Origin of the sequence: Brevibacillus sp. JB24b (assembly GCF_051713385.1) — a bacterium.
GTDB classification, from domain to species: Bacteria; Bacillota; Bacilli; order Brevibacillales; family Brevibacillaceae; genus Brevibacillus_B; species Brevibacillus_B laterosporus.
Genome location: NZ_JBNVQV010000001.1, coordinates 620,515 through 676,997, shown reverse-complemented (window position 1 = coordinate 676,997; position 56,483 = coordinate 620,515). Strand labels below are relative to the sequence as shown.

Genomic DNA, 56,483 nt, shown 5'->3' with positions numbered 1-56,483 from the left:
ACGTCGTGTAGTTATCATTGCTTTCCGCGTAAATCTGCCCGCCATGCTGAACAATGATTTCTTTTGCAATCGCCAATCCAAGTCCCGCGCCGCCCGTATCGGAAGAACGGGCATCGTCCAGCCTGTAAAACTTTTCAAATATGGCAGCGAGCTTATCTTTTGGAATGCTCCCGGCGTTCTTGAAAGCGATGGACACCACATCCCCGGAGAGGGCCGCCGTAATGTCAATGACGCTGTTGTCCTCGCTGTATGCAGCCGCGTTTTTCAAAATATTGTTAAAGACCCTCGCCAGCTTATCGGGGTCGCCGGATACGGTCAAATCCTCGGAAGCATGGATAACCGCCTGTTTTCCATTCGCAGCAAGCTGGGGATAAAATTCATCGGTCATCTGCACCAGCATATAGTATAGGTCTATGTGCTTTTTCGTGAGCGTAATCGTTTGGAGGTTATACCGCGTAATCTCAAAAAACTCGTCGATTAGCTGTTCGAGGCGATACGCTTTGTCCAACGTGATATGCACATACTTTGCCTTTTGCTCTACCGGCATGTCTGGCGCCTCGTCAAGCAGGCTCAGATAACCGATAACGGATGTAAGGGGCGTTTTAATATCGTGCGCCAAGTACATAACAACGTCATTTTTTCTTTGTTCGGCCAGCTTTGCATCCTGCTCTCGCTTTTCCAGAGTCCGTTTTAAAGTGTTGAGCTTCTGTTCCATGAACTCCATTTCCGCAGAAAGCTCAATTTGTTTATCTTCGTTCTGAATAAGTATATCAATGCCGGTATTTATTTCGTCAAAGTATTTTGCAAATTTTGAAAGCATGACGCGGCATAGAATAAGAATACTAATGGCAATTGCCACATAAATAAAGATTTCTATATTGTTCCGTATGGTATACTGATATATTATCATCGCGTCCTGACGCTCTAAGTGATAACTGTTTTCCAAAAAACGTACGGTCCACTCCCCAAGTGTCCCCTTGATAAATAAACGCAAAAACAACACGGATACAACTGCTGCCATAACAATCACAACGATATACAGGTAGAGTTTTCTTTTTAGTTTGAAATAATCGGTTTTTTTATTCTTATTTTTATTTTTCAATTTTATAGCCAACCCCCCATACCGTTTTTATATACTTCGGATTATCAATGGTGTCGTTCATTTTTTCGCGCAGATGCCGGATATGCACGGTGATGGTGTTGTTGCTCTTGTTGAAATATTCGTCGCCCCATATCTCATGAAATAACTGCTCGGAGCTAACCACATTCCCCTTGTTTTCACAGAGGATGCGCAGGATTGAAAACTCGGTGGGAGTGAGGGATAACGGCTTCTCGTTCAGAAAACACTCATGCGTGTTTATATTAATGACAAGGCCGGAGTGGACGATAACATTTTCGTTCTGCTCCGTTACTCCACTGTATTTTTTGTATCGGCGCAACTGCGCCTTGACCCGCGCAATTAACTCCAGCGGGCGAAAGGGCTTCGTTATATAATCGTCCGCGCCGATTGTTAGCCCTGTAATTTTATCTACCTCCGTATCTTTCGCGGTCAGCATGATAATTGGATAGGTGTGCTTGTCCCTTATTTTTTGGCAGATAGCGAGGCCGCTTGCGCCGGGAAGCATGATGTCCAATATGGCAAGGTCAAGCTCGGTCTTGTCTATACATTCCAACGCTTCTTTGGCGGTATAGTATTTGAAAACCGTATAATTCTCGTTTTTCAAGTATAGCTCAACCAAATCGGCAATTTCATGTTCATCGTCCACAACAAGTATTTTATCGCTCATCGTTATCAACTCTCCTTTATGGATTTACTTTTCTCAATCGGAATCCGTTCAATAATACGATACTATACCAATCAATTTATCATTAACAAATAACCCTCAACGGTTATCTTGTTGTACAGAAGACGATTTCTTTTCTTTAAGAAAAACATCGTATGTTAAAGGGGGTGCCGGTTCCTTCTATAATCTCTTTTACATAATATTCATTGCTTAGCTACAATGAATAAGTTTAAAAATGATAGTGGCAATTCTAACAGAAATAAGATAAACCACCCTGATAATAACCACAAAGAACTTTTAGCATACTTTAAGGGTATCTTCATTTCTCACCTCACGGAATATAACAACCGTTCTCATTACTGTCAACCATTTTATTTATTATCAAGCATATTACACTATTGATATATATTGAAACAATTAACTGAATAATTGTAGAAATGAGATGATACTGTATGAAAATTGCAAGAGGTAGAGAATTGCTTATAGATTTTCTCAGTCTGCTATCAAAAGGCTAAGGCTCAGGAAGAAATTCAGAAACAAAACGGTAAAAAGCTAAATGAGAAGGTTATACACTTTACGAACATCGGACAAGCTTTAATCAAAGCAAAAGAGGAAAAATTAGACGTTTTTAAGGTTTTAGAATCCGTTATTGAATGGAATTCTTTTGTCTCTTCGGTGGAAGAAGCTCAAGCGCTTGCACGTCCTGCCGACTATGATTATTTAGACTTACTGCAAAAACGATTTTATTCACTTAGAAAATATACGCCAACGCTATTAAGGGTATTGGAATTTCATTCTACAAAGGCAAATGAACCACTTTTACAAGCTGTAGAGATTATCCGAGGAATGAACGAATCTGGAAAGCGAAAAGTACCTGACAACTCACCAGTGGACTTTATCTCAAAGCGTTGGAAAAAACACTTATATGAGGATGACGGTACAATCAATCGTCATTATTATGAAATGGCTGTCTTAACAGAACTAAGGGAACATGTTCGGGCTGGTGATGTTTCCATTAATGGGCAATAGACAATATAGAGATTTTTGAGGAATATTTGTTTTCAAAGGGTACATGGAATCAAACGAAGGGAAATACGAGGTTATCAGTTAGTTTATCATTCGAAGATTATATGACAGAGAGAACCAGCAGTCTTAATGAAAGATTAGAGTGGTTATCTGCCAATTCCAACAAGTTAGATGGAGTTTCTCTTGAAAAAGGAAAGCTATCAATTTCACGCTTAGAAAAAGATGTTCCAGAAGAAGCAAAGAAATTTAGTGCAAGCCTTTATCAGATGGTCCCAAGAATAAAATTAACCGATTTACTCATGGATGTTGCTTTTTTAACAGGATTTCATGAGCAATTCACTCATGCTTCCAATAATCGAAAGCCAGATAAAGAAGAAACAATCATTATCATGGCTGCCCTTTTAGGAATGGGAATGAATATTGGATTGAGTAAGATGGCTGAAGCAACACCCGGACTTACATATAAGCAACTAGCCAATGTGTCTCAATGGCGCATGTATGAAGATGCAATGAATAAAGCCCAAGCCGTATTAGTAAATTTTCATCACTACATGCAGATGCAAACCCACATTACGGAACTGGAAAAGGAGCCACCATCTATCGATTTACAAGTGATCAATTCTTTTTTCGGATTGACCCATTTATTAGGATTTAAATTTGCTCCAAGAATAAGAGATTTATCGGACTCAAAATTATTTCTTATTCAAGACAAAACAGCTTAGCTACAGCCTTACGTGAGATGGGTCGAATAGAAAAAAAGATATTTATTCTGAATTACATTTCGGATGAATCTTTAAGAAGGAAAATACAAAAAGGATTGAATAAAGGAGAAGCCATGAATGGACTGGCAAGAGCTATTTTCTTTGGAAAACAAGGAGAGCTTAGGGAACGAACCATACAGCAGCAATTGCAAAGAGCCAGTGCATTAAACATAATTATCAATGCCATCAGTATCTGGAATACCCTACATCTAACAAAAGCATTTGAATATCAAAAACGGACAGGTAGTTTTAATGAAGACTTATTGCATCATATATCACCTTTAGGCTGGGAACATATCAATTTACTAGGAGAATACCATTTTAATTCAGTGAAAGTGGTCTCATTAGATTCTCTAAGACCATTGAAACTTTCTTAGCGTTGTTAAAAATGGGGGAATCGTCTTGGAAATGTGCTTAGCGTTGTAAATCCGCATTTTCCTGACGGTACCCCAAATAGAAAGAATGCAACGGAGCATCCTTACTTTTATCTATTTACGAAGTTTGATTACCGTTTCACGTAATTGTTCTGTATCAATCGGTAATACTTCCACTTCATCTAAATTTTTTACTTTGTTAATTAATTCATTCACAGACTGATCCGGGATGTCACGTCCTCTAATTTGACGTAGAAAATCAAGTTGAGAAAAGGTTCTCCATAATACGAACAAGCGTTGACCAGTAAGCTCCATTTCGTTTCTCTCCCCACAACTAGAATAATTATAATTATACTACATTTATACCCCATTTTTCCTGCTTTAAAAAACTTCAATTTTCTTATAAAAAAAATTTAATTATGTATCTTCGGATCGTTTTACCCCACAAGCTTATAAATTATAGGTAAACAATAGAACTGAATTTTCACTCTCTATGTAAGCTTTCATCCCCGTACGTAGCTCAAATGTCATCCACTGTGGGCGACCAATTTTATTATAACGCACTCCATTAGGATTTGTTAATAGCTCCCAATTATCTTCTACCATACATAATATAAGCATACCAGAATTGATAACTGACTTCATGTTCCATCTACTGGAAGATGTTTGTGCCATTTAATCATTCAGGTAATCTAATCCCTTTATCTTCAGCATTCACATGAAAATAAAATAAACCAAGTTTCTAGCATAGACACCGGTGAATTGTACCCGTTTTCAGCTCTATGCAAGAAACTCGGCTTCTTATCATTTTACATCCCAATATCTATCATGTCTTGCTAACAAATTAACGGCTAAACAAGCCTTTGATTACAAATGCTACATTGGCTGGACGCTCCGCTAAACGACGCATGAAATAACCATACCAATCGTTACCATATGGAACATACACACGCATTTTATAGCCCTCTTTTGCCAAGTCTAGTTGAGATTGGGGACGAATACCATACAGCATTTGGAATTCAAATTGATCCCGAGAAATACCTAGCTCCTTCTCTAACTGCTTCACATATGCAATGATGGAATCATCATGTGTTGCAATCGCTGCATAGTTACCGTTTTGGAGATGTTGCTTAATAATCTTCTTATAATTTTCATCGACATCTGTTTTCGCTGGATAAGCCACCTCTGGTGATTCTTTATAAGCACCTTTTACCAAACGCAGGTTAACTTGTTTATCTTTCACAGCCTCCACATCATTCTCTGATTTATAGAGGTAAGCTTGAATAACCGTACCAACATTATCATAATCTTGTAACAATTCATGAAGAATTTCCAAGGTCACTTGGTTATGAGCATAATCCTCCATATCAATACGAACAAAAATATTCCCACATTGCTTGGCTGTATCTAGAATTCGACGCATGTTGCTTACACATAGGTCACGACTAATATCCAATCCTAACTGTGTCATTTTAAGCGAAAGATTACAATCCACTTTAGACTCATAGATTGCTTCAATCGTTTTCATACAATAATCAGCGGATTCATTGGCCTCTTCTACGCTAAACACAAATTCCCCAAGATGATCTAGCGTGCAGACTAGCCCTTTTTGATTCAGCTCGCGGACACCGCGAATGGCTTCTGCGATAGTTTCTCCCGCCACTACACGCCTAGCTCCAAATCGAAGCCCCCATTTTTTGGCTGCTTTATTTAATCCTTGGTTTTTAGAAAGGAATAAGAAAAAGTTCTTTAAGATTTGTTCCATCATTACATCCCCCTCAAGCTGCTTTACCTGTACATTTACTTTCTGCTTTATATACCAAGCAAGCATCATGCCAACTTATCAAATTCAGGAAAAATCTCATGAAATCGTCAATTTCTACCCTTTCAGGTGTTCCATCGTATGAAAACACATAGTATTTTGACATTTATGTACACTTTTGTTCAAAATCATGTACACTAATGGTTAAGAGTGTCTTTTTTGTGAAGTTAACATTCATAATGTCAAACAGCACAGGTGATCCTATGAAATCCTTCTTCTCTTTGCAAATGAAGGTAACAGCATTCATGTTACCGCTTTCAAACTCTGAGCTTTTTCCAAGCCAAGCGAGATTTACTGGGAATGTAATGCATTCTTACTTGCCTGAATATTGCGCCATTCCTAGTTCACATACGCTATGGCAAGCTTTTCTCTGTGTATCTAGCTTTCTTTCTCAATCAGAAATTTCAGCTTTTCGCACAAAGCTACTCGTGTTGGATTCCCCAGATGGACAGCCTATTGGGTATCTCCCCTTTGAACAATTATTTGAAACCATTGGCACAGTCGCTAACAATCAAGAAGCTCTCCTTCATACTTTATTAGCTACTATGAGTGAGGCGACTACCATTGTAGACTCTTCTAATCAGGTTGTTTATTGGAATCCGGCAGCAGAAAAGCTGTATCAAATAAAAAAAGAAGATGTTGTGGGTACTCCGTTGGATAACCATTTCGCTAGCGAATCCATTCGTTTAAAAATTGCTTTATCAGAGGGGTCAGCCGTTCAAAGGTTATACCATATCCCACGCCCTAATCAACACGTTCTTATTAACTCTGCCCCAATCACTCAATCATCAGAGATTATTGGAGCCATCTCGATTGAGCAGGACATTACCGAATTAGTCAAGCTACATGAGGAATTAACTAATACAACTGAGCATTTACACAATTTGCAACAAGAAATGACTCGCTACCAAGCTTCTACCGATCCATTTTTCCCTATAAAGGGGCATTCGCCTGCTTTACAAACAGCTATGCAAACAGCTCGGAAGGTCGCAGTAACCGATGCTACTGTCCTCATATATGGAGAGAGTGGAGTGGGTAAGGAACTATTTGCTCAGGCTATTCACCAAGTAAGTAAACGCAGTAAAAAATCTTTTGTAGCCATCAACTGTGCAGCCATTCCAGCCGCCCTATTTGAGAGCGAGCTTTTTGGTTATCAAGGGGGGGCTTTTACGGGAGCTGAGCGAAAAGGTAAACCTGGCAAAATCGAGCTGGCTCATGAAGGTACCCTCTTTTTAGACGAAATCGGGGAACTACCACTAGAATTGCAAGCGAAGTTATTGCGCGCCCTACAGGAGCGACAATTCTATCGAGTAGGTGGAACAGAACCGATTTATGTGAATACACGAATCATTGCGGCTACAAATAAAAATCTAGAAAGAATGGTGGCAGAGGGGCGTTTTCGTGAGGATTTATATTATCGATTAAATGTTTTTTCTTTAGAGCTACCATCGTTACGGGAACGTTTAGAGGATATTTTAGAATTAGTCCCCATTTTCTTACATGAATATTCTCTTGCTAACGATCACGCAGTACCTCGCATTATGCCGGATGTAATGCAAGCACTCCTTGATTATCATTGGCCTGGAAACATTCGTCAGCTCCGTAACATCATTGAGCGTTTATCTATTTTACAAGAGAATGGAGTCATTACATGGGAACATCTTCCTGCCGCATTAAAAACCACTCATGAACGTAATTCAGATAATCAAACTCATTCGGGTAGCTTATCATCAACAGAGCTGTCTTCCACCTATATAGTATCTACTGTATCTCCTTCTAATGGTAACCAGACAAGATCCGACACGTATGGCGTACACAACGAATATGTACCAGCTCGGTTCGGAAGAGAAGGTGATAAGGAAAAAACAAAAATATTACAGGCATTAGAACGCACATATGGAAATAAAAAAGCGGCCGCGCAATTATTAGGAATGTCACGCGGCACACTTTATAACAAAATGAAAAGATATGGACTTGTAGAGGAATCAAGTAAACGCTAATATCCCCCTTCCTTTAAGACACATTTATGTCTCGTGCCACATTCTGCTTTCTTTGCGGCCAAAGGTACCGCTGTAGCAGCATAGCACCTATCCCTAAAAGAGCTAGCATGATACCACAGATCTGGAAAGCGAGGCTTGGTCCCACCAAGGTCACCAAGCCTCCTCCTAAGAGCGGGGCAATTACCCAAACCATGCTACTCATAGACTGCACAATCCCCATAACTCTTCCCACTGCCTCTTTTGGTGCTTCATTCATAAACAAATAATTTGATGTTACCGACCAAAGTCCAGTACCAGCTCCTCCAATCAAGCAGGGAAGGATCATGAATACGAAATCTACACCTGCTCCCATACTCCCCAGCCAAATAAAGCACCCGCCTATTAACGTGGCACTTATTCCAATTGCAATCCCATATCCTCTCATTACACTCCGACGTTGAAGAAAACCTATCATCGTAATTGCACCTAAACCAAACAACGCTATGCCCCAGCCCATCCACTCGGGATGCAGAGGAGCTATATCCCTTACTAACACAGACATTTGCGAATCAACAAACTGAATCGTCATGGAAACAAGCAACATAAAGAAAAGACTTACTAGAAGTACTTTGTTTCTTAATACGATGCTCCATCCATCCTTCCAAGCATAAATGAATGGCTGCTTGTTTGAATCCGAACTCTTTTCTACATGGACATCTTGAGAGGTTGCGCCACACGTAATCTCCTTCTCCGTTGGCCTTATCCAACCTAGCAAACAACAAGCAAGCAACAGACAGCTTCCATTTACAACTAAACAAATTTGACTTGAGGTGACCGATAATAAAGAAGCTCCTAAAAGTGGGCCTATAATTTTGGCTAATTGAAAAATGAGTGTATTAAGACTTGTGGCTTGCAATAGCTGATCATCACTAACAATCTGACGAGTCATAGCCTGTTCTGCTGGTAAATTAATTACTTCCAAGGTAGCTCGCATTAGCAAGATGCCATATAGAATCCATACCCCCGAAGCAAACAGTAGACTGAAGGTGAACAGGGCCCTCAATAGATTGCTTGCAAGCATTACCTTTCGTTTATCCCAGCGATCAGCTAATACTCCTGCTACTTGCCCCAATAAAATCCCTGGCAGAGCATAACTAATCGGTAACAAAGCAATTAAAAGCGGAGAAGATTTCCATTCAAATGTCACGATGGCCATAATTGCAATATAGTCAAACCATCCACCAAAGCTGGATATTCCATATGCCGAAAAAAGCTTACGAAAAGTGTGATTCTTCCACACCGACACCGAACCTGATTCTCTCTGAGTAATTTCCAAAAATACCACCCTCCTCTTCCTTTCAACATGTTACCGTTGGTATGTCAGAGGAGTATCAGAAAGAACATTTTTTTTAAGAAAAGTGTTGTTCCAACTGGGCTTCTAGTCGATCGAGATATTTCTCCCAGCCTAATTTATGCTGTAGTTGCTTCCACTGTTGTTCTGCCAATTTACTAATGATCTTTAAGGCTGCTTGTTTATTCCCCAGATATCTCGTGTATTGCAAAGCCATCAAAAGGGTAGGCAAGAATTGAGAACGTTGTAGATCCTCTATCCCTTTTGTCCAATCAAGTACCCCTTCACGTTCATTACCTTTAATAGAGGTAAGCAATCCCTTATGAATTTGCCACAGTCCACTCTCCCGTAATCCTGGGAAGTAAGGTAACAAATCTTCTAGCTCTTTCAAGGATTGTTCTGCACGTCCCCATTCAGATTGGGCTGTATAAAAAATGACCTCTTCCGTCATGAGTAAGAAATGAAGCCACTCATTCCCCTGCTCTCTTGCCATTATCCAGTTACTCTTCAAAATTTGCGCAGCCTGTTCAATTTGGTTCGTTTGCACGTAAAAAGAGATTAGATTTATCGGTAGTTCAGTTTGTCCATATGAAGGAAGACAGCCTGATTGAAGTGCCTGTTCACAGAAATGTAAGGCTTTCGTTGTATTCTTTGAAAAGCCTATATAAAAAAGTAACAAAAAATAGGCGCGGTGCTGAAAAGAATGATCATTTGATTCTAACAATCGCTGTACATCTATTTTAGAGAAATAAGAGAGACACTTGAAATCTTCATCAACAGGCAACCCCCATTTTTGTTGATGACTCAGCATAGTAACTAGCTGTTCTCCTAGACCTAGAAAGTGATACGTATGTAAAAGCTCTCTTGTTTTTTGTTGAAGCAATGTATTTTTAGCAAATGAAGTAATCTCTCCATGCTTATCCTTTACATAGAAACGATAGCCTCTGCCGCGAATCGTTTCTATTTCATATAAGTGAATATACTTCCCTAGCTTTTTTCTCAAGCGATAAATATGATCATCTACTGTTCGGTCTATAGGCGCTTCTTGAGGCCAGACGTGATCTAATAGTTGTTCGCGCGAAAGGCTTTGATTCTGGTTTTGAAATAAAAATTGCAGAAGAGCATATTCTTTTGGTAAAAATGAGATAGAGTCTGACAAGATTTCTACTGTAAAAGCATCATCATGGAACAGCAAGCAATCAACTCCTGAGAGACAGAATGTTTCATTTATTATAATCAATAAGCTGTACTTTGCCGATCCCCTCTTGTCATAAAAGAAAATGTACTAAACCAAACCCTTATTACTAGCCGTTTTGAAAAAAATAACCTTGTTGCAAAGCCAGATAGTGGTACGCCCACTCCATCTAGCATATGACAACAAGGCTATCCATTTACATGTGAATTACATACGAATCCGAGCATTACGTAAAAAGTAAGATCCGATCGCTGCTAAAACCCCTAGAGAGATAAATCCGGCGTAATACGTGAATAAATCCTTCTCAATGACAGTTGAGGAAAAAAGCCCCCCAAGCAAGGCAAAACACAGAATAGCTCCCCCATAAAAAACAGGCTCTATCGCTGGAAACATAATAACCTTGCCATTATTCTCTAATCGATTACGTTGATATAAGAAGATACCGAGTCCTAATGTAACAAGCAAATGAATAAACGGAATTAATAAAGGTGACGATAGCTTTCCAAACAGGTTTACCAATACTACTGGACTTGTCAACAAAATGAGATTTATCGGAAATAGGTCAAAATTCAATTGGATACCAAAGTTCATTTGTAAAAATCCATTAATTAAGAAGGCAATTCCAACAGGAAAGATACTAAAGATTATGGACAGCATGGCTTGAACCATCGTTCCACCCGATAGGGTTCCAATCATCAGTACGAAGCTATAAAATGCGATTAGACCTAATGATGACTGGAGTAATGGATAAAGATGTTCCTTCAAAATGAAAAACTCTCTAAAAGGTGATACCAAAATAACTGTCATATCAATCAAAGTATTCAACATCAAACTAATAACAATCGCTGATGCTCCCAGCATCCATTTGGTCAAATAAATATCTCTGCGTGAAAAAGGCATCGAGAAAGTAAAGTCATTTACTAAACTTCTTCTCTCTGATCCCATCAAGGTCAAAGCAAGTAATAAAAGTAGGGGGAAGCTAGCAAGTAGATAATTTGAATTATTGGAAACGAGATAAAAAAATTCTGCCCCTTCTTTTTTAAATTGAGCTACGTTCATAATGACCTGGTTTTCAGTTAGAAATAAGGTATTCTGCATACGGGTGAAGCCCATACAGAGAAAGGTGATAAATGGTAATAACCATATCATTGATTTACTCTGTTTCCATTCCTTTAGCCATAATGCTTTATGAAACATAATCGTCACCACCTAGCTTGGTAATAAATAAATCTTCTAAATCAACTGGTAATTTTTCTAATAATAACGGTTGCTCTTCTTGTAATCTGGCTAATGCTGATCCTGTTGGGTCCTCCAGTAGTAATGTATGTACACGTCCTACCTGATGGAGAAGATAGACCTGTGGCAAGTCAAGCAGTGTCTGTGGAGCATCTCCTTTAAAAACCACTTGAAACTTTTTAAACCTCTCCTCTGTATCTGATTGTGAGGTCGTTGCCTCAACACTTCCTTTTTTTATCATGATAATCATATCAGATATTCTTTCTAACTCTTCTAGTTGGTGCGAAGAAATGAGAAAGCTTACTTCACGTTCGGCAACTTCTTCAACAATCATGCCTAGTACCTGTTTTTTGACTATCGGATCAATTCCGTTTGTTGGTTCATCTAGTATAATTACGGATACCTTTGAGGAGAACGCTAGGATCAGTGATGCCAGTGCTTTCATTCCTTTAGAGAACTGACGAATTCTTTTGCGTCTCGGAAGCTTAAAACGCTCCATCAACGTTACATAGTGATCATGATCAAAGTTAGGATACATAGCTTTGTACAGCTTGGCGCATTCATCCGGTGTATAAAAATGGAGCGCTTCAGGAGAATCGGGAACAAAAAGCATGTCTCTTTTACATTCTGGATGTTGGTGTATGGAGCGACCATTTAACTCCACACTCCCCCCATCCGTATCCAAAATTCCCATGATTGTACGCAATAATGTTGTTTTACCCGATCCATTACGACCAACAAGACCGACAATTACACCCTTAGGTATTTCAAAGCTAATGTTATGTAATATTTCTTCTTCATCTATTATTTTATTTACATTATATAAACTAAGCATCTGAATCACCTCGTAATTCTAACATGTACTTCTCAACCCATTCTTGTACTTGCTGTGTGCTAATCCCTAGGTAACTTGCTTCAATAACGATTTGTTTTAACGATTCCTGAAATTTATCCAAACGTTCTATTTCCATCCGAGGAACCTGCTGCTTGGCAACGAAAGTTCCTTTTCCACGCAATGTCTCGATTATTCCTTGTCTCTCCAATTCCTGATATGCCTTACTCACTGTATTTGGATTTACGACAATCATGCCAGACAGCTCTCGTACCGATGGCAATTTTTCTCCCTCCTGTAGTATCCCTTTTAGAATCAACTCTTTTATTTGCTGAATGATCTGCTCATAAATGGGCGAAGGACTTCGTTCATTAATCAGGATCATAATAATCAACCACCTCTTACCGTTCGGTGTGTACTATATCATCTAGTACAATTAATACACTACTTCTTTTTTTTATTGGTGTCAATACCTTCCACAAGTATATCGAGAAATTACACTTCCTATTTCTGCATTAAAAAAGCCTTCACCAACCTAATGAGATTGGCAAAGGCTTATGAAGATAGGACGTGTCGAGGAAATACTATTTTTAACGGCACTTCCATATTCAGAAAATGTAAAACAAACCGAAAAAATAAGGTATAATAGGAACACCGTCAACAAAGGAGGTATTCCCTGATGAATCAATATAAATTGGTGACTTTTTGCCTTGCAGTATTAGTTGCCTTCTGCTTGGTAGGAGTAGGTATCTTTATTGGGCTGAAAAGCACACTGGGCATCATTGGCTGCTTAGTATTGGCAACCTGTTTGATGGGGTTTGGATTCTCTTACAAAAAGAAGCATCTTCGTCCATAAATCATGTTTCTTTCCGGCGAATAAATAGGCTGTTAACGTAAAATAAAAAAGAAGTGAAACTACTTGCCTTTTTTAATAAACGCTTGGAAATCGTATAAATTTGCGGCTGTTCCCGATTTACTTTCTGATCGGCCAAATAAAAAGCAAGTAGCCCGTCAACGATCATGCGATGAAACGCAGGATGAGGCAATTGATCAATGCTTCGTTTGGCACGTTCAATAAAGTATTGCAGCCGCTCATACGCTTCTTCGTCAGATTGATAATAGCTGACAAAGTTCAAATCTCCACCTTCCCGATCCTCTTCCAAATCGATCAGATAATCTAGCAAAATATGTACTCCACCTATCCAAGGAAAATAGGCATGATGTAATGCTTCGATTTCCTTCTGATCAACCACAGGCTCTGTTGCCAAACAAAACAACGCAAAAATACCAACTGTTGAACCAGTCGCTGCAGCAAACTCTTGCCATTCTATCTCAGGATAGCTTTCCTTATGCTGGTCCCACCATGTTAATAAAGCTTCTTCCCGCTTCTCTTGGGCGATATGTTTATATACTTGCAAATCGCTATAGAGCGTAGATAAATTCAGAATATGTTGCTGAACATCTTTATAAGAAGGTAGCTTTTGAATCATCTCTTGACATCGCAAAACCAATCCAGTCAAAAAGCCCCCGTCGTCCTTTTCCTCACGAAACTCATAGTAGTCTCTTAGCGGTGCATCAGGAGTTAGTGCATCCTGCATGGAATAATGCAGCTGGCGAAAGTCAATTGGATCAAGTGATGTACTGCGATCACACAAATTATCTAGATAATCACTGATTGTCTGATAAGCTACGATTAGCTTGACCAGCGTTTCTTTATAAGAAATAACTTGAGAAGCATAAACAGAGCCACCCTGACAATGAAATTTCTTGGAATCCATGCTGGCTATGGCTTGTTTTCGAAGTTCCCTATTTGGGATTTCTTTCGCTCGTTCGTACCAATAAGCGAACTCTTGCTCAAGCAAGGGCAAAATGTAGCGATAGACGCGAAAAAGTAATTGCCAAGGCTTATGAATCGGTTTCGCTTGCAAGCTAAAGTTCCTCCTTTGGTTTTTTGCTATAAAACATCTTAACATATCTCAGGAGGAAAAATCTGCTTTATCCCCGTGTGTAACCAAATTGATATATCTATAGAACGAGGCTTCTGGAAATATGACAGATTCCAAACTTAGGCTCCTTTGCTTTCTACTATTCTTATTTACTTACATATAGATGAAATTGTCTTCTTCATATACTTGTGCATAGCCTCAACCAGTGGATACTTCCCATTATGGATACACCAATCAAAAATAATTCCTCTAGAGAGCATAATTAAATATTCAAGTATTTCGCCCTCTTTGAAATCAGTCGTTAATTCCTGTCTAGCTTGCCCCCGATTAATAATTTCCTGAAGTTTTGTCCATGTAGAGGAATTTTTTAAAGTAAACAGTCGATTATTTCCATGATAAAGCTGCTTATTAATGTGCAACCCCAATTCAGACGTATGCTTTGCCAATTGAACAAAAAAATGTAAGAGCTGATCTTTTGTTGGCTCTTGCTTTTCGTCAGCTTGTATATCAAGAGCAAAGCGTTTATCTATTTCCTGAAATAAACAAAGATAAATTTCTTCCTTGGAACTAAAGTAGTAATAAAATGTTCCCACTGATACATTTGCTTTCTTACTAATTTCCTCGATAGAGATGCTTTCAAAATTTTTTTCTTTTATCAAATCCAGAGCTACATGATAAATAGTGCGCTTTGTTTCTATTGCTTTTTCTTGTCGCTTGGTTAATTTTCTTTCCTGCATAGTATTTATTCTCCTAGTAACATGTACGTATTGGAAGACAGCAAAAACCACATTTTGCGAAAGCATTTGCCACTCCCTAGAAAATATTGTATCAATTTTTCCAATATACAGCATACAATCTTCGGAAGTAAAAAATTTACATTTTATCTTCCATCATTTATACTTGTTTTATAAACTGAATTACATTCAGTGAATGATATTCAGTTTAATTATTTTCGACATTTTTAAAGGAGGAAATAGTATCATGAATGACTTTAAACAATCTTTTATTATGATTCCTAGCAATTATTTTAGAGATGAAGAAGTTCAACTAGATCCTTATCATCCTTTTCAGTGGTACGAAAAAATGAGGCACCAAACTCCCGTTTATTATAATGAAAGGGCAGACATGTGGAACGTTTTTTTATATCAAGATGTCAAGCGTGTAATGGAAGATAAAAATTATTTTTCTAGTGTATTGCCTCCAAAAAGAGCATCTCCATTTAATCGAAGTGTGATTGGCATGGATCAGCCTATGCACACAGATATTCGTTCCATTGTTATGCATTCTTTTACTCCAAAAATGATGAAATCCTGGGCCCCACGTATTGAAGAAATCACGAAGGAGCTTCTGGAAAACGTACAAGATAAACAAGAATTTGATCTAGTACAGGATTTCTCATACCCGCTACCTGTCATTGTAATTGCAGAGATGTTGGGGGTTCCTTCGTCAGAGATGCCGAAATTTAAAGAATGGTCAGATATCGTTGTTAGTTCTCCAGACACCGATGATCCAGATCATCTGGCACAATTCCTATCGGTTCGTACACAGGCCGACGAGGAGTTAACCAGCTTTTTTACAGAGATTGTTGATCAAAAACGAAGAAACCCTCATCAAGAAAATAATATTATATCTATTCTTATTCAGGCTGAAAGCGAAGACAGTAAAATTTCCATTGATGAACTTGTGGCTTTTTGTAAATTATTATTAGTGGCAGGAAATGAGACGACAACAAACTTTATTTCTAATGCGATGTATAGTCTATTGGAACATCCCGAAGCTTATAGACAAGTCCAACAAGATTTGTCCCTTGTTCCCCAAGCTTTGGAAGAAACATTACGCTATCGTTCTCCAGCGCAGCGAGTCGTTCGTAGAGTAAAAGAGGATGTAGAAATCGGTACTAATCTACTAAAAAAAGATCAGATCGTAATTTCATGGATAGGGTCAGCTAATCGAGATGAGACAGTATTCGAACATGCTTCTACATTTGATATCAGCCGAAAGGTAAATCCTCATCTTGCCTTTGGACAGGGCATTCATTTCTGCTTAGGCGCGCCTTTAGCCAGATTAGAAGCAAAAATATCTTTGACAGAATTATTAAAAAACGATAAACGTATTTCATTCCACGATATCAATCGCCCGGTGCCTATTAAAAATAGCACTACCATTTATGGTTTAAAAAGCTTTCCCATTATCGTTACCTAACGATATCTCTATTTTATCTATTCAAGCTTATGCTACATGCTAAAACCCTCCATAGGAGGGTTTTAGCTACTTGTTTATGATTCTAGATTCTCTTCTAGTTCTCTCTGATGATTCATATAAACTTCCTTTTTAAGATGTGTCCAGCCATCAACTTGCTCAACCAGGCCCTCTTTCATGAGTTTGCCCATGGCACGTTTAAAGGAAGCTTTACTCATTTCGAAGCGATCCTTAATCTCTTCTGGCGTAGATTTATCTGTGTATGGCATCGCTCCACGTTCCTTTAGCACGCCTAAAAGTATCTGAGCATCAATTCCATAACGTACTTCTTTACGTTCCTGCATGGACCCATTCAAGCGGCCATCTTCGCGCACATAGCTGACCCGTGCTCGTACTCTTTGTCCCATGCGCAAGGATTCAGTCATTTCATCCTGATGAATAAATAAGATATGCTTATCGTCAGTGAAAATGAATACACCTTCCATAAACACACGGTACACGATACCTTCTACCCATTGATTCTTCATTTCGCTAGATGCATTCCGAGATAAGTCCCAAATGATATCTTCAGTGGCTGGTTGTCCTAGAAGACGACCGCGTTTATCAAGTTTTAAGGTCACCAACAATTTATCCCCAGCTTGTGGCCACTCTTCCCATTCCTTAGGCAGATCATCTTTAAATACCAGCAGGTCTTTTTGAATTCCATTATGTAAGAAGACGCCTACGCGTGTAGAAACATCCACAACATCTAACCATTTATACTCGCCCTCTTTCACCAAAGGCATCTGCATTGTTGCTGCTAAGCGATTTTCATGGTCGTGATACAAAAAGACTTTAACGGTATCGCCTAGCTCTAACTGGTCTGTCGCTTCGTTTTGATGCAATAAGATATCAACTTCGCCATCTGTTAGAAAATATCCATACTCTTCCACTCTAGAAACAGGCAAAGAAACAATCATCCCTGCATTATACTTCGTAGACTGAGCTGGCATCGTCTTTTCAGAAAAGCTGGCTCCCCTGCCATCCCCTCTGTATCCAGCACCCGAAGAGCTAAAGCGGCCGCCTTGCTGTCTGCCACTACCTCCGCCGCTTCTGGCACCACGTCCTCCTCTTCCTTGTCCATCTCTATTACCAAACTGTCGCTTATCTCTCATTTCGTCACTTCCTACTCTATGTCACGCTCAATATATTTCGTAAGGTTATCCCTTCGTCCCCTCATTATACACAATCTGTTGGTGCGTTCCACGTGAGACTTCACAGCTTGTAAGGATTTTGCAAAAAATGAATAAAAAATGGAGCTTTTTCACACCTCAATCTGTAGGAACAGCTTTCATTGCCCATCATTTACAATAAACATCTTTCTAAATTTTTATCCATAAAAACAGCAAGTCCGACTCCTTATCTGCATACACTTGTCTTATCGAGTAGTAATTCATCCTAAGAGGAGAGAAGAGCATGCTAGCATATATAGAATCAATTTTTCTTGGTATCATTCAAGGATTTACCGAATTTTTGCCTATATCAAGCACGGGACATCTTGTCCTGTTTGGCAAATTGTTCGGATTACGTGAAGCTGGTCTGTTATTTGACACATTACTCCATCTAGGGACACTTGTTGCCGTTGTCATTGTCTTTTGGACTGAAATTATCTATGTAATTCGCCATCCGTTCAGCAAATTAACTCGTTTGTTGATCGTAGGTACCGTTCCAACTGGAATTATTGGTCTGACTTTCAAAGATTACTTCGAGAAAATCTCACAGACTGGGCAAACCATCGGGGTAGAGTTTCTCGCTACGGGGCTGATTCTATGGGCCGTGGAATCCATGCGCAAGGGTACACGAGACTTTGAACAAATCAATTACATAGATGCCTTATTTATCGGTACTTTGCAAGGAGCGGCTATTTTACCAGCCATTTCTCGTTCTGGCCTCACAATTGCTGGTGCATTGTTAAGAGGAATTGATCGAAATGATGCCGCTCGTTTTTCCTTTTTGCTATCTCTTCCAGCTATCTTAGGAGCTTGCGTTTTACAGGTCAAAGATTTAGTGGAACAGCCCGTATTACCAAGCGGTATTATTCCTATGCTGGTAGGAGCTATGTTTGCTGCTATAACAGGATATATCGCTATTCGTTGGATGATAAAACTGATCAGTAGCGGATCAATGAAAGTCTTTGCCTACTATGTATTCGCTTTAGGTGCTTGCATTATCGTATTACAATGGTTCGGAAAATGGTAGCGTTCTATTTTGCGCATAAGAGAAAAGCGTACAGGAGCTATTCGTGCATCTTCTGTACGCTCTTTACTGTTACAAGTAAATGTTTTTCGTTTGAAAAAGAGACTAAATCTACCGATTCCCTTCCCGTTCCTTCTCATTATAACGCTGGGCAACCATTTTCATGACCATAAAAAATACGGCATATACAGATATTGCTAGTAACGAGGTTGCAAACCACGTCGGAGTCCCCAGACTAAGATACATGACAATATGAGCAATAAACAACCCAATAATCCATGCTAGTAAGTTAGCCCTCTGAAAAAAGTTCATTAGTGAACGCATATTACTCCTCCATCCTAGTGTTCCTAGGATTGGTATTGCCCAACTAATTAAAAACTATTCGTTGAAAAAGCCTGAATAGTAGTAAATGTCATTTTGCAGTCAAGTTAGCTTTTTATTATACGGTAAAATTATCCATATCAATCCCTCAGGATATAACATCAAGAACAAAGCTCCTTATTTTCCCTTCTCCGTCTACTCCAATTCGTATAACATCAACGACTACCTCAGATGGATTTTTGGTATTAACACGCTGATACGTAATCACTCTGGTCCCCTGTAATATATTGTCAAGTTCAGTAGCAGCTTGGCTAACCGGTAGCTCATAAGGTAAATTAGATGCTATCTGATACTCATTAGCTTCTCTGCCCAGCATCCTTTCAAGAAATACCTGAGCTTGTTTTGCAGCTTCCCCTTCGCCGGGCAAATAATGGCCAGGCTTGCTTTTTACACCTATAGATAGCGCTCGCAATAAGTGACCATTTTTTCCATTGATCGTAAGAGATAGCTTTTCATCTTCTCCTTTTATCAATTGAACGTCCCAGTATTCCCGACTTTCTTCTCGGCGAAATGTTCCTTTAACAATCTGGTACTGGCTCCATGGCTCATAGCTACTTATCAGATGCTCAATTCTCTCACGCCATTCTTTAGGCCAAGCTTTCTGGGGATTTTGCTGTTTCAAGGGGATGACTACTGCCTTCTCTCCACTTTTTCCTGTATTTTTAGTAAATGGTGAAGCTGACTTTACTACGTCTGCTTGTACCCAGGCTAGGTTTAGAACCAAGGTTACTATACAAGTGGTGTACAGCATTCCTATCATCTTACGTCTCGGTACCTTTCGTTTCATATATACCTTCTCCTTCGTTTATAAGTGATGGGAAGAATTCCAGTAGCATTGCTCTATTAGACAGTTTATAAGTTCATTTGTTACAATAAAGTAATAATTTGGATAATGTTCAAACTAGCTCTTTCTAACATAAAATCAGGGAACAAATCACTTCGCAACAAGCTGTCTAGATAAATATCTTGCTCATTTTTATCTAAATATTTACAATTAAAATACTATTTAACACCTAGTAGGAAATACTCTATTTATTTCAAAATGAAGGGGGTAATCGCTATGAAATTACCAACGTGGGCTGAGTCTTATTTGCACAAAATACATCTGAAACAAGAAGAGCCTTCATTCCAATTTCTACAAAAAATCTGTCGTAACCATCTATCGACGATACCTTTTGAAAATATTAGTAAACTGATTTACTATCGAGAATATAGCCGAAACAACTTCTACATTCCCCCACTAGATATTGTCACTCTACACCTGCATACCATGCAATTTGGTGGAACCTGCTACGTGCTTAATTCAACATTACAACAACTCTTATTAGAGCTTGGATTCAAAGCCAAATTACTGCCCGTTGGCAAAACACATATTGGCATTCTGGTTGATCATCCTGATGACCCAGGCATACCTTTATATGTAGATTGTGCCTCAGGTGCTCCCTTTTTTGAACCAGTTGATTTTACACGTAATCCAGATAACTGTAGTGAATACGCTGACATTTCAGTCCATTTAGTTGCAGATACAAAAAATCCGGGACGCTATGTCTACAACCGATACGTTAAAAAGCAATTACTTGAACAAGATTGGACGTTTGATCCAACAGTCACGAAAAATCTAATCTATTTTACTGATACGGTTGCAAAATCATTTGATCTAGATAGAAAATTTATGTCTCTCTTGTTCATTCAATTATTTCAACTAGATCAACACCGGAAGCTAACCATTCACAATAATGAATTTAGTATCGCAGATGAAAGTGGGAAAGAACAGCTTATTTCTCTTTCCAATACGAAAGAGGTAGAAGAGGTCATACAAGAAGAATTCAAGATGCCGAAATTACCTGTAAGAGAAGCTATCGGGGTACTTGCTGGATTAGGAATTGACATCTTTAAAAAGGTAGAAAAGGTAAAAAATAATCTCGTTTAAACATAGTTCACCATGTTGTTATTGTCAATCGAAGGAAAAAACAGTAGGATAATTTTCCACACGCATTTATTTTAGAAGAAACTATCGAATAGCTGTGGCCAGAGGAGGAATTTATGACAAAACCACAATTTATTGATTTAAGCGTTACCCTTAGTCCTAGCATAAAGGAGCCTTTACCAGCAAAAATTGATTACTCTTCCCATGAAGAAGGTGCCATTCAGGGAGCGCAAATACTAGGTCTCAAACCTGAAGACTTTCCGGAGAAAAAAGCCTGGGCAACAGAGACTGTCACCGCAAATACTCATTCGGGAACACATATTGATGCCCCTTGGCATTACTGGCCGACTTCAGAAGGTAAACCCTCCAAAACCATTGATGAGCTACCGCTAGAATGGTTTTTTGCTGACGGTGTTTTGTTTGATTTCAGTGACAAGGAATCAGGCTATGAAATTACGACAAATGACCTGATTCAGAAGCTAAAAGAAATGGATTATCAGCTAAAACCATATGATATTGTTTTAATTCGTTCTGATGCCGATAAAAAAATTACCAATGACAACTATGCCTATATTCATGTTGGCGTATCCGAAGAAGCAACTCGCTGGCTTATCGATCAGGGAATCAAGGTCATGGGTACTGACGGCTGGGGCTGGGACATCCCTTTGAATATTCAAGCAACAAACTACAAACAAAACCCACGGGAAGGACTTCTCTGGGCAGCTCATTACGTTGGTAGAGATAAAGAATACTGCCAAATCGAAAAACTTGCCAACCTAGATAATATCCCTTCACCACATGGCTTCAAAATTAGTTGTTTTCCCATTAAAATCGACAAAGCAAGTGGAGCTTGGACAAGACCTGTAGCCATTATTGAAACACCGTAGATATCACACAAGACCAAAGGATATGAAGATACTCCATCTCATAGAACCTGACTACTATCAACTTCAAGTAGCCTTAGTCCTCATTTCGCTGGACTAAGGTTTATTTATTGCCCATGAAAAATCCCCTTTACGTAAACCATCGTGTTAATCACACTGGTTATGTGAAGGGGATTAGATTTTTATTTGGAAGGTGTTGTTCGACTACACCAGCTACTGCTTTTTTAATTTATTGAGATGCTCTTCTTAGTAAACATTAACTGTAATGTTTACGTTTTTGTTACCGAATTTCACCTTAACAGTTGCTTTACCAGCCTTGCGTGGAATAATTTTTCCATTTTTAACTGTCACGACATCCGTATTAGTGCTTGTCCATGTTGCTTTAGAGGTAACGTCCTCGTTTGATCCTGCTTTGTAGACAGCAGTAGCTTTTATCTCAAAATCATCATCGTCTTTGAACAGGTGTAGCTGCTGCGTCGTAACCACCAATTTATTTATTTGGTCGACTTGTACGCTTACAGTTGCCTTTTTGTTACCAAAGCTTGCTGTTACAGTAGCTGAACCCGCTTCTTTTGGTTTAATTAATCCGTTATCAACAGTAACTGCATTTCCTTTTACCTGCCAGGTTACTTTATCTGTAACATTTTCCTTGGAGGAATCCGTATAAACAGCCGTCACAGAAACCTTTTTTGAATCATTTCGAAGTAAATCCACTTTTTTCGAGCTTACTTCTAATGTTTTTAGCTTTTTAGTTACCGTTACAGTCGTGGTAACTGATTTCCCCATATAGTTGGCTGTAATAACTGCTGTTCCAGCTCCTACAGCCTTTACTCTACCGTTAGTAACAGTTGCTACCGAGCTGTTTGACGTATTCCATGCTGCCTTTGAAGTGACAGAAGTAGGTTTTCCTTCTGTGTATTGTGCACTTAGAGTAAGTGATTTGGTGTTCCCTGCTTCAAGCGCTAAAGTATTGGCTGAAATCTTCAAAGAAGACAGAACTTTTTCAACAGGCTTGGTTGCAGACTTCGTAGCGGCTTCCAAAACGGAAGTAGTCGGCATACCAAAAGCCATACAAATAGCTAAACCCAATCCTAATACTTTATAAAACTTATTCTTTTTCATACGTTCACCCATCCTCTGATTATCTTTGCATCATTAAATTGATATCACTTATAATTATATCGGTAAAGAATGGGAACATGTTAAGACTAAAATCCAATATTTTGAAGTATCAACCATGAATAAAAGCTTTGCGCACGCGATCCCAAAAGGTTAGGCGTTTATATCGAGCGAATTTGACCTTTTGAAGACCCACACGACAGGTGATTGAATCAACATTTTTCCATACGCCTTGCTCTCGATCCATGCCAAGCATAATTTCAGGGTTCATGATAACAAGCTCTACATGATGGTGCTTAGGTAAAACTAGTGCGCTGTTTATCGTCCGATAGGATTGATTATTGATTGAAGCAATTTCTGCTAGTTGGATTGCCTCCAGCGAAGGATGTAATAAAGCACCATCCACCGCTTTATTATAAGCAGTGCTTCCTGAAGGTGATGAAATAATAAGACCGTCTCCACGAAAATGTTCAAATTCTTCTCCGTTAATAAATACGGAGACTACCAAGGAAGAAAGGCTGGCATTGCGAATGACTAGCTCATTTAGTGCCCACTTCTCCAACAGCTGTCCATCCTTGGTGCGGATTTGACAGGAAACGGTTGGATACTCCGCTATTAAAGGGTCTACCTGCTCCAAAGCCTCCGCAAATTCATCCAATTGATCAGGATGCCAGTCCGCATAAAATCCCAAATGCCCCGTATGAATTCCAATATAATGCGGTTCAAATCCATATTGATGAACAGCCTCCAGCATGGTTCCGTCACCTCCAATAGACAAAACCATATCTGGTTTCTCTTGGCTTTTGGAGTCTAGAAACCGATAGGTACGCAAGGTGGAAGTAGCTAGCTTTTCACGCAACCTTATATCCACCTGGCGTGTATGATCATCATTACGTAAAACCGTTGCGATTTTCATTTCGTAAAATCCTTTCTCTTTTGCGATAACCTTGATCTCTTATTCATCATACTATTGCAAGTAGCTATCAGCAAATGAGTTAGTGACTATTTTACAAAAGGTCGAGTATTTCTCTTTTCCTCATTCTCCCGCAAATATCGTCTGCTCTAACCTCCTTAGTAGTTCTTCAGCCTGTGTAATGTATATTGATTCAATATCCGCATCTTTATTAATGGGTTCTTGAAATTGATTAAACATCGAGGAAACGACCGGACCTGCTGCATAATCAATATCATCGTCAGATCCAGTTTGGTAAATATGCTTTAGCACAAATGGTTGTTCAAAACGTAAAACAGCGTGAGGTTGATCCAGCTCTCCGCTCACCACCTGTACCGGTAAACGCAAGAAAACCATCCCTTTATCGTCGAGTTTACGATCCAAAAAACCACTTCTATATTCCCAATTTGACAGAGTAAAGCCCTCTTTCCCCAACGTCTCCATAAGATCTCCGTATATCGCTTGCTTGCCCTCAATTTGACTTGCTATTTGTTTCATCGAAGCTACCCCTTTCCTTTCTTCATTATCCGTTTAGCCTTCTCCAAATGGCTTTGATTTAGTTAACAACCATCATTTACCATCAGTAACTTTAAAAGGAATCGCATGCTCCATGTCGAAAGGGAAGTACAGGTAGAAATCTATCTACATAACATCATGTACCTACTCGGAAAGGAATTTTATTTTTGTGAAACGAATCTTGCTAACACTGTCACTACTTTCAATGACCCTTGCGGGAAGCCAACTAGAAGCAGCTACTGGTTCAAATGTATCATCAAGTACAAAGATAGCAGCTACACCAAAAGTAGTTAGTTATTACGCCGAAAATTATCCAGGTGATCTAGCTGCCTATACATCTCTGCATCATTATCAGGATAAAATATCTGACGTCGCCTTCTTTAACTATAATGCTACCAAAGAGGGCTATTTGGTAGGAACATTACCTAAAACAGCTCTACAGTTAACGAAAGATACAAAAAAAGGTAGCTTTTTAGTCATTACTAATCATGGGACAAAGTTATTTGATAAGGAAATAGCCCATTCTATCCTGACCAACAAGGACTATAAAGCACGTTTTATACAGCAAGTCCTCACCACCGTGCAGCAAAATCAATTGTCAGGTGCTAATCTTGACTTTGAAAATGTTCCGGCTGGGGATCGTCAAGCTTACTCCATGCTCGTTGGGAGCTTAGCAGACCAGCTTCACGCGATCAAAAAACAATTAATTGTCTCTGTACCAGCCAAAACAAACGACGACCCTGCTATATTCTGGGTATATGGCTTTGATTTAAAAGCACTGGGTGCCAAAGCTGACTATCTTCAACTAATGACTTATGATGAGCATGGTACCTGGTCGGAAGAAGGCCCCGTTGCCTCCTACAATTGGGTGGAAGATGTCATACGCTATAGTGTCTCTCAAGTTCCTTCCAATAAGCTTTTAATGGGTATCCCAAGCTATGGCTACGAGTGGAGTACAGAGAAAAAAAGGGCTGTCAGCTTTCGCAATATACCTGCCATCATAAAGGAAAGTCAAGCTGTTCCGGTTTGGCATGATACATATAAATCACCCTATTTGCACTATATGAAAAACGGTGTATGGCACACACTTTGGTATGAGAATGAATACAGTATCGCCGCCAAACGTAGTTTAGCTGTAAAGTACAAGCTGGCTGGCTTTGCTGTTTGGCGCCTTGGATATGAGAATGATCCTTTTTGGACGGCACTGTTTCCTAAGAAGTCATAAAGATAGCTGATTTTCCAATCATAATAGCCGCCAGTATTTTGCTGACGGCTTTTTTCCTATTTATATACTACATGTCAGGATGGTTACGAAATTCCCTTACTAGGTACATGTTTCATCTTATCTAATTTCCAGGTTCCTAACTCTTTAAGCAGGAAATAGACAATCTGCCCTCCATCCGGTCGTTTATACAAGATATAGCCGTCCCGTTTACCAAGAAAGGTTATAGGTAGAAGATAAAATTGCTTTTGAATAGCCTCTTTTTGTGAAAGTAACTCCTGATTAAATAAGAGCAAGGTATTATCAGGATCATTGCGATATCGATGGGCAATTTGGTAATATCCGATTTGCTGATAGCCAGTTAATTTGATTTGAAAGTAATCCTCAAACTCTTTTTGTACTTGTTGCTCCTCCACTTTGCGCTTTGCCTCCCACTCGTCTCCTTGGTGAGAGTACCCGGTCAATTGTACTCCGTTTGGATGTACCGCAAGCTTAATCGTTTCGATTGCAAAAGGCGGTGAATGATTTCCCTCATAGGTCTTCACCTGAAAAACAGCTTCGTAGGAGTGAGGCTGATTCGTTAGGCGAGACACACCTACCACTCTAACTGAGGATAAATCATACGCGCGTGGATAACCATAATAGTGAGTTATTGCTTTGATTACATGGGGATTCATCGTTAAAATAAGAGCTCCTTGTATCGGTTCATAAGGTACAGGAGATGATAGTTGAGCCCATGCGTAATCAGAAGAGGTAGACACAGTAAACAGAAGCACAGCAAAAGCAACTATCGCCATCTGATTCCATCTATTTTTCCATTGCTTCATCTGCGATCATCTCCTTTTCTGTTAACCTTCCTCAAACTCCCATGCTTTATGAAAAGGGTGAGCACCTTCTACTCATTCTTTACTCGTATGAAACAAGACGAAACCGATCAGGCAAGAAAGCACTCATATGCTCTGTTTCATCTGAACTGACATACTCTGCTATCAGCTTCGCTGTAAGGGGTGCTAGAAGAATTCCATTCCGGTAATGTCCGCAAGCTAGCGTCAGTCCAGTCCAGTCTGGTACAGGACCTAGAATGGGACATCCGTCAGCCGTAGCAGGTCGTAATCCAGCCCAGGCTTGTAAAAACGGGGCTTCTGAAATGGCTGGTACAATCGACATTGCACCTTTTAATACTGTCGATACACCATAAACAGTTGAAGAACGATCAAATCCAGCCAAATCTTCTGTAGCTCCAACAATAATACGTCTATCCTGTTTAGGCACTAGATACCCGTTTTTTCCAAAAACCACATGGGAAAGAGGCAAATGAATCGAATCAACTGCTGCGATCTGTCCTCTCACTGGATAAACAGGAACATCTACTCCCACCTGATGTAAAATATCAGCAGTCCACGCACCAGATGCTACAATGACGTGATCCGCTTCCATCTCTCCTTTATCTGTGACGACACCAGTTATTTTCTTTCCAGCATGTTTTAATCCGATTACAGTAGTATTTTGTAATAAATGAACATTTCGTTTTTCGGCCTGTATTACTAAAGCTTTCAATAATAAACGGTTATTAATATCAGCTTCGTGTGGAGAATAAATGGCTTGCCGTACCATTTTTGATAGATGTGGTTCTCGTTCCTGTACTTCTTCAGTGGACAACAATTGGATATCATAACCTTCTGACTTTTGCCACTGGTAGCGCTCTTGTAACCATTCCTCTTCCATATCGGTCATGGCTACTGTCAAAATTCCTGCTGTAGATAGCTGGCAGTCAATGCCCGTAGCTTCCTTTAATTCTAGCACCCAATTCTCGTACATCTGTAGGGAACGAATTCCCATGTCAAGAAGCGGGCCCGGCTTCGTAAATTCTTTTAAAGGGGCAAGCATCCCGGCTGCTGCAACAGAAGCCTCTCCTCCGAACATCCCCTGTTCAATGAGAGTAACAGCCATGCCTACGTTAGCAAGTTCAGTGGCAATCGACAAACCAATTATCCCTCCGCCAATCACAATGAGATCTGGACACCTTTTCATTGTTCTTCACCCTTTCTCTTGTCTACTGAGTGGGGAATCGATTGGCTCTTTACACAAAGAAATGAAAAAAACCACTTCTCCGCGTAGGAAAAGTGGGTAAGTTACCAACACCAAATCTAACCACTTCCCTTCGCCAGCATGACCTGGATCAGGTAAAAAGGGTCAACAGACGCGCTCTGTCCTCTCAGCCCTGCAAGTTAGGACTCCCCCAGTAGATCAATGTGAAATTATTAATCTTCGTCTTTGTAATCATAGCTTTCAGGAATTGGCTCGAACTTCTCCGCCTCTTCAAAAGCCTTCAATCTCTCTAGCTCTTCCATATGGTAGGTAAACTGCTCTTTATTAATAAAGTAGTCCTCACCATTATGGACTGCACGGATACGTTTCTCTGCTATTTTTTCCCGTATAAACCATTCAGGCATTTCCAGATAAGCAGCTGTTTCCTTTACACTTAAATACATGGTTTACTGTCCTTTTAAGCGGGCCTCCAGCTCAGCTTTCTGCTTTTCAAAACCTGGCTTACCAAGTAGCGCGAACATGTTCGCTTTATAAGCCTCTACGCCAGGCTGATCAAATGGATTCACACCTAACAGATAACCGCTGATGCCGCATGCTTTTTCAAAGAAATAAAGAAGCTCACCAATATGATACGCTGATAGCTCAGGCAATTCAACTACTAGATTGGGAACGCCCCCATCCATATGCGCTAAGATCGTACCTTCCATCGCTTTTTTATTAACAAAGTCCATGCCTTTTCCACTAAGGAAGTTCAAACCATCTAAATTAGCCGCATCCTGCATGATTTCAACGTCAGTAGCTGGCTGGGCAACTGAAAGCACCGTTTCAAACAAGTTACGGGAACCATCCTGAATAAACTGTCCCATGGAATGTAGGTCAGCAGAGAAGTCAGCAGCAGCCGGGAAAATACCACGACCATCCTTACCTTCAGATTCTCCAAACAACTGCTTCCACCATTCATTGAAATAATGGAATTGAGGCTCATAGCTTACTAACATTTCAATTTGCTTCCCTTTTCGCAATAAGCAATTACGGATAGCAGCATACTGATAGCATTCATTTTCTCCAATTGCTGGATTCATGTAGCGCTGACGAGCCGCCTGTGCTCCACTCATTAAAGCATCGATATCTGCACCAGATACAGCGATAGGCAACAAACCTACTGCGGTTAAAACAGAGAAGCGTCCACCCACGTTATCTGGAATAACGAAGCTTTCATATCCTTCTTCGGTCGCTACTTGTTTCAAAGCCCCGCGCGCTTTATCTGTTGTTGCATAAATACGTTTACGCGCTTCTTCTTTACCATACTTTTTCTCCATGAACTCACGGAAAATACGGAAAGCAATAGCTGGCTCTGTAGTCGTTCCCGATTTAGAAATAACGTTGACCGAGACCTCTTTGCCTTCGATAACCTGCATAAGGTGAGTCAAATAGACAGGGCTAATATTATTACCCACGAAATAAATCTCAGGTGTTTTACGTTGTTCTTTTGTTAAAGAGTTATAGAACGTATGTCCCAGTACATCTATTACTGCTTTAGCCCCCAGATAAGAGCCTCCGATACCAATTACCAGCAATACATCGGAATCAGCCTTGATTTTTTCTGCCGCAGCTTTAATACGTGCGTATTCTTCTTTATCGTATGTATCCGGTAGGTCTACCCAGCCTAGATAGTCGCTACCAGCACCAGTACCCTCATGTAATTGTTCATGCGCTAGCTTTATAGCTACTTCTAAATGCTTCATTTCGTGTTCGGAAACGAATGGCAATGCTTTGTCATAACTAAAACGGATCGCTTTTGTCACGATAATACCCCCTGAATCGTAAGTTGCACAGCTAATAATAAACTGATGTTTATTATTGTACGCGATATCCTCTCTATTCTATCATGCAGAATTTAACGGAATCACGTCAATTTAAAAATCAGTCTTTTCTTAAAATTATTATATTTTTGTTATTCCTTAATTTTTTCAGAAATAACGTAAATTTTTGTAACCATTTAGAAGTTGATGCGTAAATCCATTGTAAAGAAATTTTTTGAGGAGGCTATTATGAAGAAACGTTGGTGGGGTGTTATTGCAGCTGGAGTAGTAGTCGTCGGCGCCTATGGTTATTTGAAAATGACCGCTGTCGACGCAACGGGCCTTCCTGTTTCCGTCACTCCTGTTGTAAAAGGAAGCATTGAAAACAAAGTAATGGCATCAGGAATGGTTAAAGCGAAGCAAGAGGTTACGCTCTTTTCCCCAAATAATGGGACCTTGCTCCAATTTAACGTTCAAGAGGGTGACAATGTTACGGCAAATCAAGTTATTGCTAGTATAGATGTGACCGATCTATCAAGCGAAATCGCTTCTATTAATGCGCAAATCGCTTCGCAGCAGGCTGAACTAAATCGTGTAAAATCGGGCAAAGAGCCTGAAACGATTGCCCAACAAGAAGAACGCGTTCGTCAAGAGAGGGAAAAGGTTGCATCTGCACAGAAGGAATACAACCGTACCAAACAACTGGTCGAGGCTGGTGCTTCTCCAGCAACTGAATTGGACAAGGCTAAGGACTCTTTATCACAAGCGCAATCATCTCTTACAATGTCCCAAAGTGAACTAGCCCTAAATAAAAAAGGTCCAAAAAGCACAGATCTTGCTTCTGTTCAAGCACAAATTAATCAGCTAAACGTAAAAAAAGCAGAGCTAACGAAGCAAAGCTCTCAATCCACAGTGGTAGCTCCATTCACAGGTACCATTTTGAAAGTGGATGCTAAGAATGGTCAAGCCGTTACGAAGGGTACAGAAATGATTACGATGGGTGACCTATCAAAATTACAAGTAGTCGCAGATATTAACGAATCAGATGTAAAAGATATTCAAGTAGGGCAAAAAGCACTCGTAAGTGGTACTTCTATGGGCAAAGAAAAAGCAGAAGCTACCGTAACTCGTATTTCGCCACTGGCAACGAAGATTCAAAAAGGCGAAACGACAGGAAAAACAAAAGTAAATGTAACATTGGAATTAGATCAAGCCATTTCTGTGCTAAAACCTGGCTTTAATGTAGATGTGGATATTATGATCACCAATAAAAACAACATTCTTGTTGTCCCTTTCCAAGCCGTTGTGAATGATCCAAGCGGTTCATTTGTATGGGTAGTAGAAGACGGCATGGCAAAAAAACGTCCAGTAAAAACAGGTACAGAAAGCGACTTGAATGTAGAAATTACGAACGGTCTACGTGAAGGAGACAGCGTCATTAGCAGTCCTTCTGCTGATTTGATGGAAGGCATGCCGGTAATGGCAATGGAAGCAGGCGTACCTGGAGCCGTATAAAAGGAGGGTGACAGATGTTAACCGTTACTGATATTCGTAAAACCTTTATGAACGGTGATTCTGAACTTCCCATCCTAAAAGGAGTTAATTTTACCGTTACCAAAGGGGAATTCGTCGCGATCATGGGGCCCTCTGGTTCTGGTAAATCCACCTTTATGAACATGCTGGGTTGCCTGGATCGTCCCTCTTCCGGTTCTTATGTACTGGACGGAGTAGAGGTCACTACGTTAAACGAAAATCAACAAGCTGATCTTCGAAACCAAAAAATTGGGTTTGTCTTTCAGGCATTTAATCTATTACCACGTATTTCTGCGGTTCGCAATGTAGAATTACCTATGCTCTATGCAGGCATTTCTGCTAGTGAACGTAAAAAGCGTGCAGAAGAAGCTCTGATTAGTGTAGGTCTAAGAGAGCGGATGGATCACAAGCCGCCACAGATGTCTGGTGGTCAAAAGCAACGTGTAGCTATCGCACGCTCTCTCGTTAATCGACCCGCTATTTTACTAGCCGATGAGCCGACTGGAAACCTGGATAGCCGTTCTACAACAGAGGTTATGGCTATTTTTCAAAAATTACACGCTCAGGGAGTTACCATTATTCTTGTTACGCATGAATTGGATACAGCCCAACACGCAGAACGTATCGTTGTCTTTAAAGATGGTGTCATCATTAAGGATGAAAAAGTGAAAGAACGACTCTTCGCTGTCGCAGATGGAAACGAGGTGTTCACTACATGAACCTCATAGAGAGCTTTCGTATTGCCATTGATGGTATTTGGTCCAATAAATTACGTTCTATTTTAACCATGTTAGGTATTATTATCGGCATCGCTTCCGTCATTGCCATTATGACGATGGGTAAGGGCGGAAAAGAAATGATGACAAGTCAGTTCGGGAATGTAGCTGATGCAAAGTTTACTGCGATGGTAAGCTGGGAGAGCGAGGAGCCTGCCAAAGATGATGATTTGACCATCGATGATGCCATTACGTTGGAAAGAATTAATCCTTACATTAAAAATGTCATGGCTCAAATCTATGGTGGTGGAACCATCAAGGATAAGAAAAAAGATATCAGTGCCCAAGTATTTGGTACAACAGGTAACTTTTTAGAAGTAAATACGAGCTATAAGATTGATAAAGGTCGCTTCTACACCAGAGACGACGATAAAGAGCAACGTGATGTAGTTGTATTAGACAAAGGGTTAGCTGATAAATTGTTTCCTCAGGGAAATGCTGTAGGAAATCGTATTTACATGTCAGATGCCTCCTTTGTTGTTATTGGAATCCTCAAAAATGATATGCAGGGCTTTATGGGCGGTGGCATGCAGGATATCGTGTACATGCCTGCAAGAACCTATCTCAATCATAATGAGAAAGCTACCGTCAACATGTTCCATATCCAAGCAAAGTCAAATGCTACGATTCAATCGGCGATGGACTTTACCAAACAATATCTAAATCGCGTACATAAGCATAACGATCATTATATGGTAAAAAACAGCGCCGATGATCTAAAAGAAATCACGAAGATGCTTGACATGCTTACGATGGTCTTCTCTGTTATCGCCGGAATTTCTCTATTAGTTGGTGGTATCGGGGTGATGAACATCATGCTAGTCTCTGTGACAGAGCGTACGCGTGAAATAGGGATTCGGAAAGCATTAGGTGCTAAAAAACGGGATATCTTGACCCAATTTTTGATCGAATCCATTATTGTCTGCTTAATTGGTGGTGGTGTAGGGGTAGGTCTTGGTCTTGGACTAGCTTCTATTATTATCTCATTTGCAGGCATGCCTCCTGTTACATCTTGGGAAAGTATTCTTATCGCATTTGGCTTCTCTAGTGCAATCGGGATTTTCTTTGGAATCTACCCTGCAAACAAAGCCGCCAAGCTTGATCCAATTGAAGCATTGCGTTACGAATAATCGGAAGAGATATTACGAAAATAAAATACTCGACAGGCTGATACCCTTGGGTTTCAGCCTGTTTCTTTAAATAATTGACAGATTATTTTGATTTTTATAAAACCCCTTTACAAATTGGATAAATTAACTAAAATGAAAGGTGTATAATATTTATACTGACCAGTCAAACTAAAAAGAGAGAAATGAAAAGAGGGACTAACATGAAAAAAGCTATGTTGACTCTAGGAGTAGCTGCTGTAGGATCTTTACTGATGGTAAGCTCTGCATTTGCTGCAGAAGCAAATTATTTGTTCCAAGTACCTGCTAACCCAGCTCAGACTGTAGCTGATCCAGCAGTGGACAAATCTATCGAAAAGTATTTTCCAGCAATGATGCCAACTACTCAGCAACAAAGCAATGCAACAGATTCAAGCTTCAGTAAGTTTTTCCCGGCTATGTTACCTGTAGCACCTCAAGCCGATCAGCCAGCAGCAGATACCATTCAAAAGTTCTTTCCAGCAATGATGCCAACACTAGAAGTAGCTCCAGCATCTGATGATGCTACCATTAAAAAATTCTATCCAAATGTACTTCCAGTAACGACACAAGAAGCACCAACACAAAAACCAAGCCATATCATTTTTGGCTAATATAAATGAAAAAGGGCCCGCGAATATGCGGACCTTTTTCTTTACAAATAGGTACTATTTATTGTTGTCTTCTTCTCGAATTTTTCGAGCATTTAGTCTATCCACAATAGAGCGTCCTCGCTCACGTATCGATTCTTCCCGCACCTTTAGGGGGTTTTTTTTCATCATCCCATTTTTAGAGGTGTCCGGTCGTCGGTCTTCTGGTTTCAAGAGTACTTGCTACCTCCTTTTTTCTCGTAATCCTCTAAAAGCTCACCAAAGCTTTTATTTTTCTCTCGCTCTTCTAATTCTTTGCGGCGTTGTTCCGCTTCTTCACGTGCTTGTCTTTCTTTTCCTTCCTTCAATTCCTTTTCCATTTGCTTTAACTTACTTAAAGCATTTTCGCCCAAAAGCTCCTTTAAGCTATTTCCAGATTTATCCGAAGCCAAATCGTCTTGTGCTGGCTTCGTATGATTTTGTGTGCGATTCCCACGTTTTTTTGCCATAGTAAATACCAACCTTTCCAACTATATCTCTCATTTATTGTACCACTTTAGGTCATACTACAAGCGAGAAAATCATTGGAGGGATTCATATGGTGCGTAACAAATCTAAAGACTTTGGAAAAACCGCAGACACACGAGGCCCAAAATCACAATCCGAAGCGGTGCGCTCTGATGGGTCTATTAACGCCGAGCCTCAAGAACGCCTAAAAGAAAATCGCTAACCCTTAGTTCTCGCACACATTACGTGGTCATAAAAGGGGGGTTATCTATGAAAAGCAAGCCTCCAGCTGATAGGAATCCACTTGCTGTTGATCAAACGATGCCACATCAAATCAATGCACCTGATTTTAAGCAGGCTCGCATTAGCATGCAGGCTCCCTTTGTTAATCAATACGGAATTACTATTGGCGACAGCGCCTATGATTCTGCCGATTCCCCTATAAACAATTGGTCTCGTGATGTGGACCCTGCTATCATGGCAGGTCCTGAATGGGTACATCCGACCAATGACATAGGCTGGAATACCAGCGAAAATCGTGAGCTGTTGGAAAAACAACAGCTTCGTAAGAAAAAAGGCATGTTTACCCATTTGGATAAAGACGTAAGCTATCACACCGATTAGATAAATGCCAGCATCTCCTCCAACAAAGGAAAGATGCTGGTTTTTTATGCTACAATAATAAAAGCAACCGGAATGACAGAAAGGAACGATACCAATGCAACTTCAATTAATAATAACGCCTGAATTTTCTAAGGCGTATCAAAAATATGCTGGGTTTATCCCCGGTGAAACCATTCGTCTGTATGTAAGAACCTCGGGACCAGGTACTGGAGGTTTGTTTTATGCTGTAGAAAAGGATCAATTTCAATCCGATGATGCTCTCTATGAAGTAGCTGGTTTGCGCTTTGTGATTCGTCCTAGTGATTTCTGGTATTTTGATGGCGGTACTTTATCGTATGATGAACAGCTAGGAGAATACGGTTTTATGTTCACAAATCCGGGTTTGCAACCTTAGGAAACCATTCGGCGTGTTAAATCGTATAAGTAAAGAAACCACGTATTTCCAGGAGGAATTAAAATCATGTCCGCCAAATCCAAAAATGCAAATCGCTCCATTTTAGTAGCGATTGGGCTATTTTTACTGACAAAGTTTAAGTTTATTTTTCTCTTTTTGAAAGGATTTAAATTCACAGGAACCATTATCAGCATGGGATTTGCTCTTTATTTTTATGCTCTTGTCTTTGGATGGAAATTTGGAGTAGCTCTTATTTATTTGATTTTTATTCATGAACTAGGACATGTAATTGCCGCGCGAATCAAGGGAATTAATACGGGTTTGCCAATGTTTATTCCTTTTGTTGGAGCTTTTATTAATTTAAAAGAAATGCCGCGCGATGCAAAAACAGAAGCGTTTCTAGCATATGGTGGTCCATTCGCTGGGTTACTCTCCTTTTTACCTGCTATCCCACTATACATCTATACAGAAGACCCATTCTGGGCACTAGTAATTCATTTGGGGGCGATTATTAATCTATTTAATTTACTTCCGGTTTCCCCACTTGATGGAGGCCGTATCGTAGGGGTTTTATCCCCTAATATTTGGTTTTTAGGTTTACTTGCTTTAGGTGCCTTTCTATTCATTTCGCCAAGCCCTATGATCGTGCTTATTTTCATCTTTGGTATGTTTTCTTGGTGGTCTCATCTTACCAGCGATTACAGACATAAACAGCTCCAATATGAACGTGATAAATGGGAGCAGCTCCATCAGGAAATTTCGCGTTGGATCAATCAACCTCCCACATCGCAGGAAAGATATGATCTGCAACGTGTATACATGCAAGCTCAACAAGCTCAACCAAAAAAACCCTTTACTTTTCCTTTGTTTCAGGAGGAGAAAAAACTTGCTTACAAAAAACTCCTACTTGATCGCGAATTCATCCTAAAACGCTGGGAGTTATTGGTTGCTCATGAGCAAGAGCAATATCGGAATGCATGGAATCAATATGCTGACACTACCGCATCGACCACAGAGGCCCAAGTCTCTCCTCAACATACCCTAAGCTCTGAGGATCACATTCACTCGACAGAGCAGGATACCTATCAGTCTGAGCAGGGAATCTTACGACAAACGATCTCCACTGCTGAAACGAAGCTGGCTGACATGAATACAGAACTGGAGCGCCATGCTGGTTACTATGAAACAAACGCTGCTACACGTTGGAAAGTGCTACTTGCTTATCTAGTGTTGGCTGGACTGCTAGCTGCTTTTTACTTCTATTCCGATCAAATGTTATTAGAATTAAGACAGGTAATGAAAGCAGCGTAAATCGATAGAAAAAAAGACAAAATCACCGCTTGTTCGTAAGCAGAGATTTTGTCTTTTTGTTTGGAGAATGACCGAGTAAAGCAATCGGTCTATTGTTTCTTTTTAATGTGCGGTTGCATTTTTTTGACTAGTTCTTCTTCATTATTCCCAATAAACCAACGTCCATTTGCATAAATAAAAGCTCGCTTTAAGCAATGACCGCACATATTTTGACAGCCGATTTCCACCTTCGCATCTGGAACCATCTCTTTTAATCGTTCCGCGAATTCTTCGGCGTTGTATCCTTTACACTCATCACAGATGCGTAGATCATTTGACATTCTACATGTTCCTTTCTACAGACGAAAGCCCAGTGTATCAGTAATCACTATAGCTGTTTTTTGCAATTGTCGCAACATCCTCATGGACATTCCACCAAGTTCCTGACTATTTGTGCCAGCTGCTTCATGCCGAATTCCATTTGTTCGTAACTGGCATACGAGTAAGAGAGCCGTAAATGAGTATCATCCAGTGGATCATATAGATTGCCTGGGTTTAAGATGATGGATTGCTGTTGGGCTTTTTTAAACAAGGAGCGCAAAGATATCTTGTCATTTAAAAATCTGAGCCAAACGTAAAAACCCCCTGCTGGAATAGACCAAGTAGCCAGATCTCTAAAATATTGTTCGAGCAAGTCCAGCATAAAATCCCTTCTCGCTCGCAGTTGCTCTCTAACATAAAGTAAATGCTGTTCGTACAAGCCACTTGCCAACCACTCGTACACAGTCCATTGGGAGAGAGAGCTAGCTCCATAATCCGTCTGCATCTTTAAATCAGCCAGACGATCTATCACTGTTTCTGGTGCCACCAACCATCCAATGCGCAGACCTGGGCTAATCGTTTTAGACATACTGCCTACATACAGTACGGTCCCTTTTTGATCTAGCGCTTTTATCGGTAAAGGTGGCTCTTCCTCCAACCACAACTCCGAATAAACATCGTCTTCTATTAAAGCGATGCGCTCTTTCTGGCACAGTTCCAACAATTGTTTTCTACCATTCTCGCTCATCACCTTACCAGTTGGGTTTTGAAAAGTAGGAATGGTGTACAACATGCGAGCCGTCTGTTGCTGGATAGCTGCTAGTAAAGCTCGCTGGGATATTCCTTCCGCATTAAGCTCAATCCCCTTCATCCGGATACCCGTAGAGGGAAGTAGATTTAATGAATATAAGTACGAGGGTTTTTCCATCAGCATGGTTGCTCCAGGATGCATCAGGCCTAAAGAAATTAACTGTAGCCCCTGTAAAGCCCCTGAGACGATCAAAATACATGAGGGAGATACATCTATCCCCTTTTTCGCCAAATGCCTACTGACCTCCCTGCGGAGCTTGTACAGCCCTTTGGATTCTTCATAGCCAAGAGAAGGGGTTTTTTCAGCAACCTGAGCTAGTACCTGTTTCATTTTGGCATGAGGATATAGATCACTAGATGGCTCCCCCGTTCCTAGACGTATCATGTTAGGTACGAATTCTAATCGATTAATCTCCTGAATGGTAGGAAGATTAGGATGAAACATGCCAGCATTCACATAACTAGGCCAATGAAGGGTAGTGAATGGATCTGGCTGTTGCACGACTATAGTGCCACTACCACTTTTACCTTGGATTAAGCCCTCCGCAGTCAATTCCTGAACCGCAGCAACCACAGTACTACGATTCACTTCAAAGGCAAGAGCTAGCGTACGCTCCGGCGGAATTTTATAACCGATCGGCCATTCACCAACACTAATTTTTTCACGTATATAAGAAGCAATTTGACGATAAAGAGGGACCGGATCGTCACGTTTTGGTCTCCACTCTCCCAAGCCTATTAACATGCTTGGCTTCCTTTTTTTCTTCACATAGTTCCTCCCTGCGTTCAAGTAAAATCTAAACTTGGTTGGGTTACTAACCAACCAATTGGATGCAGACATTAGAAATTCCTCTAGGTAAGATACAAATAAAGAAAAAAAGAGGTGATAACTATGGCACTCGCTTGGCTACATGGTATGGTGCTAGCATTTGGATTAATCTTGCCCTTAGGCGTACAAAACATTTTTATTTTTAATCAAGGGGCCGCTCATAAGCAGTTTACTCGAGCCCTGCCTTCGATTATTACAGCCAGTATTTGCGATACGGTTCTGACCTTACTTGCAGTTCTTGGAGTATCCATGCTATTGTGGAAAATTGTATGGTTAAAAACGGCTTTAGTAGTAGTGGGAGCTTGCTTCTTGCTATACTTGGGGTATATGACTTGGAGATCAATGACCAACGTGGCGAACGTGACAACCCATGCTTCGTTTACTTGGCGAAAGCAGGTCATGTTCGCCGCATCTGTCTCACTTTTAAATCCGCATGCCATTATGGATACCATTGGTGTAATTGGAACTAGTTCTACAGCCTATACTGGTAATGAGAAAGTGGCCTTCACGGTGGCATGTATTCTTATTTCGTGGATTTGGTTCTTATCTCTAGCGTGGGCAGGTAAGATAGTAGGCAAAGTAGATAACACTGGTCGAATCATGCTTGTTATTAATAAAATGGCAGCTATCCTTATCTGGTTGGCCGCCGCCTATCTCATTTACTCCGGTCTTTCTCTCTAGTGCAACACAGCAAATAGAAGAAAGATCAATAGTTGCAACGAGCTTATTAAATAAAATAGAAACAAGGCTTCTTTTGCAAATGTACTCTTCTTATCATGGCGTATCTGGTAGAGATGATGAACCATCCCAATTATGAATAGAATGAGTAGCAACCACCAAATACTGTTCATAACTCCTCCCCTATCAGTTAGACCATTTTCATTACATCGTTGAATGGTAAACTCTTCATGTTTTATAGAATAGCAGAAGATTGCTATCCGTATTCATAAAATTCCATAAAAGGTTATTCAAAAAGGTTTAGGGAAGTAAGCTTTTTACCCGCCTAGTCATGTATCACATATGACCAAACAAAAAAAGGCCGTCATGAAACGGCCTTTGTTTACCATACTCAAATTTCTTGTATGAGCTTATTTTGTTGTTTCACTACTTTTCTCGAAATTACGCAGAATCGCCACTTCTACACGACGGTTCGTTGCGCGACCATCATTCGTATTATTGGAGGCTACTGGCTGGAATTCACCAAATGCACGTGTGCTAAACTTACTTGGATCTAGCTTTTTGTTTTCCAATAGGATGGTCATAAAATTCATAGCACGCGCAGAACTGAGATGCCAGTTAGATTCGAATCGACTGCTTCTGATCGGTACATTATCTGTGTGACCAGACACTGTTACTCGTCTTCCATCTGGTTCCAGCAGCTTAGAAATCTCAAACGCCAAATTCCTTGCTTCCGGTTTCACCTTTGCACTACCTGATGCAAAAAGGGCATTGTCCATAATCGTAATTAATAATCCTTCATCGGTTACCTTCGTATGCAATTTGCCTGTAAGATTATTCGCTTTCAAATAACCATCCAACTGTTTTTTTAGTTGGTCAAGCTTCTCGGTTTCCTGCAGATATTTCATTTGTTGTTCATACTGATTCTTGTCAACAATCTGCTCATTCCCTCCAGGCTTCATGAGGGATTGCTCTTCTGAATCGATTGGCTCAACCGGTGAAGGGAAATCTAGTACACTGGCTCCACCATTTAGAGCTACGTTAAACGATGCAGCCATTTGGCTAAACTTCTTAGCATCTACGGAGCTAGCCGCAAACAGTACGATAAAGAGGGCTAATAGCAAGGTTAGCAAATCCGAATAAGGAATGAGCCATGTTTCATCAATATGCTCTTCATGCTTCTTTTTGCGTTTAGCCATTAATGCCGACTCCCTCCTCGCTAGATCCCTCTTTCACTGCTTGGCGTTCAACAACTGGGATGTATACCATTAGTTTTTGCTCGATAGCAGTTGGAGAAACCCCCGCCTGAATGGATAGTAATCCTTCAATCATGATTCGTCTTACTTCAACTTCTCGTTGTGATTTACGTTTTAATTTGTTAGCAAAGGGATGCCAAATAACGTAACCTGTGAAAATACCTAGCAAGGTTGCTACAAAGGCAGCCGCGATAGAGTGTCCCAATGCCTCTACGTCAGCAAGATTTCCCAAAGCCGCGATCAAACCAATAACCGCACCTAGAACCCCTAGCGTTGGAGCATATGTACCTGCTTGGGTAAAGATCAGCGCACCACTATGATGTCGCTCCTCCATAGCACTGATTTCTTCATCAAGTACATCGCGAACAAATTCAGGCTCTCCACCATCAATAATCATCTTCATTCCATTACGTAAAAACGGATCCTGAATCTCATCAGCTGTATTTTCCAAAGCTAGCAATCCTTCACGTCTGGCAATACCTGCCCACGTCATGAATTGGCTTATCAGTTCACGCTTATCAGGCTCCTGTTGATTTGTAAAAAGGACCTTCATGATTTTGGGAATCCTTTTTATCTCTACCATAGGAAAGCCTACAAAAATAGTAGCAACCGTTCCAGCAATAATTATTAGAAAAGCAGCCGGGTTAACTAGAGCACTAATACTGGCTCCCTTTAAGACCATCCCAACAAAGACAGCCACAAACCCAAGAATAATTCCTATTACAGAAGACTTATCCATCAAGACACTCCCTATTCCCCGAAAATAATATCCCTATTTCTTATTTCGGTAATCAAGCCAGTAAGTATGAGTATAACTTGTTAGATAACCACATTTTTCCGTTATAAAATAAATTCATGTTCACGTTTCAGCCGTTTTCCCTCTTTTTTCAAATAAAAAAAACCCCAGAGATGTTTCATCATCATCTGAAGTGCACCCCTTAAAGTAGACATTGGAAAAAGCCCCAAGGTTATCCGATGACTTTAGGGGGTGTATTTTTTTATGGCGGTTAAAGGACAAAAATTTAAAAGTTATCCAGAATCATTGAAAATGGAAGCTATTCGTTTACACATTGAGGAAAAGTGGACGTATAAACAAATTGTAGAGCATTTGGAAATTCAGGACAAAGATCGCTTAAAAAAGTGGATGAGAAAGTACAGACAACAGGGTGAGTTTGGACTTCTAGATCGACGCGGACGTCGTCAGGCCTATATTGATCAGGATAGGTATGTCCAAAAACTGAAGCGCGAGAATGAAATCCTAAAAAAGTGTTTGGAAATCTGGATGCGGGGGGTGTAAGGAAGAAGTATCGAATTGTGGAGAGTTTGTCTACAATATATCCAATTACTGAGGTTTGTAAGGTGTTAGGAGTTTCGAGAAGTGGCTATTACAAGTACCTCTCTACTAGAAACTTGTATAGGGATAAATCGATGAAAAAACGGATCAGAACGATCTATGAACAAAGAAAAGGAATATATGGATATCGCCGAATTCAGGCCGAACTGTTACGCCAATTTGGTTGTAGGGTTAATCATAAGAAAGTATTACGCATCATGCAAAATCTGGGACTCAAAGCCATCATTCGCCGTAAACGTGCCTATATGACTGCCCATCAAGCAAAGGTATCGGATGGACGTGTTGCAGATAATTTACTCAAACGTGATTTTACCGCTCAAGAGCCTAATCAAAAATGGGTAACTGACGTTACCCAATATCGCATCGGTGAAGAACGTATCTACCTTTCTGCAATCAAAGATTTATGTACGCATGAGATTATCGCTTATCATATCAGTACTCGAAATGACAATGCGCTTGTTCTAGAGACTTTTAGGAAAGCATTTGAAATGCAAAAAGACGTGACTGGTTTGATCGTTCACAGCGACCAAGGTTCCCAGTACACGTCCCATGCATACCACGACATGCTGCCTACGGTTGGCGCCCAAATCAGCATGTCCCGACGGGGCAATTGCCTAGACAATGCCTCGATAGAAAGCTTCTTTTCTCATTTGAAAACCGAAGCCCTATATCCCTATGATATACGAGATCTTCAAGATGCTCAAAGGAGAATTGAAAATTACATTTATTTTTACAACGAAGAACGTCTTCAACTGAAGTTAAATAAACTGACGCCTAGTGAATTTAGGCGTCAGTTAGCGGCCTAACGGCCGGGGTTTTTCTTACTGTCTACAAAACGGGGGCTTGACCAATCCATCCTGGGGTTTTTAGGATTTTTTTTATTTTAAGAATTGCACTGTCTTACTTGTTGGTTGCAAAGCCTCGAAAGTAAATCCTTGCTTCTGCAAATCTGCAATTACCTGTGGTAGGGCTTTCAATGTACTCTCTTTTGCCTTGGTATCATGCATAAGGATAACAACCTCATGTTTGTTTGCACTGCCGTTCTTCACATTTCTGATGACTTCCTGAGGGGAATAGCTATTCGATCTGGCATCACCTGAACTAACATTCCAATCAAAATAGGAATACCCCTGATTTTTAGCTTCTTTCACAATATCATTCATAACCCATTTGTTGGCTCCATAGATAGTGGTGTCTTGCGCTTTCTTACTAACACCATTATTACTACCGCCAGGGAAACGAATCATGCTTGGTTTTTCACCTGTAATTTTTTGAATTTCTACTTCAGCTTGCTTTAAATCAGTAAAGAATGCCTGCGGATTTTTATAAATTTTATTGTAGTCATGGGAATACGTATGGTTACCAATGGTATGTCCTTCCGCTATCATTCTCTGCAAAATCGCTTCATTCCCTTTAACATTGCGTCCTAAAACAAAGAATGTCGCCTTAATATTGTGTTGCTTCAAAACATCCAGAATTTGGACAGTAACATTTGACGGCCCATCATCAAAGGTAAGATGTGCTACCTTTTGAGCAGATACCGGTTTCGTTGTTGTCGTGTCTGGTTTTTGTTCTGGTGTCTTTGTATCTGGTTTTGACTCTGTGCCTGGTACTGGTGTTGTTACATCAGGTTTCGTGGTCGGTTTTGTCACCGGTTTCGTTGTACTTGTTTCTGGTTTTGACTCTGGTTTTGATTCCGGTTTCGTTGTATCTGGCTTTGGTTCTACCGTCACCCTTTTTCCTGAATCCACAATTGCTCCCATATATTCCTTGCCAATATCTTCGTAAATTAAATAAGGCAAGCGTTCCATTTTAAAGGAATTGACTAATGGAGCATACAATGCTTCGAGTTCTTCCGGAGATGCCTTGCGGGCTAACGCTTTTCGAAGATCAGTACCTCCTATTACTTTGTCAAATTGATCCGTATCTGGCGATTTATCTTGCTTTTTCATAACAGATGAAGTTAGTTGGTTTGCATATGCCAAGACATACATCCCTGTGCGTGCCGGATTAAAAGAATGGTAATCGATAATTTGCAAACGAACACCACCAGCAATCCCTTTCGTCTCAGGAACAAACACAACCCCCGGTAAATCTGCATCGTTTAGCATCTTAGCCAGCTGATCGGCATGAATACCTTCTGCGCCTACCCATTTAAAGTTATCACTATGCTGCAATCCTACTCCCTCTCCAAGCCCCGTTGCTAGATAGCCAAAGACAGAGGCTAGGCTAGGAACCTGTGGAGAGCTTTTCACCCACTTAAGACCCGTATCCTGAAAAATCATTCCTCTTGCGTAGTAATCCATAGGGATAATGGTAAGATGGACACCAATTTTTTTATTAAAAAATTGTGCCAGTTCTCCTATCGTCATTCCGTGTGCCATTGGTAGCTCGTCCATACCAACGTTACTGAGGTAAGGAGTCTTCAGTACTGGACCATCCACAATTTTTCCTCCTAATGGATTAGGACGATCCAGAACAATTAGTGGTTTTTTATTTTCCCGAGCCGCTTCCATCACATCATGCAAAGTGGATATAGATGTGTAGCTTCTCGCTCCTATGTCTTGCAAGTCAAACACCAGGACATCAACATTTTTTAACATATTGGCGGTTGGCTTTCTAGTTTTACCATATAAACTGTAGACAGGAATATTCCAATCTTTATGTATATAAGATTCCACATAGGCATCAGCCCGAGCCTGCCCATCTATTCCATGCTCTGGTCCATATAAAGCCGCCAAGGTGGCATTATGGTATTTGGCCAGAACGTCTATGATGCTTTGTCCCTGACTATTCATTCCTGTTTGGTTGGTAATCAACCCGATCCTTTTCCCATCAATGAGATGATGATACTTCGTTATTAATACATCATCGCCTAGCCTGATACTTGGTGGATTCGCATAGGAATTTCGATCTGAGACGAACATCAGCATAATCAGACACGTGAGAAAAAGTATACCTTTGCGCATAATTTATAAATTCCTTCCTACGAAATAATTGCGAAATATATAAATAAACTTCTATATAAATGAGACTCTTTTTTTAACAAATAGTTTCATCCAGTGTGAAAAAATAAGTCGATTGCTGTAAAACTTGGGTAAAACGTATTATTTTGCTGATATATTCAATTAAAAACTAGTAACAAACGACTGATTTTGACATCATATTTCAGTCGTTTCTGCTAGTTACAGCCCAACGAAGCAGCACATGATCATTAAGACAATAATCGCAAATCTTTCATAACGTTCTGCTAACATTAAGAACACTCCTTTTTTGGAATAAACCAGTTTTTTTAGGTACCGACAACAGTGTTTCCCTTGGTAAAATATATGAAAGCAATGGCAATGTTGCTATTATTTTGGGCAGTTGCCACAAAGTCACCTCTTCTTTAATCATTTTTTGTATAATTTTCCTATAATTACTTCCAATGGAAGATGGCTGTATGCAACAAAACCCTTTCTTACGTCCTAAAGTTCGGAGCAGTTTACGTATTTGGCTTGGCACAGCCTATTACCGTTTCAGACGATATTTTGAATGGGAACGTCGATATGTGGCTTCAACACAATAAAATTCATAACCTACGTTTGGCCGTTCATTCTTTAGATGGCATCATTATTCAACCCGGAGAGACTTTTTCTTACTGGAGATTATTTAAAAACCCAACAAAGAGACGAGGCTATGTTGAAGGGATGCAACTTTTTTATGGTCAAATAAAGCGGAGAGATCTCATGAAATACAGCCAGCTTATTGGGGAGAATATATAAGGCATAATGAGCTTTATCGTCGTGTCTACACGCTGAATGGCACACTTATTGACGATCTTTTTGTCGTCAGCAATCATGCGTTGATGATGTATGAGCCTCTATTTCCTCCAGCAAAAAACCCGACTCCTGAAGAAGCAGACGGGTCTTAGTTAGGTTTAGGATTTTCCGATAAATAGAAGTTTCACACCTACAAAATCATTTTTTGTAAATGTAGATCTCGTCTGTTTCTCAAATCTAAATATTCTGTTCCTTTTCGCACTAATGGTCGCATAGGCTCGTCTGCATAAATGAGGACAATTTCTACTTCGTCACCATTACTAAGCAAAGCACGACTTCCGATATACATTGAAATAATCGACTGCATGAAGCTGGAGACAATTCTTGGATTTAGTTTTCCTTCACATGCATCGTTCCATAATAATTGGGCTGCTTCAAACGGTGATGTACGTTCTTTATAAATTCGATCAGAACAAATCGCATCAAACATATCAGCGACCGCTACGATCTGACAGGATAATGGTATTTCATCACCTTTACGTTTCTCAGGATATCCGCTACCATCCATACGCTCATGATGAAGTAAAGCAATCTGAGCAAAAACTTCAGGAAACTCTCCTGATTTCTTGAAAAGGTCATATCCGTGAACCGTGTGTAACTTCATGATTTCAAACTCTTCCTCTGTCAGTCGATCTGGCTTCATTACGATTTCTGCGGGAACCAGCATTTTACCAATATCATGTAATAAACCGGCAACCCCCATCATTTGTACTTGTTCTTGGGGCATGCCCATTAAATTAGAAATAATAGCCGATAAAATGCCGACATTAATGGAATGTCGATATGTGTAATTTTCTGACCCTTCCAGTAAATACAACGAGCGAAATAAATCCCTTTGGCTTATTACTTGATCACGCAATGTTTCATATAATTGCTCAAATTCATTGATGGGCGGCATGTACTGGTGTGTAACTGAGGTATATAAGTTCTTTAAGGTTTGTGTGGCATCCATATAAGTTTCAACCAAGTGCTTATTAGCGGAAATCTGCTGGAATTGCTTGCGTAGGTAACGATCATCTTCTTGATTATGGGGAATCTCTTTTACGTTAACCGATTGAAAGCCGTTTCCTTTTAATTTAGCGATTTCTTTGGAGGTTAGCACTGTGCCTTTTGATAAAAGAAGCACACCATATGCGTTATAAATATCCTCCGCCAGCACTCTCCCCTCCAGACTAAAATCCATATGTACCTGAACCAACGCCCTTTCCCCCCCTTTTTTGTATCCTCTTTACAAATATCGGCAAAATATAGTAACTAGTGAAATATTTTTCTAATAAGTAGAATAATAAAAATAACAAAAAGCTGGACTCTTTTTACGAGTTTCCAGCTTTTTTCTATATATCGATGGATTTTTTTCTTATCTTTGAACATGCTTCTGTTCAGTTGAATCAGGCACACAGCATGCTGATGAGCATTTTTTCTCCTCGCTACATCCAGCACATTTCCCCTTTTTACTCTTCTGAACATACCGCCACAAGGTCCATGCTGCATAACCAAAAATAAACGTCCCAATAACAAAATTAAGTACCATGTTAAGCATCATTTTCCATCCCTTCTGTGGCTACTATACTACCTAAATCCTAGCCATGTCCCCCCCTGATAGACAATGAACGATACTACGTATGCAATACACAGTCCATAAAACACAGAGAACCATGTCCATCTAGTAGAGCCTGTTTCTTTCTTAATAACAGCTACTGTTGCCAAGCATGGAACATACAAGAGAACAAAGACCATAAAGCTATAAGCGCTTAAACCAGAGTATTGTGTTTGAATGACGGCCTGTAATGTATCATCATCTGGTGCTGCATAAATAATATTCATCGTAGATACCACTACTTCTTTTGCTAAGAAGCCTGTAATGAGGGCAGCCCCAGCTTGCCACGTTCCAAAGCCAAGCGGTATCATCAACGGCGCTAATACCCCACCAATAATAGCAAGGAAGCTATCATTGAGCTCTACATCAAGCCCTGCTGGTCCAGCATAGCTCAAGAACCAGATGACAATCGAACCCCCAAAAATGAAGGTTCCCGCTTTACGGATGAACCCCTTTCCTTTTTCCCACGTGCTACGGAATAGCGTACGGCCTTGTGGTATCCGATAAGGAGGTAGCTCAATGATAAACATAGAACCCTCCTGCCTTAATACAGTAGAAGAAAATAATTTTGCTAATAAGAGCGATAAGACAATTCCTAATACATAGATAGACAATACAATAATCGCTTGATTATCTGCAAAGAACGTTCCAACAAACAGGCTATAGATTGGCAAGCGAGCTGAGCATGACATAAGGGGCGTTAACAAAATGGTTAAGAGTCGTTCCTTTGGCTGTTCAATTGAACGTGCCGCCATGACTCCCGGTACGTTACAGCCAAAACCGATAATCATTGGAATAAAGGCTTTTCCATTTAACCCGATCATCTCCATAACTTTGTCCATGACCATGGCAACCCGTGCCATATAACCTGAATCCTCGATAAGTGAGATGAGAAAAAATAGCACAAAAATCTGTGGAACAAAAACAAGCACACCTCCTACTCCGGCAATAACACCATCCAATAGAGCGGCTTGCAAAAATTCGGAAACTCCGGCTCCTTCCAAAGAAGCTCGTAGCCAATCCGTAAATGGCCCACCTAAGAAATCATTAAAGGCATCCGAAATCGGTGCCCCAATCCATTCAAATGTTAATTTAAAGGTGAGATACATAAACAATAAAAAAATAGGCAATCCTAAAAATTTATGTGTTAAAAAGTAATCGATTCGATCTGTCCAGGTTTTCTCGACCAGCCTGACCTGTTCTCTACAGCAAGAGATAATTTCTTGAATGATGTTACTACGTACCTTGCGTATATATTGCTGAAGTGTCCGATTTTGGTAACCCTCACTCTTTTTTATGTTGGATTCCGCTTGCTTGTAGAGTTTTTCTAATTCGGCTTTTGAAACATATTTTGTCAATAATTCATATACTAATTGGTTGCCTTCTAAAAACTGAAGAGCTAACCAGCGCTTGGGAGGTAATGATTCCATGCTTGTTGGCAATAACTCCACAAGTGTAGTGATCGTTTCCTCAAGAACTTCTCCATAATTTATATAGAATGGCCGATTGGACTGTTGTCCTACTTGCTTAAAGCTATCAGCTAGTTGCTGGCATCCAGCTCCTGTACGGGCAACAATTGGCAAGACAGAACACTGTAGCTTCTCAGCTAGCTTTGTCTCATCAATGATAAAGCCTCTTGCTTTTGCAACATCAGTCATATTTAGTCCAATAACCATTGGTGTCCCATATTCTAATAGCTGTAAGGTTAAATACAGATTCCGCTCTAATTGTGAGGCATCTACAATATTTAAGAGTACATCTGGGTGCTGATCTACTAAATATTGAGTCGCCACACCCTCGTCCTTGGACAGAGGATTTAATGAATAGATTCCCGGTAAATCGATCAGGCGACCTTCTTTATTACGGAGCAATCCTACCTTTTTCTCAACAGTTACACCTGGCCAGTTTCCCACGTATTCATATGAACCAGTCAAGATGTTAAATAGTGTGGTTTTCCCCGTATTGGGGTTACCTGCAAGAGCAATCGTAATCATTCACACACGACCTTTATCTGTTTGGCTTCATTTCGTCTAATCCCGATAATTTGACCTCCTGCTTCCAATGTATATGGTCCGCCAAACGGCAGGATTTTTTTTATACGTACAATCGTTCCTTCCATAATGTCCAAATCGACTAAGCGACGCCTCACAAGAGCACTCACTTGAGTAATATCTACGATTTGTGCAGAAGTCCCCGCTTTAATATCTGCTAGTACCATTACCTATCACCTCGTCCTTAAAGCTGTGTTTCCTATGAAGCTGAATTACGATCCGAAACGATAATCATTATCAATCTAGTTGTATTATAGTAGACATCTAGTAGATTTAATGTGAATTAAATCACTACATGTACAGAATTTACTTTCCTAACAAGAAAGACTACTTTTCAGATAAAAGATAAAAGATAAAAGGTAGAATAGATATCTTGAAGGTGGATTTAAAAAAACTAGGCTTTACCAGCACGTAGGAGCTAGCAAACCTAGTTATATGTAGAGGGAAACAAGCTTATGATTTCTCATCCTGCGCATAGCGTTTTTGTAATTTCTCTCGATGAGACTGAAAAATATCCTCTAAGGAAATATCATACTTATTCGCAATGACGATGATGTTACCTAGCACATCGCCTAGCTCTTCTTTTAACTCTTGTTTTCTTTCTATCAATGTTCCTACCTTTTCGTCAGGTCGATCTCTACCAATTTCTAAAGCTCTGATTGCTCTTGCTACCTCACCCATTTCTTCTGCAAGAAAACCTATGCGAATAAAAATATCTAGTTCTGACCATCCTCTTTCTTCATAATACTCCTTGACCCATTTCTGAAATTCTACGTTGTTCAATCTAGTACCCTCCTTACCTAAACTATTGCTTACGTTTCTCAAAAAATTCTATATAATGTTACATGACAATACAACCCTACGTAATTGATAAGAACTGAATGGAGGTACTTGCATTGAAACGTTTAGCTGTTTATTGTGGTTCAAGTAATGGGGCGTCATCTGCTTATAAAGAAGGGGCTGTCCAATTAGGAAAAGAATTAGCCAGACGTGACATTACGTTAGTTTACGGTGGGGCAAGCATTGGGATTATGGGTACAGTAGCTGACACAGTTTTAGAAGAGGGCGGTAAGGTAATCGGTGTCATGCCCCAATTGCTGATAGATCGGGAAATCTCTCATCAGCATGTAACGGAGCTTTTAATCGTAGATTCCATGCATGAAAGAAAAGCTAAAATGGCAGATTTAGCAGATGGATTTATTGCGTTACCCGGAGGTCCTGGTACGTTAGAGGAATTTTTCGAGATATTTACATGGGCCCAAATCGGGATCCATCAAAAACCCATAGGTCTTCTCAATATTAATCACTACTATGATCCTCTGCTTGCTCTATTTGATCACATGGTAACAGAGCAATTCTTACATGCAAAATACCGTTCTATGAGCATCGTAGATTCAGATGCGAAAGCTTTACTTGATCAGTTTGAATCTTATCAGGCTCCAACTGTTAAAACCTATTAGTTTCGAACCTTTGGTATCGAATCAAATAAAAAAGGGAGAGCTCAATCGCCTTCCCCTCTCCCTATATATCTATTCTTGATTTCCTTCCTACACTGCCTTCTATTCCACTGTGATCTTCTTCATTACGGTTTCGTGCAGTTGTGGTGTATACACATGGACAGTAACATCGTACGTGCCAGGTTTAGAGAATTTTTGCTTTGCCGCATATACAGCCCTCTCACCCTGCTTGGCTTTAACTAGCTCACGAGTACGTTGCCCCTCCAATTTTAATTCAATATCCACGTACACTTCATCATAATTCTCTAGCCCACCCAATTTAGCAGTTAAAATCGTTTGCTCTCCTACCTTAGGTAGTACTGGCTCACTACTAAATTCTGCTGTTATATCTGGTTTAGGCCCTCTTGCTCCACACCCAACTAGCGTTAATACGCATAGGCTGAGAATGAAGAGGGAAAGTAGGCTTCTTTTCCTCTCTTCAGGATGTCCCATCACTTTCAACCCTTTCATCCCTTCAGTACTCTTTCGCCGGCAAAGTGTGACTATCTTGGTTTTTTATCCTGCCCTACACGTTGTCCAAATGGAAAGATTTCTGCGAACGCTCCCTGTAAACCGAGAGTTCCATATTTTTGTTGAAAGTACTCTACACTTCCTTGCTGTATAATGCGTCCTTTTTGTAAAAAGATAGCCCGATCACACGCCAGTTCGGCAATATTAAGCTGATGTGTTGAAAAAATAACGCTACTTCCTTCACGCTTAATTTGTTGAACTAATTGCACAAACTCTTCCATCCAATAAGGATCAAGTCCGTTGGTAGGTTCGTCTAGTACTACCAAGGCTGGTTTCGCTAAAATGGCCTGCGCAAATAACAAGCGCTGCTGCATACCTTTTGAAAATGTACTGACACGTTTGTCTTGTACATCCGTAAGCCCTACCAATTCGAGCACTTCTTCGGTTCGTGTCACATTAATTTTACGCAGGGAAGCATAGAATTGTAAAGTCTCCCGAGCTGTCAGTCCATTGCCAAAGTTGAACTGATCGGGCATATAGCCGATCTGGTTAGAATACTCAGTGCGGTTCTCCTTCCAGCTCATACCATTTACTGTAATGTCACCTTCAGAAGGTTGCGTAATACCAACGATCATACGTAAAACCGTACTCTTGCCTGCTCCATTACCGCCACATAGAGCCACGATCTCACCTGCATCCATCGAAAGCTCAAATGGCTCAACTAATGTTTGCTGTTTGATCCGTTTACTAATACCCTTAATAAGCAAACGTTCCTTAATCAATGCACGAGAATTTGAATCGTACGTATCTACCACTTTATCTACTGCTTCAGATCTGCTACCCACGGTATCGCCTTCTTTCCCAGGCCAAAATAGATCCCGCCATCATCAATACCACCCAAAGTAAGCAAAAAACAGCGAACAAAGTCGTACCCATACTGGTCTTTAACCAATCTACCCATTGATAATACTCTGGACCAAAAATAGAACCGCCACCCATTTTGATGACCATAAAAATACGAACTAACTCGGCTGGATTTAATATGGTTAAAATTTGTACCGCAGGCTTAATCGCTTGATAAGGTAACCAGCCTAGGACGGAAATTAATAGAGTAGGCCAGGCTAAAATAAACAAAAACCAAATGCTAACACCAACCGTTAAAGCTTGCCAACGATTCTGGCAGAAGGTTCCGATCCATACTGCGATTCCTAAAAACAACAAGATTAATAAGATAGAAAAAAGGAAGAAAAAGAGTAACAGCGAGAGCGTAAATCCTTTGCCAAACAAAGCTCCTACCAATCCAGATAAGCCGTATCCAAAACTGATAATCGCAATTAAAACGGCAGCTAGCCCCAGATATTTTCCACCAAGAAACGCGGATGTAGAGAGCGGATACGTGGAAAGTAACTGCCAGCTTCCCTCTTCCTTTTCCGAAGTAATAGAAAAGGAGCCGAGTAGCAACGTCATCAGTGGTAATAAATACAAGATTAAATTAAGCATAGCTCCTGTCGTATGGGTATAACCCTCCATGTAAGCTTGAGCTTGTATCAACAAAAGAGCTAGGCTAAATAGCGAGAATAGGGCCAAAAATGAATACGCCCACGGATTGCGAAATCCAATTTGTATCTCCCGCTTGGCGATATGGATAGCTTGCATATCAACACTTCCTCTATCTGTAGTCCCTCGGGCAAGTGTGCTTTACTAAAACGTCCTAGTGCCCTGTGCCACTTGCTGGTGTTTCAGTAGATGGATGAGAACCACCATGTTCGCCCGCGCTTTTACCTGCATCGTGTTGTTGTGCTGAATGATCGCCTTCTTTACCTGCATCATGTTGTTGTTTTGAATGATCGCCATCTTTGCTTGCATCGTGTTGCTGTGAATGGTCGCCAGCCTTGTCTCCCTCTTTATGCTCCATATCACCGTGATGTTTCATATCCTTCATTTGATCCATATTCATTTCCCAATTATGGCTATTAAGCTGTTCGGCTGTCAGGATTTGACCTTTACCCTGTTCTTTTACAAAAGCTTCCGCTGATTGTTTATCTTTAAAAGAATATACTCCATAAGCCATTGGTGTTTTAAATTCTTTATCGTAAGCAAAAGTAGCATCGTTTAGATTCATCCACTCTTTGCTGTGATAATCACGTACGAATTTAACGTCAATTTTTTCGGTTCCATTCTTTTTAATCCAAGCGAACAAATCGCCGATATCATCAAATTTAAGCGCTTTTCCGTCCTTTAAAATAATCTCCGTTGCATTGTGATCATCAGCAATTTGCATGTTACAGATATCGCATTTATCAACGCTTTCATTAATCGCCACTGGTTGTGCTGATTGTCCTCCACAACCTGTCATTAAAGCAGAAACCAATGCAATGCTTGCCCAAATCATATGTGTTTTTTTCATTTTGTACGAACCCCCATTAGATAGATAAAATAGATGCTCCCTGCCAACATAATCGCACTAATCACAATGATAATCGGCGAATGGGTTGTAGGTGCTTGATTTTGTTGCTCGATTGGCGCCATCAAAGGCTGTGGATCTTGCAGAAATGCGCCAGAATGGTCATCAAACATGCTCTCTAGAAATAATAGTCCCGGTGATTGAAAGAAAATCTGGAATGCCTCTACTTGATCTGTTAATGCGAAGAAGAATGGATTAATATGGTAGGACAGATCACTTTTGCCATCCCCTTGCAAATCTACACTTTGAGCACTGTCCCAATAGTTCAGCTGCAAAAGGTTATCTGTACTGCTCTGAGCCTCTGCCTGCGTTACATTTCCGATAAAATGATTGCCTGTAAATGAATTGTCTTTCGATTCTTTCAATTGCAAACCGATATAATTTTGCAATATTTGATTGTAGGAAATCTCATTCTTTTCTGCTGCTTCTACATAAAGCCCCACGCGGTTTCCTTCTACGTAATTGCGTTCTACTCTTGCCTTTTGCACATCGAACAGCAGAATACCTTGCGAGTTAACGCTCTCATTTTGCTTAGTGAATCGATTATCTGTAACGACTGCATTGTCTGAGCCCATGACCATACCGCCTGTTACATTCCGATCCCCCTGATTGTGAATCAATGTAACATCATTACTAAACATGAGATGGTAGCCATAACGGGAATCGTAAACCATGTTTTTCTCCACACGGTTGTAGTGACTAGTCTCTACATAGATACCATCAAACATATTTTCGACCAAATTTCCCATAATGGTATTGTTATTGGCCTCTTTTAAATCAATTCCATTGCCTTTTTTCCCTGGGCTGCGTGTTTCATTTAAGCCAGTAGGAATAGCCTTTCCTGCCAACAAACCTTTGATCTTGTTGCCAATGATCTGGTTATGCTCACCCTTGCGTAGCTGTAGACCTGTTCCCTTTGTTTCAATAGTGAGCTCTTTTAGTACATTTCGGCTTCCTTCCACTACTAGCGTAGCAGTCTCTGCACCTTGACGCTCATCTAATAAAGTAAGACCACGAAGACTTGCTTGGTTACTTTTCAAAGTGACTACGGGAGCATCCCCTTGGCTACGTACAGTTACGGTACCCTCTGCCTCTACATGAATCGGCTTAGTGATCAGGATAGGCCCACTGTATTCCCCTGCTGGCACTTTAAGAATCGTATCCTGCTGAGCTTGGTCAATCAGTTGTTGTAACTCATTTTTCATCTCCTCGGCTTGCGCTGGTTGTATGATGAAACCACTAGCTACCAAACAGGCCAGCATCAGAACCAAGCAAATATGACTACCTATCCTGAAAGCTGTAAGTCGCCGCATAAGTCCCCTCCTTTTTGGGGTATGGTAAGCGCAGTCATCCAATCACGCCATTATTATGATAAATATGCCACTATGACACAGCATGACTCGAAAGGGCTATGGGGGTATATCAAATGTGCTCATTTTTGTAAAGATTTAATAATTTGGACATTATTTACTGAAAAGTAAGGAAAATCACAAAAAAATAAGCCTGTCTTATTTTTCTCCAGACAGAGCTTATTTCATTAGATTTACATTTATTTACCTTCTACTGCACGGTATGCAGAATGACACGTTGGTCCTACATGCTGATTTAACGGGAATGCTTGGCGAATGGCTTCTGTAATGAAAGCTTTCGCTGTTTTAACAGCATCTTTCACTTCCGCTCCTTTTGCCAATTCAGCAGTAATCGCAGCGGAATACGTGCAGCCTGCGCCATGTGTAAATGTAGTATCGAATTTTTCTGTTTCTAAGATTTCGAATGACTCTCCATCAAATAGTAGGTCTACAGCTTGACTATCCTCAAGACGACCGCCGCCTTTGATCAAGACATATTTGGCTCCCATTTCATGGATTTTCTTCGCAGCTGCTTTCATATCTTCAACCGTATTAATTTTTAGACCACTAAGAAATGCGGCCTCGGGCAAGTTAGGTGTTACAACCATTGCTCTTGGGATTAACTCTTCTCGCATCGCTTTAATAGCTTGCTCATCTAATAGAACCGTGTCTTCCCCTTTGCAAATCATGACTGGGTCAACAACAACCTTCGTTACATTATATTCAGCAATTTTGCGGGCAGCCAGCTCAATTACTTCTTTGGTTGCCAGCATTCCTGTTTTCAGAGCATCTACTCCTACATAATGCATAGTTGTTTCCAATTGCGCCTCAATCGCTTCAAGAGGTTGCGGATAAACGAGATGGGCCCAGTTTTCATCCATAGCTACCAATGCTGTAATAGAAGTCATTCCATAAACGTTACGTTCCTGAAATGTTTTTAAGTCTGCCTGAATTCCTGCTCCACCGCTTGAATCTGAACCCGCGATAGTCAGAGCTTTATGCATAGTCATGTGCTTAAATCCCCCTTGTACTTTTCCTGCTTTATACCTGCTAGTATGATTGCTATTCTTCTTATATTGTAAACCTGATGCTCTCAACATAACAGAATAAATTTTAGAGAAGTATACTTTCTGATCATACTTTGATAAGGTTTTCTTTTTGCTTTCCTGTACGATACAAGCTCCTTATGTTACTTTACAAATAGAAGCCTATTTTCGCTTGGAGGAGATACTTTTGAAAGTCAAAGACCAAGTAAGAAACATGCTCAACCAACATCTACAAAAGAACAAACCCTTAATTGGTGTTGCGGCAGGTTCTGGCTCTTCCGCAAAACAGGCGATTGCTGGAGGTGCCGATTTTTTACTTGCACTTAACGCAGGGCAATTTCGATCGGCTGGTGTATCAACCCTTGGCTGTCTGCTCCCTTTTGGCAATAGCAATCATACCGTCATGTCGTTTGGCATACGAGAGATTCTTCCTCATGCCTTGCACACACCGGTTATTTTTGGTGCTTGCGCGACTGATCCAACCATAAA

61 protein-coding genes, 2 pseudogenes and 1 riboswitch (2 of these 64 only partly in view) are annotated in these 56,483 nt (G+C 40.2%); of the genes and pseudogenes, 22 read left to right on the top strand and 41 right to left on the bottom strand.

Features of this window, described 5'->3' with window-relative positions; all coding sequences use genetic code 11:
- Together vanS and vanR-A are read right to left on the bottom strand one after the other, a co-directional pair.
- A protein-coding gene (vanS, locus tag ACQV1I_RS03505; RefSeq protein ID WP_116334805.1) for a vancomycin resistance histidine kinase VanS crosses the window boundary here: on the bottom strand, positions 1-1,102 show its 5' portion. 53 nt of this gene lie to the left of the window's left edge; the window shows 1,102 of its 1,155 coding nt (coding positions 1-1,102); its start codon is at positions 1,100-1,102; its stop codon lies off the left edge, out of view.
- The gene (gene vanR-A, locus ACQV1I_RS03500) at positions 1,092-1,787 is read right to left on the bottom strand and encodes a vancomycin resistance response regulator transcription factor VanR-A (RefSeq protein ID WP_094701327.1); all 696 of its coding nucleotides are present in this window, start codon (positions 1,785-1,787) and stop codon (positions 1,092-1,094) included. The genes vanS and vanR-A overlap by 11 nt, the downstream gene beginning before the upstream one ends.
- Before the next feature lie 510 nt (positions 1,788-2,297).
- Between vanR-A and ACQV1I_RS03495 the strand changes: the two are divergent.
- A pseudogene (locus ACQV1I_RS03495) lies at positions 2,298-3,855 on the top strand (Tn3 family transposase); the annotation flags it as partial.
- 204 nt (positions 3,856-4,059) lie between these two features.
- Here the strand turns inward: ACQV1I_RS03495 and ACQV1I_RS03490 are convergent.
- From ACQV1I_RS03490 to ACQV1I_RS03480, 3 genes are all read right to left on the bottom strand, one after another.
- Entirely contained in the window at positions 4,060-4,260 is a 201-nt protein-coding gene (locus ACQV1I_RS03490) for a hypothetical protein (RefSeq protein ID WP_003335469.1), read from the bottom strand.
- Between the two features lie 135 nt (positions 4,261-4,395).
- Positions 4,396-4,590, bottom strand: a complete 195-nt coding sequence (locus ACQV1I_RS03485; RefSeq protein ID WP_147304280.1) for a hypothetical protein — start codon at positions 4,588-4,590, stop codon at positions 4,396-4,398.
- 199 nt (positions 4,591-4,789) lie between these two features.
- On the bottom strand, positions 4,790-5,710 hold the full coding sequence (locus ACQV1I_RS03480) for a proline dehydrogenase family protein (RefSeq protein ID WP_094701323.1): 921 nt from the start codon (positions 5,708-5,710) through the stop codon (positions 4,790-4,792).
- Between the two features lie 260 nt (positions 5,711-5,970).
- On the opposite strand from ACQV1I_RS03480, the gene ACQV1I_RS03475 reads away from it, so the two are divergent.
- Complete coding sequence (locus ACQV1I_RS03475; RefSeq protein WP_094701322.1) at positions 5,971-7,767, top strand: sigma-54 interaction domain-containing protein; 1,797 nt, start codon at positions 5,971-5,973, stop codon at positions 7,765-7,767.
- Positions 7,768-7,780: 13 nt separating this feature from the next.
- On the opposite strand, the gene ACQV1I_RS03470 is transcribed toward ACQV1I_RS03475, so the two are convergent.
- From ACQV1I_RS03470 to ACQV1I_RS03450, 5 genes are all read right to left on the bottom strand, one after another.
- Positions 7,781-9,082: an MFS transporter gene (locus ACQV1I_RS03470; protein WP_161555115.1), complete on the bottom strand. Its 1,302-nt coding sequence runs from the start codon at positions 9,080-9,082 to the stop codon at positions 7,781-7,783.
- Between the two features lie 73 nt (positions 9,083-9,155).
- The gene (locus ACQV1I_RS03465) at positions 9,156-10,292 is read right to left on the bottom strand and encodes a winged helix-turn-helix domain-containing protein (RefSeq protein WP_275052260.1); all 1,137 of its coding nucleotides are present in this window, start codon (positions 10,290-10,292) and stop codon (positions 9,156-9,158) included.
- A 207-nt stretch (positions 10,293-10,499) separates the two neighbouring features.
- Positions 10,500-11,489 (bottom strand): hypothetical protein, encoded by a 990-nt coding sequence (locus ACQV1I_RS03460; protein WP_116334809.1) that lies wholly within the window; start codon positions 11,487-11,489, stop codon positions 10,500-10,502.
- Positions 11,479-12,363, bottom strand: coding sequence for an ATP-binding cassette domain-containing protein (locus ACQV1I_RS03455; protein WP_094701318.1), 885 nt, complete (start codon positions 12,361-12,363; stop codon positions 11,479-11,481). The genes ACQV1I_RS03460 and ACQV1I_RS03455 overlap by 11 nt, the downstream gene beginning before the upstream one ends.
- Positions 12,356-12,745, bottom strand: coding sequence for a GntR family transcriptional regulator (locus tag ACQV1I_RS03450; protein ID WP_018672392.1), 390 nt, complete (start codon positions 12,743-12,745; stop codon positions 12,356-12,358). The genes ACQV1I_RS03455 and ACQV1I_RS03450 overlap by 8 nt, the downstream gene beginning before the upstream one ends.
- A 294-nt stretch (positions 12,746-13,039) precedes the next feature.
- On the opposite strand from ACQV1I_RS03450, the gene ACQV1I_RS03445 reads away from it, so the two are divergent.
- Entirely contained in the window at positions 13,040-13,216 is a 177-nt protein-coding gene (locus ACQV1I_RS03445; RefSeq protein WP_161555116.1) for a DUF5325 family protein, read from the top strand.
- Position 13,217: 1 nt separating this feature from the next.
- Here the strand turns inward: ACQV1I_RS03445 and ACQV1I_RS03440 are convergent, their stop codons facing one another.
- Together ACQV1I_RS03440 and ACQV1I_RS03435 are read right to left on the bottom strand one after the other, a co-directional pair.
- The gene (locus tag ACQV1I_RS03440) at positions 13,218-14,288 is read right to left on the bottom strand and encodes a tetraprenyl-beta-curcumene synthase family protein (protein ID WP_116334810.1); all 1,071 of its coding nucleotides are present in this window, start codon (positions 14,286-14,288) and stop codon (positions 13,218-13,220) included.
- Between the two features lie 167 nt (positions 14,289-14,455).
- Entirely contained in the window at positions 14,456-15,043 is a 588-nt protein-coding gene (locus tag ACQV1I_RS03435) for a TetR/AcrR family transcriptional regulator (RefSeq protein WP_104149658.1), read from the bottom strand.
- Positions 15,044-15,287: 244 nt separating this feature from the next.
- Here ACQV1I_RS03435 and ACQV1I_RS03430 point away from each other — a divergent pair, with 244 nt between their 5' ends.
- A complete protein-coding gene (locus ACQV1I_RS03430; protein WP_094701316.1) occupies positions 15,288-16,508 on the top strand; it encodes a cytochrome P450 in 1,221 nt (406 codons plus the stop codon).
- 74 nt (positions 16,509-16,582) lie between these two features.
- Here ACQV1I_RS03430 and ACQV1I_RS03425 read toward each other — a convergent pair whose 3' ends face one another.
- Complete coding sequence (locus tag ACQV1I_RS03425; RefSeq protein WP_116334811.1) at positions 16,583-17,659, bottom strand: CvfB family protein; 1,077 nt, start codon at positions 17,657-17,659, stop codon at positions 16,583-16,585.
- Between the two features lie 301 nt (positions 17,660-17,960).
- Between ACQV1I_RS03425 and ACQV1I_RS03420 the strand changes: the two genes are divergently transcribed.
- On the top strand, positions 17,961-18,743 hold the full coding sequence (locus ACQV1I_RS03420; RefSeq protein WP_094701314.1) for an undecaprenyl-diphosphate phosphatase: 783 nt from the start codon (positions 17,961-17,963) through the stop codon (positions 18,741-18,743).
- A gap of 108 nt (positions 18,744-18,851) precedes the next feature.
- On the opposite strand, the gene ACQV1I_RS03415 is transcribed toward ACQV1I_RS03420, so the two are convergent.
- Both ACQV1I_RS03415 and ACQV1I_RS03410 read right to left on the bottom strand, forming a co-directional pair.
- A complete protein-coding gene (locus ACQV1I_RS03415; protein ID WP_094701313.1) occupies positions 18,852-19,064 on the bottom strand; it encodes a hypothetical protein in 213 nt (70 codons plus the stop codon).
- Positions 19,065-19,209: 145 nt separating this feature from the next.
- Positions 19,210-19,908 (bottom strand): hypothetical protein, encoded by a 699-nt coding sequence (locus ACQV1I_RS03410; protein ID WP_116334812.1) that lies wholly within the window; start codon positions 19,906-19,908, stop codon positions 19,210-19,212.
- 273 nt (positions 19,909-20,181) lie between these two features.
- On the opposite strand from ACQV1I_RS03410, the gene ACQV1I_RS03405 reads away from it, so the two are divergent.
- Positions 20,182-21,051: an arylamine N-acetyltransferase gene (locus tag ACQV1I_RS03405; protein ID WP_094701311.1), complete on the top strand. Its 870-nt coding sequence runs from the start codon at positions 20,182-20,184 to the stop codon at positions 21,049-21,051.
- Between the two features lie 113 nt (positions 21,052-21,164).
- Positions 21,165-21,935: a cyclase family protein gene (locus ACQV1I_RS03400; protein ID WP_116334813.1), complete on the top strand. Its 771-nt coding sequence runs from the start codon at positions 21,165-21,167 to the stop codon at positions 21,933-21,935.
- 243 nt (positions 21,936-22,178) lie between these two features.
- Here the strand turns inward: ACQV1I_RS03400 and ACQV1I_RS03395 are convergent, their stop codons facing one another.
- The 3 genes from ACQV1I_RS03395 to ACQV1I_RS03385 all read right to left on the bottom strand — a co-directional run bounded on the left by ACQV1I_RS03395 (position 22,179) and on the right by ACQV1I_RS03385 (position 24,501).
- Positions 22,179-23,054 carry a hypothetical protein gene (locus tag ACQV1I_RS03395; RefSeq protein WP_094701309.1) on the bottom strand — a complete coding sequence of 292 codons (876 nt, stop codon included), beginning with the start codon at positions 23,052-23,054 and terminating at the stop codon, positions 22,179-22,181.
- Positions 23,055-23,163: 109 nt separating this feature from the next.
- Positions 23,164-23,967: an NAD kinase gene (locus ACQV1I_RS03390; protein WP_018672380.1), complete on the bottom strand. Its 804-nt coding sequence runs from the start codon at positions 23,965-23,967 to the stop codon at positions 23,164-23,166.
- 120 nt (positions 23,968-24,087) lie between these two features.
- A complete protein-coding gene (locus tag ACQV1I_RS03385) occupies positions 24,088-24,501 on the bottom strand; it encodes a YugN family protein (RefSeq protein WP_018672379.1) in 414 nt (137 codons plus the stop codon).
- A gap of 187 nt (positions 24,502-24,688) precedes the next feature.
- On the opposite strand from ACQV1I_RS03385, the gene ACQV1I_RS03380 reads away from it, so the two are divergent.
- Positions 24,689-25,744 carry a glycosyl hydrolase family 18 protein gene (locus ACQV1I_RS03380; protein ID WP_094701308.1) on the top strand — a complete coding sequence of 352 codons (1,056 nt, stop codon included), beginning with the start codon at positions 24,689-24,691 and terminating at the stop codon, positions 25,742-25,744.
- 83 nt (positions 25,745-25,827) lie between these two features.
- On the opposite strand, the gene ACQV1I_RS03375 is transcribed toward ACQV1I_RS03380, so the two are convergent.
- From ACQV1I_RS03375 to ACQV1I_RS03360, 4 genes are all read right to left on the bottom strand, one after another.
- Positions 25,828-26,568, bottom strand: a complete 741-nt coding sequence (locus ACQV1I_RS03375) for a DUF3888 domain-containing protein (RefSeq protein ID WP_104032684.1) — start codon at positions 26,566-26,568, stop codon at positions 25,828-25,830.
- Positions 26,569-26,647: 79 nt separating this feature from the next.
- Complete coding sequence (thiO, locus tag ACQV1I_RS03370; RefSeq protein ID WP_104032683.1) at positions 26,648-27,772, bottom strand: glycine oxidase ThiO; 1,125 nt, start codon at positions 27,770-27,772, stop codon at positions 26,648-26,650.
- A 108-nt stretch (positions 27,773-27,880) separates the two neighbouring features.
- Positions 27,881-27,992, bottom strand: a riboswitch (TPP riboswitch).
- Between the two features lie 10 nt (positions 27,993-28,002).
- Complete coding sequence (locus tag ACQV1I_RS03365) at positions 28,003-28,233, bottom strand: excisionase family DNA-binding protein (RefSeq protein ID WP_104032682.1); 231 nt, start codon at positions 28,231-28,233, stop codon at positions 28,003-28,005.
- Between the two features lie 3 nt (positions 28,234-28,236).
- Positions 28,237-29,595 (bottom strand): glucose-6-phosphate isomerase, encoded by a 1,359-nt coding sequence (locus ACQV1I_RS03360; RefSeq protein ID WP_116334814.1) that lies wholly within the window; start codon positions 29,593-29,595, stop codon positions 28,237-28,239.
- A 246-nt stretch (positions 29,596-29,841) separates the two neighbouring features.
- On the opposite strand from ACQV1I_RS03360, the gene ACQV1I_RS03355 reads away from it, so the two are divergent.
- The 4 genes from ACQV1I_RS03355 (at position 29,842) to ACQV1I_RS03340 (ending at position 33,660) form a co-directional block, all read left to right on the top strand.
- Positions 29,842-31,107 (top strand): efflux RND transporter periplasmic adaptor subunit, encoded by a 1,266-nt coding sequence (locus tag ACQV1I_RS03355; RefSeq protein WP_116335474.1) that lies wholly within the window; start codon positions 29,842-29,844, stop codon positions 31,105-31,107.
- A gap of 14 nt (positions 31,108-31,121) precedes the next feature.
- A complete protein-coding gene (locus ACQV1I_RS03350; protein WP_438769063.1) occupies positions 31,122-31,844 on the top strand; it encodes an ABC transporter ATP-binding protein in 723 nt (240 codons plus the stop codon).
- Positions 31,841-33,031: an ABC transporter permease gene (locus ACQV1I_RS03345; protein WP_239210379.1), complete on the top strand. Its 1,191-nt coding sequence runs from the start codon at positions 31,841-31,843 to the stop codon at positions 33,029-33,031. The genes ACQV1I_RS03350 and ACQV1I_RS03345 overlap by 4 nt, the downstream gene beginning before the upstream one ends.
- A gap of 200 nt (positions 33,032-33,231) precedes the next feature.
- Positions 33,232-33,660 carry a hypothetical protein gene (locus ACQV1I_RS03340; protein ID WP_116335429.1) on the top strand — a complete coding sequence of 143 codons (429 nt, stop codon included), beginning with the start codon at positions 33,232-33,234 and terminating at the stop codon, positions 33,658-33,660.
- Between the two features lie 54 nt (positions 33,661-33,714).
- On the opposite strand, the gene ACQV1I_RS03335 is transcribed toward ACQV1I_RS03340, so the two are convergent.
- Both ACQV1I_RS03335 and ACQV1I_RS03330 read right to left on the bottom strand, forming a co-directional pair.
- Positions 33,715-33,870 carry a hypothetical protein gene (locus tag ACQV1I_RS03335; protein ID WP_018674355.1) on the bottom strand — a complete coding sequence of 52 codons (156 nt, stop codon included), beginning with the start codon at positions 33,868-33,870 and terminating at the stop codon, positions 33,715-33,717.
- On the bottom strand, positions 33,867-34,145 hold the full coding sequence (locus tag ACQV1I_RS03330) for a YqkE family protein (RefSeq protein WP_018674356.1): 279 nt from the start codon (positions 34,143-34,145) through the stop codon (positions 33,867-33,869). The genes ACQV1I_RS03335 and ACQV1I_RS03330 overlap by 4 nt, the downstream gene beginning before the upstream one ends.
- 89 nt (positions 34,146-34,234) lie before the next feature.
- Between ACQV1I_RS03330 and sspK the strand changes: the two genes are divergently transcribed.
- From sspK to ACQV1I_RS03310, 4 genes are all read left to right on the top strand, one after another.
- Complete coding sequence (gene sspK / locus ACQV1I_RS03325; RefSeq protein ID WP_018674357.1) at positions 34,235-34,366, top strand: small acid-soluble spore protein K; 132 nt, start codon at positions 34,235-34,237, stop codon at positions 34,364-34,366.
- Positions 34,367-34,413: 47 nt separating this feature from the next.
- Positions 34,414-34,767, top strand: coding sequence for a DUF3905 domain-containing protein (locus ACQV1I_RS03320; RefSeq protein ID WP_116335430.1), 354 nt, complete (start codon positions 34,414-34,416; stop codon positions 34,765-34,767).
- 94 nt (positions 34,768-34,861) lie between these two features.
- A complete protein-coding gene (locus ACQV1I_RS03315) occupies positions 34,862-35,161 on the top strand; it encodes an iron-sulfur cluster biosynthesis family protein (RefSeq protein WP_104031852.1) in 300 nt (99 codons plus the stop codon).
- Between the two features lie 66 nt (positions 35,162-35,227).
- Complete coding sequence (locus ACQV1I_RS03310; RefSeq protein ID WP_094701578.1) at positions 35,228-36,472, top strand: site-2 protease family protein; 1,245 nt, start codon at positions 35,228-35,230, stop codon at positions 36,470-36,472.
- 89 nt (positions 36,473-36,561) lie between these two features.
- On the opposite strand, the gene ACQV1I_RS03305 is transcribed toward ACQV1I_RS03310, so the two are convergent.
- Both ACQV1I_RS03305 and ACQV1I_RS03300 read right to left on the bottom strand, forming a co-directional pair.
- Positions 36,562-36,792, bottom strand: coding sequence for a DUF1450 domain-containing protein (locus ACQV1I_RS03305; RefSeq protein ID WP_018674361.1), 231 nt, complete (start codon positions 36,790-36,792; stop codon positions 36,562-36,564).
- Between the two features lie 80 nt (positions 36,793-36,872).
- Positions 36,873-38,351, bottom strand: coding sequence for a PLP-dependent aminotransferase family protein (locus tag ACQV1I_RS03300; RefSeq protein ID WP_116335431.1), 1,479 nt, complete (start codon positions 38,349-38,351; stop codon positions 36,873-36,875).
- Between the two features lie 123 nt (positions 38,352-38,474).
- Here ACQV1I_RS03300 and ACQV1I_RS03295 point away from each other — a divergent pair, with 123 nt between their 5' ends.
- Positions 38,475-39,092, top strand: coding sequence for a LysE/ArgO family amino acid transporter (locus tag ACQV1I_RS03295; protein ID WP_094701576.1), 618 nt, complete (start codon positions 38,475-38,477; stop codon positions 39,090-39,092).
- Here ACQV1I_RS03295 and ACQV1I_RS03290 read toward each other — a convergent pair.
- From ACQV1I_RS03290 to motA, 3 genes are all read right to left on the bottom strand, one after another.
- Positions 39,089-39,262 carry a hypothetical protein gene (locus ACQV1I_RS03290; protein ID WP_018674364.1) on the bottom strand — a complete coding sequence of 58 codons (174 nt, stop codon included), beginning with the start codon at positions 39,260-39,262 and terminating at the stop codon, positions 39,089-39,091. The two genes, ACQV1I_RS03295 and ACQV1I_RS03290, sit on opposite strands and share 4 nt — an antisense overlap.
- 237 nt (positions 39,263-39,499) lie before the next feature.
- Positions 39,500-40,288, bottom strand: coding sequence for a flagellar motor protein MotB (gene motB / locus ACQV1I_RS03285; RefSeq protein WP_438769062.1), 789 nt, complete (start codon positions 40,286-40,288; stop codon positions 39,500-39,502).
- A complete protein-coding gene (gene motA / locus ACQV1I_RS03280) occupies positions 40,281-41,084 on the bottom strand; it encodes a flagellar motor stator protein MotA (RefSeq protein WP_094701574.1) in 804 nt (267 codons plus the stop codon). The genes motB and motA overlap by 8 nt, the downstream gene beginning before the upstream one ends.
- 261 nt (positions 41,085-41,345) lie before the next feature.
- On the opposite strand from motA, the gene ACQV1I_RS03275 reads away from it, so the two are divergent.
- Both ACQV1I_RS03275 and ACQV1I_RS03270 read left to right on the top strand, forming a co-directional pair.
- Positions 41,346-41,642: a helix-turn-helix domain-containing protein gene (locus ACQV1I_RS03275; protein ID WP_094702890.1), complete on the top strand. Its 297-nt coding sequence runs from the start codon at positions 41,346-41,348 to the stop codon at positions 41,640-41,642.
- Positions 41,612-42,505 carry an IS3 family transposase gene (locus ACQV1I_RS03270; RefSeq protein ID WP_116335481.1) on the top strand — a complete coding sequence of 298 codons (894 nt, stop codon included), beginning with the start codon at positions 41,612-41,614 and terminating at the stop codon, positions 42,503-42,505. The genes ACQV1I_RS03275 and ACQV1I_RS03270 overlap by 31 nt, the downstream gene beginning before the upstream one ends.
- A 72-nt stretch (positions 42,506-42,577) precedes the next feature.
- On the opposite strand, the gene ACQV1I_RS03265 is transcribed toward ACQV1I_RS03270, so the two are convergent.
- Positions 42,578-44,668, bottom strand: coding sequence for an exo-beta-N-acetylmuramidase NamZ domain-containing protein (locus ACQV1I_RS03265; RefSeq protein WP_116335226.1), 2,091 nt, complete (start codon positions 44,666-44,668; stop codon positions 42,578-42,580).
- Positions 44,669-45,141: 473 nt separating this feature from the next.
- On the opposite strand from ACQV1I_RS03265, the pseudogene ACQV1I_RS03260 reads away from it, so the two are divergent.
- A pseudogene (locus ACQV1I_RS03260) lies at positions 45,142-45,612 on the top strand (VanW family protein).
- 38 nt (positions 45,613-45,650) lie between these two features.
- On the opposite strand, the gene ACQV1I_RS03255 reads toward ACQV1I_RS03260, so the two are convergent.
- The 5 genes from ACQV1I_RS03255 to ACQV1I_RS03235 form a co-directional block, all read right to left on the bottom strand.
- Positions 45,651-46,718 (bottom strand): HD-GYP domain-containing protein, encoded by a 1,068-nt coding sequence (locus ACQV1I_RS03255; RefSeq protein WP_094701572.1) that lies wholly within the window; start codon positions 46,716-46,718, stop codon positions 45,651-45,653.
- Positions 46,719-46,877: 159 nt separating this feature from the next.
- Positions 46,878-47,063, bottom strand: coding sequence for a FeoB-associated Cys-rich membrane protein (locus ACQV1I_RS03250; protein WP_018674369.1), 186 nt, complete (start codon positions 47,061-47,063; stop codon positions 46,878-46,880).
- Between the two features lie 26 nt (positions 47,064-47,089).
- Complete coding sequence (gene feoB, locus ACQV1I_RS03245) at positions 47,090-49,111, bottom strand: ferrous iron transport protein B (RefSeq protein WP_116335227.1); 2,022 nt, start codon at positions 49,109-49,111, stop codon at positions 47,090-47,092.
- Entirely contained in the window at positions 49,108-49,335 is a 228-nt protein-coding gene (locus ACQV1I_RS03240; protein ID WP_018674371.1) for a FeoA family protein, read from the bottom strand. Before ACQV1I_RS03240 ends, feoB begins: the two co-directional genes overlap by 4 nt.
- Positions 49,336-49,621: 286 nt before the next feature.
- A complete protein-coding gene (locus tag ACQV1I_RS03235; protein WP_018674372.1) occupies positions 49,622-49,951 on the bottom strand; it encodes a MazG nucleotide pyrophosphohydrolase domain-containing protein in 330 nt (109 codons plus the stop codon).
- Positions 49,952-50,064: 113 nt separating this feature from the next.
- Here ACQV1I_RS03235 and ACQV1I_RS03230 point away from each other — a divergent pair, with 113 nt between their 5' ends.
- On the top strand, positions 50,065-50,628 hold the full coding sequence (locus tag ACQV1I_RS03230; RefSeq protein WP_116335228.1) for a TIGR00730 family Rossman fold protein: 564 nt from the start codon (positions 50,065-50,067) through the stop codon (positions 50,626-50,628).
- Between the two features lie 99 nt (positions 50,629-50,727).
- Here the strand turns inward: ACQV1I_RS03230 and ACQV1I_RS03225 are convergent, their stop codons facing one another.
- The 6 genes from ACQV1I_RS03225 to pdxK all read right to left on the bottom strand — a co-directional run bounded on the left by ACQV1I_RS03225 (position 50,728) and on the right by pdxK (position 55,958).
- Complete coding sequence (locus tag ACQV1I_RS03225) at positions 50,728-51,135, bottom strand: FixH family protein (protein ID WP_236645917.1); 408 nt, start codon at positions 51,133-51,135, stop codon at positions 50,728-50,730.
- A gap of 32 nt (positions 51,136-51,167) precedes the next feature.
- Entirely contained in the window at positions 51,168-51,980 is an 813-nt protein-coding gene (locus tag ACQV1I_RS03220; RefSeq protein WP_201747449.1) for an ABC transporter ATP-binding protein, read from the bottom strand.
- Positions 51,973-52,791 (bottom strand): ABC transporter permease, encoded by an 819-nt coding sequence (locus ACQV1I_RS03215; RefSeq protein WP_003345017.1) that lies wholly within the window; start codon positions 52,789-52,791, stop codon positions 51,973-51,975. The genes ACQV1I_RS03220 and ACQV1I_RS03215 overlap by 8 nt, the downstream gene beginning before the upstream one ends.
- A 55-nt stretch (positions 52,792-52,846) precedes the next feature.
- Entirely contained in the window at positions 52,847-53,542 is a 696-nt protein-coding gene (locus tag ACQV1I_RS03210; RefSeq protein ID WP_094701567.1) for a nitrous oxide reductase accessory protein NosL, read from the bottom strand.
- Positions 53,539-54,912 carry a right-handed parallel beta-helix repeat-containing protein gene (locus tag ACQV1I_RS03205; RefSeq protein WP_116335229.1) on the bottom strand — a complete coding sequence of 458 codons (1,374 nt, stop codon included), beginning with the start codon at positions 54,910-54,912 and terminating at the stop codon, positions 53,539-53,541. Before ACQV1I_RS03205 ends, ACQV1I_RS03210 begins: the two co-directional genes overlap by 4 nt.
- A 236-nt stretch (positions 54,913-55,148) precedes the next feature.
- Positions 55,149-55,958, bottom strand: coding sequence for a pyridoxine/pyridoxal/pyridoxamine kinase (pdxK, locus tag ACQV1I_RS03200; protein WP_003335527.1), 810 nt, complete (start codon positions 55,956-55,958; stop codon positions 55,149-55,151).
- Between the two features lie 223 nt (positions 55,959-56,181).
- Between pdxK and ACQV1I_RS03195 the strand changes: the two genes are divergently transcribed.
- A protein-coding gene (locus ACQV1I_RS03195; RefSeq protein ID WP_094701565.1) for a phosphoenolpyruvate hydrolase family protein crosses the window boundary here: on the top strand, positions 56,182-56,483 show its 5' portion. Its footprint extends 1,537 nt past the window's final position; the window shows 302 of its 1,839 coding nt (coding positions 1-302); it begins with the start codon at positions 56,182-56,184; the stop codon falls past the right edge of the window.

Bases quoted from the DNA above. Each gene is read 5' to 3' on its own strand.
- ACQV1I_RS03350 (WP_438769063.1), top strand. From the start codon at position 31,122: ATGTTAACCGTTACTGATATTCGTAAAACCTTTATGAACGGTGATTCT.
- ACQV1I_RS03420 (WP_094701314.1), top strand. From the start codon at position 17,961: ATGCTAGCATATATAGAATCAATTTTTCTTGGTATCATTCAAGGATTT.
- motB (WP_438769062.1), bottom strand. From the start codon at position 40,288: ATGGCTAAACGCAAAAAGAAGCATGAAGAGCATATTGATGAAACATGG.
- ACQV1I_RS03460 (WP_116334809.1), bottom strand. From the start codon at position 11,489: ATGTTTCATAAAGCATTATGGCTAAAGGAATGGAAACAGAGTAAATCA.
- ACQV1I_RS03435 (WP_104149658.1), bottom strand. From the start codon at position 15,043: ATGCAGGAAAGAAAATTAACCAAGCGACAAGAAAAAGCAATAGAAACA.
- sspK (WP_018674357.1), top strand. From the start codon at position 34,235: ATGGTGCGTAACAAATCTAAAGACTTTGGAAAAACCGCAGACACACGA.
- ACQV1I_RS03295 (WP_094701576.1), top strand. From the start codon at position 38,475: ATGGCACTCGCTTGGCTACATGGTATGGTGCTAGCATTTGGATTAATC.
- ACQV1I_RS03225 (WP_236645917.1), bottom strand. From the start codon at position 51,135: ATGAAAGGGTTGAAAGTGATGGGACATCCTGAAGAGAGGAAAAGAAGC.
- feoB (WP_116335227.1), bottom strand. From the start codon at position 49,111: ATGATTACGATTGCTCTTGCAGGTAACCCCAATACGGGGAAAACCACA.
- ACQV1I_RS03490 (WP_003335469.1), bottom strand. From the start codon at position 4,260: ATGGAGCTTACTGGTCAACGCTTGTTCGTATTATGGAGAACCTTTTCT.
- ACQV1I_RS03355 (WP_116335474.1), top strand. From the start codon at position 29,842: ATGAAGAAACGTTGGTGGGGTGTTATTGCAGCTGGAGTAGTAGTCGTC.
- ACQV1I_RS03400 (WP_116334813.1), top strand. From the start codon at position 21,165: ATGACAAAACCACAATTTATTGATTTAAGCGTTACCCTTAGTCCTAGC.
- ACQV1I_RS03475 (WP_094701322.1), top strand. From the start codon at position 5,971: ATGAAATCCTTCTTCTCTTTGCAAATGAAGGTAACAGCATTCATGTTA.
- ACQV1I_RS03390 (WP_018672380.1), bottom strand. From the start codon at position 23,967: ATGAAAATCGCAACGGTTTTACGTAATGATGATCATACACGCCAGGTG.
- ACQV1I_RS03265 (WP_116335226.1), bottom strand. From the start codon at position 44,668: ATGCGCAAAGGTATACTTTTTCTCACGTGTCTGATTATGCTGATGTTC.
- ACQV1I_RS03410 (WP_116334812.1), bottom strand. From the start codon at position 19,908: ATGAAACGAAAGGTACCGAGACGTAAGATGATAGGAATGCTGTACACC.
- ACQV1I_RS03455 (WP_094701318.1), bottom strand. From the start codon at position 12,363: ATGCTTAGTTTATATAATGTAAATAAAATAATAGATGAAGAAGAAATA.
- ACQV1I_RS03395 (WP_094701309.1), bottom strand. From the start codon at position 23,054: ATGAAAAAGAATAAGTTTTATAAAGTATTAGGATTGGGTTTAGCTATT.
- ACQV1I_RS03425 (WP_116334811.1), bottom strand. From the start codon at position 17,659: ATGAGAGATAAGCGACAGTTTGGTAATAGAGATGGACAAGGAAGAGGA.
- ACQV1I_RS03480 (WP_094701323.1), bottom strand. From the start codon at position 5,710: ATGGAACAAATCTTAAAGAACTTTTTCTTATTCCTTTCTAAAAACCAA.
- ACQV1I_RS03215 (WP_003345017.1), bottom strand. From the start codon at position 52,791: ATGCAAGCTATCCATATCGCCAAGCGGGAGATACAAATTGGATTTCGC.
- ACQV1I_RS03320 (WP_116335430.1), top strand. From the start codon at position 34,414: ATGAAAAGCAAGCCTCCAGCTGATAGGAATCCACTTGCTGTTGATCAA.
- ACQV1I_RS03315 (WP_104031852.1), top strand. From the start codon at position 34,862: ATGCAACTTCAATTAATAATAACGCCTGAATTTTCTAAGGCGTATCAA.
- ACQV1I_RS03310 (WP_094701578.1), top strand. From the start codon at position 35,228: ATGTCCGCCAAATCCAAAAATGCAAATCGCTCCATTTTAGTAGCGATT.
- thiO (WP_104032683.1), bottom strand. From the start codon at position 27,772: ATGAAAAGGTGTCCAGATCTCATTGTGATTGGCGGAGGGATAATTGGT.
- ACQV1I_RS03385 (WP_018672379.1), bottom strand. From the start codon at position 24,501: ATGAAACAAATAGCAAGTCAAATTGAGGGCAAGCAAGCGATATACGGA.
- ACQV1I_RS03405 (WP_094701311.1), top strand. From the start codon at position 20,182: ATGAAATTACCAACGTGGGCTGAGTCTTATTTGCACAAAATACATCTG.
- ACQV1I_RS03365 (WP_104032682.1), bottom strand. From the start codon at position 28,233: ATGTATTTAAGTGTAAAGGAAACAGCTGCTTATCTGGAAATGCCTGAA.
- motA (WP_094701574.1), bottom strand. From the start codon at position 41,084: ATGGATAAGTCTTCTGTAATAGGAATTATTCTTGGGTTTGTGGCTGTC.
- pdxK (WP_003335527.1), bottom strand. From the start codon at position 55,958: ATGACTATGCATAAAGCTCTGACTATCGCGGGTTCAGATTCAAGCGGT.
- ACQV1I_RS03375 (WP_104032684.1), bottom strand. From the start codon at position 26,568: ATGAAGCAATGGAAAAATAGATGGAATCAGATGGCGATAGTTGCTTTT.
- ACQV1I_RS03330 (WP_018674356.1), bottom strand. From the start codon at position 34,145: ATGGCAAAAAAACGTGGGAATCGCACACAAAATCATACGAAGCCAGCA.
- ACQV1I_RS03275 (WP_094702890.1), top strand. From the start codon at position 41,346: ATGGCGGTTAAAGGACAAAAATTTAAAAGTTATCCAGAATCATTGAAA.
- ACQV1I_RS03210 (WP_094701567.1), bottom strand. From the start codon at position 53,542: ATGAAAAAAACACATATGATTTGGGCAAGCATTGCATTGGTTTCTGCT.
- ACQV1I_RS03290 (WP_018674364.1), bottom strand. From the start codon at position 39,262: ATGAACAGTATTTGGTGGTTGCTACTCATTCTATTCATAATTGGGATG.
- ACQV1I_RS03345 (WP_239210379.1), top strand. From the start codon at position 31,841: ATGAACCTCATAGAGAGCTTTCGTATTGCCATTGATGGTATTTGGTCC.
- ACQV1I_RS03340 (WP_116335429.1), top strand. From the start codon at position 33,232: ATGAAAAAAGCTATGTTGACTCTAGGAGTAGCTGCTGTAGGATCTTTA.
- ACQV1I_RS03250 (WP_018674369.1), bottom strand. From the start codon at position 47,063: ATGATGCTTAACATGGTACTTAATTTTGTTATTGGGACGTTTATTTTT.
- ACQV1I_RS03205 (WP_116335229.1), bottom strand. From the start codon at position 54,912: ATGCGGCGACTTACAGCTTTCAGGATAGGTAGTCATATTTGCTTGGTT.
- ACQV1I_RS03485 (WP_147304280.1), bottom strand. From the start codon at position 4,590: ATGAAGTCAGTTATCAATTCTGGTATGCTTATATTATGTATGGTAGAA.
- vanR-A (WP_094701327.1), bottom strand. From the start codon at position 1,787: ATGAGCGATAAAATACTTGTTGTGGACGATGAACATGAAATTGCCGAT.
- ACQV1I_RS03305 (WP_018674361.1), bottom strand. From the start codon at position 36,792: ATGTCAAATGATCTACGCATCTGTGATGAGTGTAAAGGATACAACGCC.
- ACQV1I_RS03430 (WP_094701316.1), top strand. From the start codon at position 15,288: ATGAATGACTTTAAACAATCTTTTATTATGATTCCTAGCAATTATTTT.
- ACQV1I_RS03415 (WP_094701313.1), bottom strand. From the start codon at position 19,064: ATGCGTTCACTAATGAACTTTTTTCAGAGGGCTAACTTACTAGCATGG.
- ACQV1I_RS03240 (WP_018674371.1), bottom strand. From the start codon at position 49,335: ATGGTACTAGCAGATATTAAAGCGGGGACTTCTGCACAAATCGTAGAT.
- ACQV1I_RS03445 (WP_161555116.1), top strand. From the start codon at position 13,040: ATGAATCAATATAAATTGGTGACTTTTTGCCTTGCAGTATTAGTTGCC.
- ACQV1I_RS03450 (WP_018672392.1), bottom strand. From the start codon at position 12,745: ATGATCCTGATTAATGAACGAAGTCCTTCGCCCATTTATGAGCAGATC.